At 60.3% G+C, this 53,946-nt stretch carries 46 protein-coding genes and 1 tRNA gene; 28 read left to right on the top strand and 19 right to left on the bottom strand.

Annotated features, from left to right (window positions below):
• On the top strand, nt 1-307 hold a 307-nt coding region (locus Q5Q88_RS06840), incomplete at its 5' end, for a YbaB/EbfC family nucleoid-associated protein (protein WP_302742500.1).
• A gap of 140 nt (nt 308-447) precedes the next feature.
• Complete coding sequence (gene recR, locus Q5Q88_RS06845) at nt 448-1,044, top strand: recombination mediator RecR (protein ID WP_302742502.1); 597 nt, start codon at nt 448-450, stop codon at nt 1,042-1,044.
• A 512-nt stretch (nt 1,045-1,556) separates the two neighbouring features.
• Here the strand turns inward: recR and Q5Q88_RS06850 are convergent.
• On the bottom strand, nt 1,557-2,621 hold the full coding sequence (locus Q5Q88_RS06850; protein ID WP_302742504.1) for a hypothetical protein: 1,065 nt from the start codon (nt 2,619-2,621) through the stop codon (nt 1,557-1,559).
• 705 nt (nt 2,622-3,326) lie between these two features.
• Between Q5Q88_RS06850 and nifJ the strand changes: the two genes are divergently transcribed.
• The gene (gene nifJ, locus Q5Q88_RS06855) at nt 3,327-6,869 is read left to right on the top strand and encodes a pyruvate:ferredoxin (flavodoxin) oxidoreductase (RefSeq protein WP_118652848.1); all 3,543 of its coding nucleotides are present in this window, start codon (nt 3,327-3,329) and stop codon (nt 6,867-6,869) included.
• Nucleotides 6,870-7,418: 549 nt separating this feature from the next.
• Here nifJ and Q5Q88_RS06860 read toward each other — a convergent pair.
• Nucleotides 7,419-8,384, bottom strand: coding sequence for a helix-turn-helix transcriptional regulator (locus tag Q5Q88_RS06860; RefSeq protein WP_294158368.1), 966 nt, complete (start codon nt 8,382-8,384; stop codon nt 7,419-7,421).
• 469 nt (nt 8,385-8,853) lie between these two features.
• Here Q5Q88_RS06860 and ptcA point away from each other — a divergent pair, with 469 nt between their 5' ends.
• The 4 genes from ptcA (at nt 8,854) to arcC (ending at nt 14,247) form a co-directional block, all read left to right on the top strand.
• Entirely contained in the window at nt 8,854-9,933 is a 1,080-nt protein-coding gene (gene ptcA / locus Q5Q88_RS06865; RefSeq protein ID WP_302742507.1) for a putrescine carbamoyltransferase, read from the top strand.
• Nucleotides 9,934-10,010: 77 nt separating this feature from the next.
• Nucleotides 10,011-11,441: an APC family permease gene (locus tag Q5Q88_RS06870; RefSeq protein WP_302742509.1), complete on the top strand. Its 1,431-nt coding sequence runs from the start codon at nt 10,011-10,013 to the stop codon at nt 11,439-11,441.
• Nucleotides 11,442-11,628: 187 nt separating this feature from the next.
• On the top strand, nt 11,629-12,834 hold the full coding sequence (locus Q5Q88_RS06875; protein ID WP_294158362.1) for an agmatine deiminase family protein: 1,206 nt from the start codon (nt 11,629-11,631) through the stop codon (nt 12,832-12,834).
• A gap of 450 nt (nt 12,835-13,284) precedes the next feature.
• Nucleotides 13,285-14,247, top strand: a complete 963-nt coding sequence (arcC, locus tag Q5Q88_RS06880; RefSeq protein ID WP_118652852.1) for a carbamate kinase — start codon at nt 13,285-13,287, stop codon at nt 14,245-14,247.
• A gap of 446 nt (nt 14,248-14,693) precedes the next feature.
• Here arcC and Q5Q88_RS06885 read toward each other — a convergent pair whose 3' ends face one another.
• Nucleotides 14,694-15,827 (bottom strand): C39 family peptidase, encoded by a 1,134-nt coding sequence (locus Q5Q88_RS06885; RefSeq protein WP_302742513.1) that lies wholly within the window; start codon nt 15,825-15,827, stop codon nt 14,694-14,696.
• A 622-nt stretch (nt 15,828-16,449) separates the two neighbouring features.
• Here Q5Q88_RS06885 and Q5Q88_RS06890 point away from each other — a divergent pair.
• From Q5Q88_RS06890 to Q5Q88_RS06905, 4 genes are all read left to right on the top strand, one after another.
• Nucleotides 16,450-17,895 (top strand): APC family permease, encoded by a 1,446-nt coding sequence (locus tag Q5Q88_RS06890; RefSeq protein ID WP_118652854.1) that lies wholly within the window; start codon nt 16,450-16,452, stop codon nt 17,893-17,895.
• A 162-nt stretch (nt 17,896-18,057) separates the two neighbouring features.
• Nucleotides 18,058-19,335: an amidohydrolase family protein gene (locus tag Q5Q88_RS06895; RefSeq protein ID WP_118652856.1), complete on the top strand. Its 1,278-nt coding sequence runs from the start codon at nt 18,058-18,060 to the stop codon at nt 19,333-19,335.
• 212 nt (nt 19,336-19,547) lie between these two features.
• On the top strand, nt 19,548-20,978 hold the full coding sequence (locus Q5Q88_RS06900) for a histidine kinase (protein WP_294122725.1): 1,431 nt from the start codon (nt 19,548-19,550) through the stop codon (nt 20,976-20,978).
• A gap of 119 nt (nt 20,979-21,097) precedes the next feature.
• On the top strand, nt 21,098-21,838 hold the full coding sequence (locus tag Q5Q88_RS06905; RefSeq protein WP_118652860.1) for a LytTR family DNA-binding domain-containing protein: 741 nt from the start codon (nt 21,098-21,100) through the stop codon (nt 21,836-21,838).
• Nucleotides 21,839-22,038: 200 nt separating this feature from the next.
• Here Q5Q88_RS06905 and Q5Q88_RS06910 read toward each other — a convergent pair whose 3' ends face one another.
• The 4 genes from Q5Q88_RS06910 to Q5Q88_RS06925 all read right to left on the bottom strand — a co-directional run bounded on the left by Q5Q88_RS06910 (nt 22,039) and on the right by Q5Q88_RS06925 (nt 25,564).
• On the bottom strand, nt 22,039-22,692 hold the full coding sequence (locus Q5Q88_RS06910; RefSeq protein ID WP_118652862.1) for an HAD family hydrolase: 654 nt from the start codon (nt 22,690-22,692) through the stop codon (nt 22,039-22,041).
• 236 nt (nt 22,693-22,928) lie between these two features.
• Nucleotides 22,929-23,873, bottom strand: a complete 945-nt coding sequence (locus Q5Q88_RS06915) for a 3-hydroxyacyl-CoA dehydrogenase family protein (protein ID WP_118652864.1) — start codon at nt 23,871-23,873, stop codon at nt 22,929-22,931.
• Between the two features lie 2 nt (nt 23,874-23,875).
• Complete coding sequence (locus tag Q5Q88_RS06920; protein WP_118652866.1) at nt 23,876-24,175, bottom strand: hypothetical protein; 300 nt, start codon at nt 24,173-24,175, stop codon at nt 23,876-23,878.
• Between the two features lie 3 nt (nt 24,176-24,178).
• A complete protein-coding gene (locus tag Q5Q88_RS06925) occupies nt 24,179-25,564 on the bottom strand; it encodes an acyclic terpene utilization AtuA family protein (protein WP_118652868.1) in 1,386 nt (461 codons plus the stop codon).
• Nucleotides 25,565-25,782: 218 nt separating this feature from the next.
• On the opposite strand from Q5Q88_RS06925, the gene Q5Q88_RS06930 reads away from it, so the two are divergent.
• Nucleotides 25,783-26,802 (top strand): LacI family DNA-binding transcriptional regulator, encoded by a 1,020-nt coding sequence (locus Q5Q88_RS06930; protein WP_158574793.1) that lies wholly within the window; start codon nt 25,783-25,785, stop codon nt 26,800-26,802.
• 19 nt (nt 26,803-26,821) lie between these two features.
• Here the strand turns inward: Q5Q88_RS06930 and Q5Q88_RS06935 are convergent, their stop codons facing one another.
• The 6 genes from Q5Q88_RS06935 to Q5Q88_RS06960 are packed head-to-tail and all read right to left on the bottom strand — an operon-like array spanning nt 26,822 to nt 30,973.
• Complete coding sequence (locus Q5Q88_RS06935) at nt 26,822-27,520, bottom strand: ChbG/HpnK family deacetylase (protein WP_302742523.1); 699 nt, start codon at nt 27,518-27,520, stop codon at nt 26,822-26,824.
• 27 nt (nt 27,521-27,547) lie between these two features.
• Nucleotides 27,548-28,456, bottom strand: coding sequence for an AEC family transporter (locus Q5Q88_RS06940; protein WP_118652874.1), 909 nt, complete (start codon nt 28,454-28,456; stop codon nt 27,548-27,550).
• A gap of 5 nt (nt 28,457-28,461) precedes the next feature.
• Complete coding sequence (locus Q5Q88_RS06945; RefSeq protein ID WP_118652876.1) at nt 28,462-28,779, bottom strand: PTS lactose/cellobiose transporter subunit IIA; 318 nt, start codon at nt 28,777-28,779, stop codon at nt 28,462-28,464.
• 27 nt (nt 28,780-28,806) lie between these two features.
• Entirely contained in the window at nt 28,807-29,016 is a 210-nt protein-coding gene (locus Q5Q88_RS06950) for a hypothetical protein (protein WP_302742526.1), read from the bottom strand.
• A gap of 28 nt (nt 29,017-29,044) precedes the next feature.
• Nucleotides 29,045-29,800, bottom strand: a complete 756-nt coding sequence (locus tag Q5Q88_RS06955; protein ID WP_302742528.1) for a MurR/RpiR family transcriptional regulator — start codon at nt 29,798-29,800, stop codon at nt 29,045-29,047.
• A 27-nt stretch (nt 29,801-29,827) separates the two neighbouring features.
• A complete protein-coding gene (locus Q5Q88_RS06960) occupies nt 29,828-30,973 on the bottom strand; it encodes a hypothetical protein (RefSeq protein WP_302742529.1) in 1,146 nt (381 codons plus the stop codon).
• Between the two features lie 271 nt (nt 30,974-31,244).
• On the opposite strand from Q5Q88_RS06960, the gene Q5Q88_RS06965 reads away from it, so the two are divergent.
• The 3 genes from Q5Q88_RS06965 (at nt 31,245) to Q5Q88_RS06975 (ending at nt 34,834) form a co-directional block, all read left to right on the top strand.
• Nucleotides 31,245-32,579, top strand: coding sequence for a PTS sugar transporter subunit IIC (locus Q5Q88_RS06965; protein WP_302742530.1), 1,335 nt, complete (start codon nt 31,245-31,247; stop codon nt 32,577-32,579).
• Nucleotides 32,580-32,678: 99 nt separating this feature from the next.
• Nucleotides 32,679-32,981 carry a PTS sugar transporter subunit IIB gene (locus Q5Q88_RS06970; protein WP_302742532.1) on the top strand — a complete coding sequence of 101 codons (303 nt, stop codon included), beginning with the start codon at nt 32,679-32,681 and terminating at the stop codon, nt 32,979-32,981.
• A gap of 173 nt (nt 32,982-33,154) precedes the next feature.
• Nucleotides 33,155-34,834: a carboxylesterase family protein gene (locus tag Q5Q88_RS06975; protein WP_302742534.1), complete on the top strand. Its 1,680-nt coding sequence runs from the start codon at nt 33,155-33,157 to the stop codon at nt 34,832-34,834.
• 118 nt (nt 34,835-34,952) lie between these two features.
• Here the strand turns inward: Q5Q88_RS06975 and Q5Q88_RS06980 are convergent.
• The 3 genes from Q5Q88_RS06980 to trxA all read right to left on the bottom strand — a co-directional run bounded on the left by Q5Q88_RS06980 (nt 34,953) and on the right by trxA (nt 36,575).
• Nucleotides 34,953-35,026, bottom strand: a tRNA-Gln gene (locus tag Q5Q88_RS06980).
• A 44-nt stretch (nt 35,027-35,070) separates the two neighbouring features.
• Nucleotides 35,071-35,979, bottom strand: coding sequence for a peptidoglycan-binding protein (locus Q5Q88_RS06985; RefSeq protein ID WP_302742536.1), 909 nt, complete (start codon nt 35,977-35,979; stop codon nt 35,071-35,073).
• 275 nt (nt 35,980-36,254) lie between these two features.
• Complete coding sequence (gene trxA / locus Q5Q88_RS06990) at nt 36,255-36,575, bottom strand: thioredoxin (RefSeq protein ID WP_294158348.1); 321 nt, start codon at nt 36,573-36,575, stop codon at nt 36,255-36,257.
• A gap of 156 nt (nt 36,576-36,731) precedes the next feature.
• On the opposite strand from trxA, the gene Q5Q88_RS06995 reads away from it, so the two are divergent.
• From Q5Q88_RS06995 to Q5Q88_RS07025, 7 genes are all read left to right on the top strand, one after another.
• Entirely contained in the window at nt 36,732-37,319 is a 588-nt protein-coding gene (locus Q5Q88_RS06995) for a hypothetical protein (protein WP_294158346.1), read from the top strand.
• 114 nt (nt 37,320-37,433) lie between these two features.
• A complete protein-coding gene (nadA, locus tag Q5Q88_RS07000; RefSeq protein ID WP_302742539.1) occupies nt 37,434-38,411 on the top strand; it encodes a quinolinate synthase NadA in 978 nt (325 codons plus the stop codon).
• 34 nt (nt 38,412-38,445) lie between these two features.
• On the top strand, nt 38,446-39,807 hold the full coding sequence (locus tag Q5Q88_RS07005) for an L-aspartate oxidase (RefSeq protein WP_294122702.1): 1,362 nt from the start codon (nt 38,446-38,448) through the stop codon (nt 39,805-39,807).
• Nucleotides 39,808-39,902: 95 nt separating this feature from the next.
• Nucleotides 39,903-40,754, top strand: coding sequence for a carboxylating nicotinate-nucleotide diphosphorylase (gene nadC / locus Q5Q88_RS07010; RefSeq protein ID WP_302742541.1), 852 nt, complete (start codon nt 39,903-39,905; stop codon nt 40,752-40,754).
• 56 nt (nt 40,755-40,810) lie between these two features.
• Nucleotides 40,811-41,368 (top strand): transcription repressor NadR, encoded by a 558-nt coding sequence (locus Q5Q88_RS07015; RefSeq protein ID WP_118652896.1) that lies wholly within the window; start codon nt 40,811-40,813, stop codon nt 41,366-41,368.
• Between the two features lie 734 nt (nt 41,369-42,102).
• Nucleotides 42,103-42,900: a PTS sugar transporter subunit IIC gene (locus Q5Q88_RS07020; RefSeq protein ID WP_118652898.1), complete on the top strand. Its 798-nt coding sequence runs from the start codon at nt 42,103-42,105 to the stop codon at nt 42,898-42,900.
• A 20-nt stretch (nt 42,901-42,920) separates the two neighbouring features.
• Nucleotides 42,921-43,802, top strand: coding sequence for a PTS system mannose/fructose/sorbose family transporter subunit IID (locus Q5Q88_RS07025; RefSeq protein ID WP_118652900.1), 882 nt, complete (start codon nt 42,921-42,923; stop codon nt 43,800-43,802).
• Between the two features lie 506 nt (nt 43,803-44,308).
• Here Q5Q88_RS07025 and Q5Q88_RS07030 read toward each other — a convergent pair.
• A complete protein-coding gene (locus tag Q5Q88_RS07030) occupies nt 44,309-45,166 on the bottom strand; it encodes a sugar phosphate isomerase/epimerase (RefSeq protein WP_118652902.1) in 858 nt (285 codons plus the stop codon).
• A 199-nt stretch (nt 45,167-45,365) separates the two neighbouring features.
• Between Q5Q88_RS07030 and Q5Q88_RS07035 the strand changes: the two genes are divergently transcribed.
• From Q5Q88_RS07035 to Q5Q88_RS07055, 5 genes are all read left to right on the top strand, one after another.
• Nucleotides 45,366-45,791: a PTS sugar transporter subunit IIA gene (locus tag Q5Q88_RS07035; RefSeq protein WP_118652904.1), complete on the top strand. Its 426-nt coding sequence runs from the start codon at nt 45,366-45,368 to the stop codon at nt 45,789-45,791.
• Nucleotides 45,788-46,255: a PTS sugar transporter subunit IIB gene (locus Q5Q88_RS07040; RefSeq protein ID WP_294122691.1), complete on the top strand. Its 468-nt coding sequence runs from the start codon at nt 45,788-45,790 to the stop codon at nt 46,253-46,255. Before Q5Q88_RS07035 ends, Q5Q88_RS07040 begins: the two co-directional genes overlap by 4 nt.
• Before the next feature lie 101 nt (nt 46,256-46,356).
• Nucleotides 46,357-47,340, top strand: a complete 984-nt coding sequence (locus tag Q5Q88_RS07045; RefSeq protein ID WP_294158331.1) for an SIS domain-containing protein — start codon at nt 46,357-46,359, stop codon at nt 47,338-47,340.
• 89 nt (nt 47,341-47,429) lie between these two features.
• On the top strand, nt 47,430-48,056 hold the full coding sequence (locus tag Q5Q88_RS07050) for an HAD family phosphatase (RefSeq protein WP_118652910.1): 627 nt from the start codon (nt 47,430-47,432) through the stop codon (nt 48,054-48,056).
• 131 nt (nt 48,057-48,187) lie between these two features.
• Complete coding sequence (locus Q5Q88_RS07055; RefSeq protein WP_302742546.1) at nt 48,188-48,910, top strand: GntR family transcriptional regulator; 723 nt, start codon at nt 48,188-48,190, stop codon at nt 48,908-48,910.
• An 81-nt stretch (nt 48,911-48,991) separates the two neighbouring features.
• Here Q5Q88_RS07055 and Q5Q88_RS07060 read toward each other — a convergent pair whose 3' ends face one another.
• Nucleotides 48,992-49,999 (bottom strand): YitT family protein, encoded by a 1,008-nt coding sequence (locus Q5Q88_RS07060; RefSeq protein ID WP_294122685.1) that lies wholly within the window; start codon nt 49,997-49,999, stop codon nt 48,992-48,994.
• A gap of 614 nt (nt 50,000-50,613) precedes the next feature.
• Here Q5Q88_RS07060 and Q5Q88_RS07065 point away from each other — a divergent pair.
• The gene (locus Q5Q88_RS07065; RefSeq protein ID WP_302742549.1) at nt 50,614-52,644 is read left to right on the top strand and encodes an ATP-dependent DNA helicase RecQ; all 2,031 of its coding nucleotides are present in this window, start codon (nt 50,614-50,616) and stop codon (nt 52,642-52,644) included.
• 181 nt (nt 52,645-52,825) lie between these two features.
• Here Q5Q88_RS07065 and Q5Q88_RS07070 read toward each other — a convergent pair whose 3' ends face one another.
• Complete coding sequence (locus tag Q5Q88_RS07070; RefSeq protein WP_302742551.1) at nt 52,826-53,899, bottom strand: L-lactate dehydrogenase; 1,074 nt, start codon at nt 53,897-53,899, stop codon at nt 52,826-52,828.
• Between the last annotated feature and the right edge of the window lie 47 nt (nt 53,900-53,946).

Here is a 53,946-nt window from a genome sequence, read left to right on the forward strand (position 1 = left end):
GCAGCTCATGAAGCAGGCCCAGCAGATGCAGAAGAAGCTCGCCGAGGCCCAGGAGAGCATGAACGAGGTCACCGTTGACGCCAGTGCCGGCGGCGGCATGGTCAAGGTGACCGTGGACGGCAACATGCAGCTTCAGTCCGTCACCATCGACCCCGACGCGCTCGATCCCGAGGACGTTGACATGCTCCAGGACATGATCGTGGCGGCCGTGAACGAGGCCTACCGCGGCGTGGCCGAGATCGCCAACAAGCGTATGAGCGCCGCCACCGGCGGCATGGGCACAGGCATGCCCGGCATGCCTTTTTAGCATCTGTTGAACTTGAGGCAGAGCGTGCATTTTGGAGTCCGTCCCCAAAATGCATGCGGCTCTCTTTGTGCAAATTGGAGTCCGTCCCCAAGATGCACGCTCCGGACGCATGCCGCTGTGGAACGATTTTGGATTGAAGCATGAGTGCCGATCGCAGTCTTCAAATACTCCTTGACGAGCTGGGACGCCTGCCGGGTATTGGCCCCAAAAGTGCCCAGCGCATCGCCTACCATCTGCTCGAAGCCGACGCCGAGGAGGCGCGCCGCCTGGCCGATGCCATCCTCATGGTCAAGAGCGAAGTGCATTTTTGCAGTCGGTGCTTCAATTACGCTACCGACGACGAGTGCGCCATCTGCGAGGACATGTCCCGTGAACGCGACCGGATCTGCGTGGTGGGCGAGCCCCGCGACGTGACCGCCATCGAGCGGACGGGCAGCTACCGCGGCCTCTACCACGTGCTCGGCGGTGTGATTAGCCCCATGGACAAGATCGGCCCCGAGCAGCTGCATGTGCGCGAGCTCCTCGCTCGCCTGGGGAGTGAGGACATCGGAGAGGTCATCATCGCCACGAACCCCAACATCGAGGGCGAGACCACGGCGAGCTACCTCGCGCGCACCATCAAGCCGCTGGGGATCACCGTCACGCGCCTGGCCAGCGGCTTGCCCGTGGGCGGCGACCTCGAGTACGCCGACGAGCTCACCTTGGGCCGCGCTATCGAGGCCCGCCGGGCGTTGTAGAAGTGGGCTAATCGTTGTCGCGTGCAGGGTCGGATCTGAGCGCGCGAGCGGTCCAAAATGCGGTATGCGGTCGAATAAAAGTGAAGCGTGCGGGGAGTCGGGCATTGGGAAGCACAAAATGTCCGGATGCGCACGCCGCACACGCCAAGACGACTTTCTGGAAGTCCAATCTGCGGGCATCCATCCAAAAACTCGCTATACGTGCCCGCACTTTGGCGTGGATACGGCTCCGATCTGCGGTGCCGGGCGGCTTTGCGGCGCTTCGATGTTCTAAGTACGTTCAATTTTTGGCTTACCCTGAGTACAGAACGAATGCGGCCTATCAAAAGCGCAGGTAGAGGTGTTACCTTAAACAGGTCGAGTTCCGGTGACAGTCAAATTGAACGTACTTAGCAGCAAGCGATACGAAAGTCCTCGAGATTTCACGTGCGGGGTCTGCTTGACGGGTGCAGTTTTTCGTGCAGGCACCTGGCCATGCCCGCCCGCCCCGATCAATGCTTGGCGCGGCCATGCTAAAAGGGCGTATTCCAGCTGGTGAATAGGTGGTATCGCAGGTTGGTTTCCATCTGGTGCATGCGGGCATCCAGAACCGGGGGCTTGGTGCCCAGCAAATGGGCAATATGGGCGCAGACGGCGTGGTACTTCTCTGGATTGAAAAGCTGGTCATAGGTAAGGGGCAGGACTTCGATCCCCATGGTTTGCAATGCGGCCATTCTGTCCGAATCCGAGATGAAGGACTCGTATCGGTCATGGACCAGACCACTTTGACACTCAATGTCCAGCGGACGCCCCGAGGTGGTGTTTTCGAAAAAGAGGTCTCCGTAACAGCAGCGAACTCGTCCCGAGAGGAGACGCGCGTCGCTAGTGAGCTTAATTTCCCTGTTGTTCTCGAGCCCCTTGAACCCTTGGCCTCCGAGTTTTGGCGGCAGCGAAAGTAACATAGTGGCTTGCACCTCAAAGGGAGACGCGCATATTCCGGTGACCAGCTTGGCGCAGCGAGCGAAGCGCGCTCCGCAACGATACGTGCGCACTTCGTTGGCAAAGGAGGAGAGCTCCTCGATTGCAACAAGAGGCCTGCGGCTCCAGAGTCCGCTTGGCCTGCCGTCGGCTTTCTTAACGGGCCGCCATTCTTCGAAGAAACGTGCGCCCGCCGAGCGTGCCGTTTCGAGTGCGGCGCACAACTCCTCGGTGGGTGCGAAAAGCGAAAACGTACCGCACAGCTCATACATTGCCATGAGGAGACGCACATCGGAAACATGCGGAATGCGGGCGAGTGTCAGAAGGGTCATGAGGGGCGAGGTGACTTGGAGGTCAGAGCCGTAGTTCTCGATTGCCCCAAAGGGGAGATCGCCAAGCCAGAGCTGGTCTTTGAGGTTCTTTGCGCCGGAACAGGCGGATCGTGTTTGACGCAGGCAGTAGAGCGGTGGCTGGATTAAAGTCCGGAACAAGGATTCTTTGAGGACGGTGCGCCAGCATGCAGGTGCGCCAATGAAGGGGACGCTGGGCAGCAGGGCGCGGTATTGCGGCGGAATGCGATGCAGCGCAAAGGCGGTTGGCCCGCTCAATATCTGGTCCATCAGTCGGTTCCCTCCCAGCTTGCATTCAAGTACGTTCAATAATGTGGTTGGGTTGGATATACCCAGAATGAATGAGCTCTCTATCTGGGGTTTTGACAAATTATCTGCTTCTGTTCTCGAGGCATTGGCCAAATTGAACGTACTTAGGTGAATCACCGGAATTAGTCGTCGGCATTAATCGCCGAAAGATGCGCGAGTGCGAGCCCGGACAGATCAGGGAGCGCGCGCTGTCCGGAGCGGCGGCAGTGCTTGGGGATGATTGTGGGGCGTGGCCGTTCGCGCGGTAACGCTGGCCTTTGGGCCGAAGCGCGCAAGGGCGTGCGGAGGTGCCGTCGAGGTAGGGTGGCGGCACATGCCGGCAACAGAACGCGGCGGACGATGATGGTGGAGTACGACCGCGAGGGCGGCACATTGAGCAAGCCGGTGTCGATGGCACGAGGTTTATCATTGATGAGATGCTGCGTAGTCCAGTATATCTACCTGCGAAAACATACGTTCGCCGACTCAACTAGATTGTGCTTTTAGGACTCATAATCGGGGGTACAATGGTCCTACATGCGCATCCCGCGTGGCGATATGTCATGCCGCGCGAGTGCATGGTGCGATCTTCCGAGGCAGCTGCTCGGTTCCGTCCGCCATGCGAGCATACCGGGAGTCGCAGTGACTCCCGGCGCCTTATATACCTAGTCGAGAGGAGAGGGGTATATGGCAGATCGTAAGTTCAAGTCTATGGACGGCAACGAGGCCGCCGCGTACGTTTCGTACGCGTACACCGAAGTGGCGGGTATTTACCCGATCACGCCGTCCAGCCCCATGGCCGACCATGTCGACCAGTGGGCGGCTCAGGGCATGAAGAACATCTTCGGTACGCCCGTGAACGTGGTTGAGATGGAGTCTGAGGCTGGCGCTGCCGGCGCCGTCCATGGTTCTCTGGGAGCTGGTGCCCTCACCACCACCTACACGGCGTCCCAGGGTCTCCTGCTCATGATCCCGAACATGTACAAGATCGCGGGTGAGGGCCTGCCGAGCGTCTTCCACGTTTCGGCCCGTACCGTCGCCACCCACGCGCTCAACATCTTCGGCGATCACTCCGACGTCATGGCCTGCCGCCAAACCGGCTTTGCCATGCTCGCCGAGGGCAACGTCCAGGAGGTCATGGACCTTTCGCCCGTCGCCCACCTTGCCGCTCTCACCGGCAAGACGCCGTTCCTCAACTTCTTCGATGGCTTCCGCACCTCGCATGAGATCCAGAAGGTCGCCGTGTGGGATTACGAGGACCTCAAGGACATGTGCGACATGGAGGCCGTTCAGGCCTTCCGCGATCACGCACTCAACCCGGAGCACCCCACCGCTCGCGGCTCCCATGAGAACGGCGATATCTTCTTCCAGCACCGCGAGGCCTGCAACGGCACCTACAACGCGCTGCCGGCCATCGTCCAGTCCTACATGGACAAGGTGAACGCCAAGCTCGGTACCAGCTACCATCTGTTCGACTACTACGGCGCCGACGACGCCGACCGCGTGGTCGTCTGCATGGGTTCCTTCTGCGACACCCTCGAGGAAGTCATCGATTACCTGAACGCCCACGGTGAGAAGGTCGGCCTGGTCAAGGTTCGTCTGTACCGTCCGTGGTCCGTTGAGGACTTCGTGGCCGCCCTGCCCGCGACCGTCAAGAAGATCGCCGTGCTCGACCGCACCAAGGAACCCGGCTCCATTGGCGAGCCGCTCTACCAGGACGTCGTCTCCGCGCTGTACGAGGCGGGCCGCTCCGACCTCGTGGTGACCGGCGGCCGTTACGGCCTCGGTTCCAAGGACGAGCCGCCGGCGGCTGCCTTCGCCGTGTTCGAGGACCTCAAGTCCGATACGCCCAAGCGCGAGTTCACCATCGGCATCGAGGACGATCTTACCCACCTGTCTCTGCCCATGGACCCGGATGCCCCCAACACGGCGGCTGAGGGCACCATCGAGTGCAAGTTCTGGGGCCTTGGCGGCGACGGCACCGTTGGCGCCAACAAGAACTCGATCAAGATCATCGGCGACCACACGGACAAGTACGTCCAGGCCTACTTCCAGTACGACTCCAAGAAGACCGGTGGCGTCACCATTTCGCACCTGCGTTTTGGCGATTCCCCGATCCGTTCCCCGTACTACGTGACCAAGGCCGACTTTGTGGCTTGCCACAACCCGAGCTACATCATCAAGGGCTTCAAGATGGTCCGCGACGTCAAGCCCGGCGGCACCTTCCTGGTCAACTGCCAGTGGACGCCCGAGGAGTTCGCCTCCCATATGCCGGCGAATGCCAAGCGCTACATCGCCAAGAACAACATCAACGTCTACCTGATCGACGCCATCGACCTGGCCGCCAAGGTGGGCATGGGCAAGCGCACCAACACCGTGCTTCAGTCCGCGTTCTTCGCGCTGGCCGGCGTTCTGCCGCAGGAGGAGGCGCTCCAGTACATGAAGGACGCCGCCACCAAGTCCTACGCTAAGAAGGGCCAGGCTATCGTCGACGCCAACCACAAGGCCATCGACGCCGGCGCGACCGCGTTCGTGAAGTTCGATGTTCCCGCCGACTGGGCCGACGCCACCGACGAGGCTCCTGCCGAGGTCCTCACCGATGCCGAGAAGACGGCAATCGCCAAGCAGGTCAAGGAGCTCATGGAGCCCATCGCCCGCATGGACGGCGACTCCCTGACCGTCTCCGCCTTCAAGGATTGCGCCGACGGCCAGTTCGAGCTGGGCGCCTCCGCATACGAGAAGCGCGGCGTCGCCGTTATGGTCCCGCATTGGGACGAGACCAAGTGCATCCAGTGCAACCAGTGCGCCTACGTGTGTCCGCATGCCACCATCCGTCCGTTCGCGCTCAACGCGGACGAGGTCGCCGAGGCCCCCGAGACCATGCGCATGCTGGATGTGAAGATCCCCAAGGACACCGGTTACAAGTTCGCCATCGCCGTCAGCCCGCTCGACTGCATGGGCTGCACCAACTGCGCCAAGGTCTGCCCCAAGGACGCGCTCACCATGGTTCCCGCCGAGGGCGAGCTCGTCGAGCAGAAGACCTTCGACTACTGCGTGGCCAACGTCGCCGAGAAGCCCGAGCTCGTGGGCAACAACGTCAAGTCCAGCCAGTTCAAGCAGCCCCTGCTTGAGTTCTCCGGCTCCTGCGCCGGCTGCGCCGAGACCGCGTACGCCCGCCTGGTGACCCAGGTCTGCGGCGACCGCATGTTCATCTCCAACGCCACCGGCTGCTCCTCCATTTGGGGCAACCCCGCCGCGACCTCCCCGTTCTGCACCGATGCGAACGGTCACGGCCCGGCTTGGAACAACTCCCTGTTCGAGGACAACGCCGAGCATGGTCTCGGTCTCGAGCTCGGCTACAAGGCCGTCCAGGGCAAGCTCGTCGCCGCGTGCGAGGAGATGTTCGGCTGCGACAAGGCTTCCGACGAGCTGAAGGCCGCCGCCCAGGCTTGGATGGACGCTCGCAACGATGTTGAGGGCTCCAAGACCACCGCTGCCGCGCTGATCGCCGAGTGCGAGAAGTCCGATTGCGACAAGGCCAAGGAGATCCTGGCCGACAAGGCGTACCTCACCAAGAAGTCCTTCTGGATCTTCGGCGGCGACGGCTGGGCCTACGACATCGGCTTCGGCGGCCTGGATCATGTCCTCGCCTCTGGCAACAACGTCAACGTCTTCGTGTTCGACACCGAGGTGTACTCCAACACCGGCGGCCAAGCCTCCAAGGCCTCTAACCTGGGCCAGGTCGCCCAGTTCGCCGCCGCGGGCAAGAACATCAAGAAGAAGAGCCTCGCCGAGATCGCGATGAGCTACGGCTACGTGTACGTGGCGCAGGTCGCCATGGGCGCCAACCCGGCCCAGACCCTCAAGGCCATCCACGAGGCCGAGGCCTACGACGGCCCGTCCATCATCATCGGCTACAGCCCCTGCGAGATGCACTCCATCAAGAAGGGCGGCATGCAGAACTGCCAGGCCGAGATGAAGAAGGCCGTGGATTGCGGTTACTGGAACCTCTTCCGCTACAACCCGGCTGCCCCCGAGGGCAAGAAGTTCGCCCTCGACTCCAAGGAGCCGGCTGGCGGTTATCGCGACTTCCTCATGAACGAGGCGCGCTACGCCAGCCTGACGCGTTCCTTCCCGGAGCGTGCCGAGGAGCTGTTTGCCGAGAACGAGGCCGCTGCCATGGATCGCTACCAGCATCTGGTCAAGCTCAAGACGCTCTACAACGAGTAGTCGCCTAAAACGGGCTGTAAGCCGCAGCGCATAGCGCCTGATGCGCCCCCGTCGGATTCATTTCCGGCGGGGGCGTTTGCATGGGCGTTGGAAAACACAGTTCCCAGCGTGATGGAAATGCGCGATACAAGTCATCACCTCGAGAAAGGGACGGGTGCTAATCTGAGGTGCGAAGTGCATGGTGCGGGGGTGCTTGGCATGAGGCGCTTGGTATGAAGTACTTGCAGCGAAGCGCAAGTCACGAGAAATGAAGTCTCGGCGTTGCCACGGAAAAGGCGAGTTCCGCGAGAGTTAACTCTCGCGGCGGGTTTTTGTCGTTTTGTCCGGATTGCCGCCTCGAGAGTTAACTCTCGAGGCAGCCGAGTGGAGGCGGGCCATAACTTGAAATGCCCAAACGCGTGTCGAACAGGATGCTGCGCATGGCGAGGTGCCTGATGGAAAAGCGTAGTAATTCGACCATAATCGAGATGGAAAACGCAAGAAAAAACGACAAAAACGTGATGTAAAAGCGTAAACCTGCTGGTTGTGGTGGGTATCTAGTTTCACACCTTAGCTCTGCCAGAAGTCGACGATGAGGTCCTCGCGGTTTTTGGTGCCGGTCTTCTTGACGAGGTTGTGCACGTGGGACTTGATGGTTCCCACGGCGAGCACGAGCTCGTCGGCGATCTCCTGGTTGGTCTTCTTCATGACGACGAGGCTCAGGACCTCGGCCTCCCGCTCGGACAGCCCGTGCTCCATGCGGTACCTCGGCATGATGGTGTCGATGTGGCGCTCGATGTCGGGGACGTTCTCGATTTCGGGGGCCTCCTGGATGCGGATGGAGAGCACGTGGTAGATGTGGCGCAGCAGCAGAAGGGCCGCGAAGACGAGCAGCACGTTCTCCGTGAAGTTGCGCTCGGAGAGGTACAGCGGCAGCCAGGTCTCGCCGTCGCTCGGCGGCATGACGAGGATGACGAGCGTGTCCTCAAGGATGATAAGGCCGACAAGCGTGAGGACGACTCGCAGCGGCTTGCGGAACTTAGCGAGCTGTGCTTTGAGTTCGGGGGAGGCCTCGTGCTTATAGCTCCAAATGGCATAGAGCAGGGTTCCAAAGGAGAACGCCTGCCGCAGCGTGTAGTACAGCCATTGGCGTACGGGACCCTCGGGCATGAGGAATATGACCACGAGGTTCGCTATTGAGAGCATGATGACCGGCCATGCGAACAAACGCTTGGAGTGCTTGTCGAGCACGTTGAGGATGAGAAGCCAAACGAACGCATTGAGGATGATGCTCACAGCGGTGCGAAGCACGGGCATCGAGATGGCGTAGTACTCGTCCATGGGGAACGGCTGGTTCTGAGAGATGTACTCGTGGAAGAAGATCTCGGTCAGCTCGATCGCGTAGCAGACGAAGGCACCGGTGCTAAAGAAGAACAGCCGCCGGCGCGTTGACGCCAACGCGGCAAACGAGAACACGGCAGTGACGATGCACAGGGTGAGCATCGCAATCGTGTAGAAGAAAAACAGGCTGTTCATACTCAGTCCCTCCCAAATCTTGGCCAGTATACATACTACCCAAACGGGAAAGAGCAAGTTTAGCCGTCCGACCTGCGGCTCTTCTACCTGCGGTTTATTGGGGTTTATTCTCTTATGCGGTTGAAATGGCCCAGTGAGCGGCAAAACATGCATCAAAAAGTGATCGCGGGCCCCACGTCCAAGATTCGCCGTGCGAGGCGTCGACCGTTCAGGGAGCCGTTCGCGGATTCGGCGAACGGTGCCACGAGACTCCGTCGGCGAGGGGATCGGGTCGTCGGATGCTGGCGGGATGACCGTCCTCAACCGGAGTTGGAGCCGGTTTAATTCCCCGAGCGGCATATCAACTCGAATAAACTCGCCAATCGCACAAGCTCGTCCAAAGATGAAGTCACGGAACGAGGCGGGGCGCGCAAGATGCCCCGCGTAGCAAAGTCGGCGCCAAGACGGCGGACGGCGGAGAGGACGAGCAATGGCTATGCCCAAGGACTTTATCGACACCAATGAGTTCACCAAGGAGCAGATCCTGGCGATCGAGGACCTCGGCCTCGCTATGAAGAAGGCCATCAAGGTCGACGGCTACTATCCCCACCTGCTCCGCAACAAGACCCTCGGCATGATCTTCCAGCAGGTGTCCACCCGCACCCGTCTCTCCTTCGAGACGGCTATGACCGACCTCGGCGGTCACGCCCAGTTCTACGGCCCGGGCTCCATCCAGCTCGGTGGCCATGAGTCCCTGGGCGACACCGCCCGCGTCATGGGCTCGCTGCTCGACATCATGATGGCCCGCGTGGACCGCCACAAGGACGTCGTCGGCCTCGCCGAGGGCTCCGCGGTGCCCGTCATCAACGGCATGTCCGAGTTCAACCACCCCACGCAGGAGATGGGCGACCTCATGACCATGCTCGAGAACCTGCCCGAGGGCAAGAAGATCGAGGACTGTACCCTCGCCTTCATCGGCGACGCCACCCAGGTCTGCCTCTCCCTCATGTTCATCTGCTCCAAGATCGGCATGAAGTTCGTGCAGTTCGGGCCCAAGGGTCACCAGATCTGCGACGGCGCCCTGCACGTGGGCACCGAGGAGGAGCGCGCCGAGTTCGGCAAGAAGCTCATGGAGATCGGCGAGGAGAACTGCAAGGTCTCCGGTGGCTCCATCGTGATCTCCGATGACATCGAGTGCATCAAGGGCGCCGACTTCATCTACACCGACGTGTGGTACGGCCTGTACGACGAGGAGGTCGAGGGCGAGAACTACATGGACGTCTTCTACCCCAAGTACCAGGTCACCATGGACATGATGAACTTCGCCGGCCCGAACTCCAAGTTCATGCACTGCCTGCCGGCCACCCGCAACGAGGAGGTCACCGACGAGGTCATGGACGACCCCGAGCGCTCCCTGTGCTGGGTTGAGGCCGAGAACCGCAAGCACTCCATCCGCGCCCTGCTCGCCACGCTCGGCGCCCGCACCCCGCTCAATGACGATGACGTCGAGTACTCCGCCAAGGCCGAGCTGCACGCCGCCCTCGACAAGATCTGCGAGCTGCAGGCCTAAGTCCTCTCTTTGCGGGCGGCGGATGCTCGTCTCCTGCCGCCCGCCTGCCTATCATTGACTGAGCTAAAGGAATACCAATGAGCGAATCAAAGAAGAAGCTCTCCTTTTTGACCGTTATCGCCACCGTCATCTGCGTCGTCTTCGTCTGCGAGGCCGCCGCCCCCGCGGCCGCCATCGGCAACCAGCAGTTCTTTTGGTGGATCTTTTTGGTCATCACCTTCCTGCTGCCCTACGGCATGATCGTCGCCGAGCTGGGAACCACCTACGACGGCGAGGGCGGCATCTACGACTGGGTGCGCGAGGGCCTGGGCGACAAATGGGGCGCCCGTATCTCGTACTACTACTGGATCAACTATCCCTTCTGGATCGCCTCCCTGGCGACCATGTTCCCCGACATCTTGGGCATGGTGTTCCACGTCGAGTTCTCTCTGGTCGCCAAGATCGCAATCGACCTCGGCTTCGTATGGCTGGTCTATCTGATGGGCCGCTCCAAGGTCGCCGACTCCGAGTGGGTCTTGAACGGCGGCGCCATCATCAAGGTCGCCGTCGCGGTCGCCGTGGGCGCCCTGGGCATCTGGTACGCCATGGAGAACGGTTTCGCCTCCGACATGAGCCCGCATACCTTCCTGCCCGAGCTCACCAACGCCAACGCGCTCAGCTACCTGTCCGTGATCATTTTCAACTTCATGGGCTTCGAGGTCATCTGCACCATGACCGATGACATGGCCGATCCCAAGAAGGACATCCCCAAGGCGATCATCGTCGGCGGCCTGTCCATCGCGGCCATCTACCTCTTCGCCGGCTTCGGTATCGGTGCGGCGGTCCCGGCCAGCCAGATCGACCCCGACTACGGCATGATCTACGCGCTGCAGACGATGGTCGGCGACTCCCCGATCTTCAAGATCATCTGCATCGCCTTCCTCATCACCCTGTTCGCCAACATGGCCGCCTGGTCCTTCGGCGTCAACTCCGTCGCCCGCTATGCCGCGGAGCACGGCAACATGCCCAAGATCTTTGCGTCCATGATCTCCAAGGACGACATGCCCAATGGCGCCAACCTCGTCAATGCCATCGTGGCCTCCCTCGTCCTGTGCCTGCAGCTCGTCCCGATCCCGGCGATCTCCGAGGGAATCTTCTGGATGCTCTTCGGCACCTCCGTCGTGTTCCTGCTGCTCACCTACATCCCGATGTTCCCGGCCTTCCTCAAGCTGCGCCGTGTCGACCCGAACCGCGAGCGCGTCTTCAGCTTCCCCTTCAAGGGCGCCATGATGAAGATCGCCATCGCCGTCCCCTGCATCGAGCTCATCCTGGCCATCGTCGCGACCATCGTGCCGCTCAGCGCCGCCGAGTTCGAGAGCAAGATCCCGATGCTGATCATCTTCCTCGTCCTGCTGGGCGTCGGCGAGATCTTCCGCGTCGTCTCCGCCAAGGGCCGCGAGGCCGAGTACAGGGGCCTGACCCCGGAGCTCGCCGCCCAGCGCCTCGCCGAGGAGGCCGAGGAGAACTAAAGCGCCTCATCTTGGGGCTCCAACTCTCCTCGCGTACCGTAGTGCGCTTCGTCGAGCTTGTCGCTCCCAACATGAGGCGCTCTAGCCTCCTCGGAGAAAAGAGGACTAGGGCACCCCACCTATACAGGTAGTTTCGCGCGGGGTGACCCGCCTCGCGCACAAGGTTGTACGAATATGGAGGTTCACAATGCGTACGATCTACGAATCCGACTCCACGCCTGCGGCCGATGGCTTCTTCATGCCGGCGGAGTTCGCTCCGCAGGACCGCGTGTGGATGGGCTGGCCCCACCGCACCGACACCTGGGCCCACGGCGCCAAACCCGCCCAGAGACAGTACGCCGCCATCGCCCGCGCCATCGCCGAGTTCACCCCGGTCACCATGTGCGCCAACCAGGCCGACTACGCCAACTGCAAGGCCGTCTTCGAGGACGACGAGAACGTCACCGTCATCGAGATGACCACCGACGACGCCTGGTTCCGCGACACCGCCGCCACCTACGTCATCGACGGCAAAGGTGAGAAGCGCGCCTGTCATTGGCACTTCAACGCCTACGGCGGCCTCATCGACGGCCTGTACTTCCCGTGGGACAAGGACGAACAGATCGCCCTCAAGATGGCCGAGCTCTCCGGCTGCCGTCGCTATCGCCCCGACGACATGATCCTCGAGGGCGGCTCCATCACCGTCGACGGCGAGGGCACCCTCGTCGTGACCGACCAGTGTCTGCTGTCCCCCGGCCGCACCTGCTCCGCGGTGCTCGAGGAGGAAGAGGACCCCGAGTCAATCTGGCCCAAGTTCAAGAAGAAGTTCGAGCCCTGGAGCGAGGAGCTTCGCGCCTACATGGACGAGCACCTCAAGGATTACCTCGGCGTCGAGAAGGTCATCTGGGTCAAGGAGGGCATCGACCCCGAGGAGACCAACGGCCACATCGATGACGTCGCCACGTTCATCGCCCCGGGCGTCATGGCCTGCATCTGGACCGACGATCCCGAGTACCCCTTCTATGAGCAGTGCCACGCCGCCTACGAGACCCTCTCCAACGCGGTCGACGCCAAGGGCCGCAAGATGAAGGTCTACAAGCTCCCCATGCCCGTCAACCCGCTGTTCATGGACCAGGCCTCCTGCGACACCATCGACGCCGACGAGAACGCCGAGCCGCGCGTCGCCGACGAGCCGCTGATCGCCTCCTACATGAACTACCTCGTGACCAATCACGGCGTCATCGTTCCGCAGTACGGCGATGAGAACGACGCCCTGGCCGTCGAGACCCTCCAGAAGATCTACGACGAGGTTTGGGGCGAGGGCGTCTATAAGTGCGTCGGCGTCCAGTCCGAGCAGGTCGTCTACGGTGGCGGCAACATCCACTGCATCACGCAGCAGGAGCCCTCTGCGTAATGGGCCGCTCCGCCTGATCACGCTTTTCCGCGGAGCGGAAGCGCCCCGTTCACCATGTGCTTCCCTTCGTCATCTCCCGAAGGCCGCCCGGCCCCGTCTCCAAGCCGGGCGGCCACATCTCTTGCGGGGGCGTCCAATCTCGTGTGCGGGTGCCCCGTTTGCTCCACTGTGATAACAGGTGCGCATATTCTTGTTCATTCTTGTATAGAAATGCATAGACAAGCTAAATCTGCAGGATTGATATACAAGAGGCGCAAGGGCCTGACATTTGGTCAATGTGATGAGATTATGCCTATAAGCTCGTTATTAACGCTTATCGCCAATAATCGTCCGTTCACCAAGACAACTAAAAACAAAGGTCCTTTCAGTGGCACATTGAGGGTATATTGCATAAAGTAAGCCTGCTGGTGAATATTAGAACCGGCGCCCTACGTTAGAAAAGAGGCAGTTATGTCCAAGCCTTACGGCAAGCCCGACCGCATTGTCGTGGCTCTTGGTGGCAACGCCCTTGGCGACACTCCCGCCGAGCAGATCGAGAAGGTCAACCACGCCGCCCACGCCCTTTTGGGCCTCATCGAGCAGGGCAATGAGATCATCATCACCCACGGCAACGGCCCGCAGGTTGGCATGATCCAGAACGCCTTCGCCGCCGCGCACGACGCCATCGGCACCCCCTCCATGGACCTGCCCGAGTGCGGCGCCATGTCTCAGGGCTACATCGGCTACCACCTGCAGCAGGGCATCGGCCGCGAGATGCACAAGCGCTATAAGCGTTGGCACGCCGCCACCGTCGTCACCCAGATCGAGTGCGATCCCGACGATCCCGCGTTCGTCAACCCGACCAAGCCGATCGGCCCCTTCTACACCGAGGAGCAGGCCAAGGAGATCATGGCGGAGAATCCGGACATGACGTTCGTTGAGGACTCCGGCCGCGGCTGGCGTCGCGTTGTGGCTTCCCCGGAGCCCAAGAAGATCGTCGAGGCCGACTCCATCCTCAACCTCCTCGACAACGAGTTCATCGTCATCGCCTGCGGTGGCGGCGGCATTCCCGTCGTCCGCGACTACAACAACAAGGGCTGCTACAAGGGCGTTGCCGCCGTCATCGACAAGGACATGGGCGGCGAGCTCCTCGCCGAGGACTGCTCCGCCGACGTTCTGTTCCTGCTGACCGCCGTCGAGCACGTCGCCATCAACTTTGGCAAGCCCAACCAGGAGGAGCTCGAGGAGCTCACCGCCGACGAGGCCGAGCGCCTGGCCGATGAGGGTCAGTTCGGCAAGGGTTCCATGGAGCCCAAGGTCCGCGCCGCCATCAAGTTCGCGCGCTCCCGCAAGGGCCGCACCTGCATCATCGGTGCCCTCGACAAGGCCGCCGAGACCATGGCCGGTCTCTCCGGCACGCGCATCACGGGCTAGATATCGGTATTCAGCGTGTCGGACGATGTCCGGCATCTGGAATTCCGATGAGCTATCGCTTTGCGTTTTCGCTCGCCGCGCTCGAGCGCCAAGCCTCGGGCGCGGCATTCCCTGGCTTGTCTCCCTGCTGGTCAAACCGCTTGCGTCCGCCTAACACGACGACGGATGCCGGGTCGGCCTCCTACATAGCCTTCCTCTCCTTTGGACGTCCCGGAAAACTGCCCCGGGGCGTCCTTTGCACGTGTCGCCACACATTGGCTGTGGGCGCCTTGAAATTGCCTATGACTACCCTGAAATTGCCTATGGTTGTCAGCCGCTTGGGCCTCTGAACCGGCAGATTGCCATAGGCAATCTCGTGAGAGACATAGTCAATCTCGTGCGGCCATAGGCACTTGTATGTTTGTGGAAGGGTGCTGACTGGATGACGCAACGAGAGGGTGGGGGGATTACACCCAAAATGACCAGCACGCTTGGGTTTGGTTGAGGATCTCCTGGATGCCCCAACGTCGTGCGGAGTTGTAGGGGCTGTTGGGGTCGAAGACCTCGACCATGCCGTGGTCGTCGATGCTGCGCAGCACGATGTAGTGACCCACGGTGGTGAAGTCGCCCGGACTGACGCTGCAGATGACGGGACGCCCGTTTGCCAAGGCGTTGGTGATGCCCCGGCGCGAGGGGTTGATGTATGCCGAGTTGATGCCGAGCATCGAGGCACCTTCAGTCATGAAGGACCACTCCGTGGCGCCGGTTGGGGCGAAATTGTTCTCGTCGGCAAACGCCGCCATGGCGCCGGGATCGAGGTCAGTTCGTCCGGTTAGGTAGATGTAGACCATGGTCAGAGATGTGGGGCCGCATGCGTTGGCGCGCACCGTTCCACCAGCGTAAGACTTGTTTGCCCAAGCGGGATCAGTTTGGTACAGGTGCGGCATGGTGCCCTGCGTCCATTCCGAGCGGGGAGTGGAGACGGCATAGGCGCCGACGCCTAACTTGTTGGGGTTGACCGCTTGGTTGGCGAGCCGTTTTTTCTCGGCGGCTGCCTCTGCTTGCGCGGCTTCTTCCGCTGCGCGCTGCTGTGCGGACGAGTAGATGGCCAGCCCTCCGCCGCCAACAAGCACGAGCGCGAGAACCGCCACGATTACGCGCGGCTGCAGAAGGCGATCGATCCAGGTTGCGCGGGCGAAGATGCGATTCGAGCGCAGATGGGGATACGAGCCGCGTGATGATTTGAAGACGGGCTGTCTGCGGCTTCCGTCAACGTAGCCATGCGAGCGGCCGCGTTTCCCGCTGAGCCCAGAGCCACGGGCGGCGCCGAAGTTGGGGTTGCGGGTGGAGCCGAAGCTGGAGCTGCGGGGGACGCCGAGATTGGAGTTGCGGGCGGCACCAGGGCCCGCGCCGCGAAATGCGCCGCGTTGCGGATGGGGGACTCTGCCATTGCGAGGTTGCTCAAGATATTCTCGCTGGGGCGCACCGCTGATACTCGAGTCTGCCTGACGTCGACGCTCGTTCACGCCGAGCGGCACTTCTCGCTGGCCGGCAAGGCGAACGGATCGCCGAGACGCATCATTTTGATGGCCCTGGTCCACAACTGCACCCCCTTACGGTATGCACGGCAATACTGCACATGGTACCAGCTCCAGGGTGGATAATCAGGCAGGATGCGCCGGCCGCGCACATGCGCCTGTCCGACACTTGTCTGGGGTTAATAAGGCGAGTCATTTCCGAATTGAAATCTGGCGGCAGTTTCAAACCGCGGTTTTCTCACATAAATGGCCTTGGTAATGTGATTTATCAACGGTTTGAAACAAACTAACCGTTTCAAACCGTTGATTCCTCACATCGTATTAAGGGGATTGCGAGTTGTTCGCATGGCTGTAGGGGAGGGACGAGGGATTCGCTGCTGAGATGCGCCTTGCCGCGGCCCGCGCGCTCGCCGATGTCGGCTGTCGTGCCTGTAACCCGCGCAGATGCGCCACGCCCACCGCGCGCCCGCTGCGCCTCTCGTCGCTGGCCGTTGCATCATCGACCGCTCGTCCCAAAAACGCGGCCGCTCGTCTGCGCCTTGCTTCCGCAAATCGAGAAGCACGCAAAACGCGCAACGGCAGGCAATATCCTCCAAGGCGTGGAAAAGGCGCGCGTGTACCTCGCGCGCAGAGGGATGGGCCCGTCCGGAACGGAGAGGCCCATAACAAAGAAAGGAGGCGTGCTATGGCGGACACCACCACTCCTGCCGCCGAACAGGGCGGCATGAAAAAGACGCTGTCGCTGTGGAACTTCTTCACCATTGGCTTCGGCGCCATCATCGGTACCGGCTGGGTCCTTCAGGTCGGCGACTGGATGGTCGTCGGCGGCGGCCCGGTCCCCGCTATGATCGCATTCCTCTTGGGCGCTATCGCGTTGGTGCCCATTGGAGCGGTGTTTGGCGAGCTTACCGCCGCCATCCCGGTTTCCGGAGGTATCGTGGAGTACGTCGACCGCACGTTCGGTCGCACGGCGTCCTACATCACCGGCTGGTTCCTGGCCCTGGGCAACGGCATCCTGTGCCCGTGGGAGGCGATCGCCATCTCCACGCTCGTGTCCGACATGTTCGGCAGCCTGCCCGGCCTCGAGTGGCTTCGCGCCGTCAAGCTCTACACCATCCTCGGTGCGGACGTCTACCTGTTCCCGACGCTGATCGCGCTCGCCTTCGCCGGCTACGTGGTCTTCCTCAACTTCCGCGGCGCCAGCTCCGCGGCCAAGCTCCAGGCCTTCCTCACCAAGGCCCTGCTCTGCGGCATGCTGCTCGCCATGGGCGTCTCCATCGTGACCGGCTCCCCGAGCAACGCCATGCCCGTCTTCTCCCAGGTGTCCGGCGCCGGCGGCGGCGTCGCCGCGACCGAGTCCACGAACCTGCTCGCGGGCATCGTCTCGGTCCTGGTCCTGACCCCGTTCTTCTACGCGGGCTTCGACACCATTCCCCAGCAGGCCGAGGAGGCCGCTGAGGGCCTGAACTGGAACAAGTTCGGCAAGATCATCACCCTGGCCCTCCTGGCCGCCGGTGGTTTCTACATGGTCTGCATCTACTCCTTCGGCACCATCCTTCCCTGGGACGAGTTCGTCTCCCAGCCGGTGCCCGCGCTCGCTTGCCTGAAGAACATCAACATGATCCTGTACGTGGCCATGCTCGTCATCGCCACCCTCGGGCCCATGGGACCGATGAACTCCTTCTACGGCGCCACGAGCCGCATCATGCTCGCCATGGGCCGCAAGGGCCAGCTGCCCGAGCAGTTCGCCGAGGTCGATGAGAAGTCCGGTGCCCCGAAGCTCGCCTGCGTGGTCCTCGCCGTCATCACCATCGTCGGTCCGTTCCTGGGCAAGAACATGCTCATCCCGCTGACCAACGTGTCCGCCCTCGCGTTCATCCTCTCCTGCACCATGGTCGCCCTCGCGTGCCTGAAGATGCGCTACACCGAGCCCGACCTGCCCCGTCCCTACAAGGTCCCCGGCGGCAAGTTCGGTATCTTCCTGGCCATCCTCGCCGGCGCTATCATCATCGGCCTGCTGGTCCTGCCCTTCAGCCCGGCATCGCTCGACATGGTCGAGTGGTCCATCGTGATCGGTTGGCTGGTCGTCGGTTTCATCCTCATGTTCGTCACCAAGGCCCGCGCCAAGTAGCGAACTACCCGCAAGCGGCGGGTGACCCCACACGACGCACCCGCCGCTTTCCTCCGGGCATTCGCCCGACCTCTCCTCTCTTGTGGCATCACCCGGCCGTGCACGTACCCCGCGCGGCCGGGGGCCAATAGCCAATCCATCGTTCCAATAAGGAGGAACATCATGGGTAAGAAGTACGCAATCGTCGGAGGCAAGCTCATCGACGGTACCGGCGCCGAGCCGGTCGAGAACTCCCTGGTTCTCGTCGATGAGAACGGCAAGATCGAGTACGCTGGCGCCCACCAGGACACCCCTGAGGGCTACGAGGTCATCGACGCCGCCGGCAAGACCGTCATGCCCGGCCTCATCGACACCCACCTGCACTTCTCCGGCAACCTCACCGACGACGACACCGACTGGGTCATGCAGCCGCTGCTCGAGAAGCAGGCCGTCGCCGTCAAGCAGGCCTATGACTGCCTCACTCACGGCCTGACCACCGTGTGCGAGATCGGCCGCTTTGGCATCCAGGTCCGTGACTGCATCGAGAAGGGCGTCTTCAAGGGTCCTCGCGTCCTCGCCACCGGTCTCGGTTTCTGCCGCACCGCCGGCCACGGCGACTCCCACCACTGCAGCCAGCTCGAGAACAAAGAGTCCCATCCTTGGGGCGACCAGGTCGACGGTCCGTGGGACCTTCGCAAGGCCGTTCGCCGTCGCCTGCGCGAGAACCCCGATGCCATCAAGATCTGGGCTACCGGCGGCGGCATCTGGCGCTGGGACTCCGGTCGCGACCAGCACTACTGCTCCGAGGAGATCAAGGCCGTGATCGATGAGGCCAAGATGGTCGGCATTCCGGTGTGGAGCCACTGCTACAACAACCACGCCGCCGCGTATGACTCCGTGCGCTTTGGCTGCGAGCAGCTGATCCACGGCTTCGACATCGACGAGCGCACCATGGACCTCATGGCCGAGCAGGGCACTTTCTTCACCCCGACGATCGCCTTCCTGCCCACCTGGTACTCCACCTATCCGCCGGTCTACGTGCCCGAGCTGCACGACAAGTACGAGGGCACCCTGGTCGAGAAGGAGCTCCAGCGCAACTACGACTGCCTGCGCGAGGCCAAGAAGCGCGGCGTCGTGATGACCATCGGCTCCGACTCCTTCTCCTTCGTCACTCCTTACGGCACCTGCTCCATCGAGGAGATGTACGAGTTCGTGGACAAGATCGGCTTCACCCCGGTCGAGACCATCACCTGCGCCACCCTCAACGGCGCCAAGATGTGCCACATCGAGGACGAGACCGGTTCCCTCGAGGCCGGCAAGTGCGCCGACCTGCTCGTGGTGAACGGCGACGTCGCCGCCGACATCCACACCCTCAACGTCGACAACATGGACGTCATCATGAAGGACGGCTGGATTGTCGATCCGGGTACCTTCGGCGAGGGCAATAAGTATTCCGAGTAACGGGGGTCACTCCCATCGGGGCTCCCCGGTCCTTAGTCTTGCGCTCAGCTTCGCTGCGCTCAGAAATCGCGCAAGACTAAGGACCGGGGAGCCCCTGCGCTTACCCCGTTGCGGGGTCGGGTGGAGCGGGGGAGTTGGCGCGCCCGGCTTCGGGACTTCCGCTCTTGTAAGATGGTGAGGTGTTGTGGATGGCGCGGGCGAGAGGGAGACGCATGCAGAGACCGTTCGAGCGGCAGAACCAGACGAAGTTCTTCCGCGTTGCGCAGACCTGGGCACTGCGTGGCCTCATGCTCTGCGTGCCGATGCTGCTCGGCCTGCTCGGTCTCGAGTTCGTGAGCAATCCCAACCCGGTTCCCGCGGTCATCACCATCGCCGGCCTCGTGCTGCTGTGTTTCTTCTTCGCCTACGTGTTCGTGGCGCCGGACGACTTCTCGCTCTCGGCGACCGACCGCACGCTGGGCATCGCGAGCAAGATCTTCACCTACACGCGTCATGGCCTTACGCCCGAGGCCACGCTCGGCGCGTGCCAGATCATCCTGCCCGAAACGCTCGCCTCCGCGATCTGCGTGACGGACGGCACCGCCGTCGTGGCGAGTTGGGGCGAGGATTCCGACAGGTGCCCGTCGGGCACGCCCGTCGTGCTGCCGAGCACGTTGCGTGTGCTCGAGGAGAAGCAGATGGAGGTCTTTGCGCGGGAGACCCCCGAGCCGGGCGAGCCGCGCTTCTTCCCCCGTCTGCACGCGGGCATCACCGCCCCGCTCATCGTGCGTGATCGCTGCATGGGCACAATCGAGCTGTATTACCCGCGCTACAGCGACATCGACGCGCGGCAGACGGCGCTCGCCACCGGGTTTGCCGAGCTCATCTCCACGCAGCTCGCGAGCTTCGAGCTCGAGCGTCAGCAGGACGTGAGCGCGCGCATGGAGCTCCGCGCCCTGCAGTCTCAGGTCGACCCGCACTTCCTGTTCAACACCATCGGAACCATCGTGTCGCTCGTCCGCACCGAGCCCGAGAAGGCCCGCTCGCTGCTCATCGACTTCTCGAACTACTACCGCCAGACGCTCTCGAACTCCGACGCACTCACGACACTGCAAAACGAGTTGGGGCAGGGCATGCGTTACATCAACCTCATGCAGGCGCGTTACGGAGACGACCGCCTCAAGCTGCGTGTGGAGCTCGACCCTGCGACACTGGATAGCCGTGTGCCTCCGTTCATCTTGCAGCCGCTGTTGGAGAACTGCATCAAGCACGCCATGCGCGAGATCGAACCGCTATCCATCGTGCTTTCGTCCATCGAAACGGATGACGGCATCGAAATCGTTGTGGAGGACGATGGCATTGGCATGAGCGAGGAGACGGTCGCGTACCTGTTTGACCCCAAGCGGGCATCGGGGTCGCAGCCCAACGAGGCGGAGGGCCAGGACGGTGCCCGTCTTCGCGATGCACCCACTACGGCAGACGGGTCGCTTAAGCGCGGCGGCGGTTTGGCGCTCGCCAATGTGCTCATGCGCATCCATTTCTTCTTTGGCGACGAATCGGGCATTCGCGTGGAATCTCGGGAGGGTGTGGGCACGCGGATTATGGTCGAGCTTGTGGGCGAACCTCACGAGCCGGACGCGAGCGCAATACCTTCCGCCCGCTGACCTTGGGCAATTGCGCCGGGGCGTCGGGGCTGTTGGCGCTGCGGTAGACTTTTCGTTTGGGACTGGATTTTGGCCGTATGAGTTCGGGCGCATGCCCGGGCAGCAGAAAGGGAGTTCGCATGGCTGGGCAAAACTGGCGCGTGCTAATTGTGGATGATGAACCGCCGATTCGTGCAGAGCTCAACTACCTGCTTACGCAAGATGCTCGTGTGGGCGCGGTGGAAGAAGCGGGCGGAGCGACGGCGGCGGTTGAAAAGATCCTGTCGTTCCGTCCGGATGTGCTGTTCTTGGACATCCAGATGCCCGGCACGAGTGGCGTGCAGCTCGCCGACAGCCTGCACAACCTCAAGCACCCGCCGGCAATCGTGTTCGTAACGGCGTTTTCCGAGTACGCCGCCGAGGCATTTGAGCTCGATGCTGCCGATTACGTGCTCAAACCCGTTGAGCAGGCCCGTTTGGAGAAGGCACTCGACAAGGTTGAGGCTACCATTGCGGCACGCAAACCCGCTGCGGCTGCCGAGCCGGTCCGCCGTATTCAAGGGGAGCGTAACGGGAAACGCTCGTATATTCCCGTGGGGGAGATCGCCTACATCGAAGCAAAGGCCGATTACGCCGTTGCGCACACGCAAGTAGGGGGCTATTTGGTCAACGAATCGATATCGGTGTTGGAGCGCCGCCTGGCATCTGAGGGCTTCCTGCGTGTGCACCGCAGCTTCCTGGTGAACATCGACGACGTTCGTGACATCGAGGTTCTCAAGCCAAGCGGCCTTATCCAACTCACGCTCGAGCGCACGGGGGCGTGCGTCCCGGTGAGTCGCCGCCGCGCCGCGGGTGTGAAGCGGCAGCTCGGTTTGGCGTAAATGCTCCTTGATGCCAGGAATCGGGCGATTTTGTAACGAATTTCCGGATGCCTTGAGTAGACGGGAAAAGTAAAGAGTTTTATCAGGGAAAACGTCGGCGTTTTAGAGGGTCTACTTGGCTCCCTTGGTTTTTCGTTACATTTTCGCCCGATTTGCGGCAGCAGCAATCGAATCGCGCTGTGCTCGTGCTGTGGCAGCCATTAGAGAACGATGTCGATGAGTTCGCGTGGGTCGTCAATCACGTAGTCGGCCCCCGCCGCCTCGAGTTCGGCGCGTCCGCGGAATCCCCAGGCAACGCCGCAAGAGCGCAAGCCGGCGTTGTGTCCACAGGCGATATCCACATTGGAGTCACCCACGTAGAGCGTGGAGGCGGGGTCGGCACTGAGCAGTTCGAGCACATGGAGCGTGATGGGGGCGGCAGGCTTGGGCGGGAACGCATCCACGCGCCCCTGCGCGACGGCGAAGCGGTCTCCAAAGTACTGGGCAACGAGCGGAGTGGTGGCGGCATGGTCCTTGTTTGAGAGGACGCCGAGCGTCACGCCGGCATCCAAGAGGGCGTCGAGCATCTCCATAATGCCGCTGTAGGGGGCCGTGCGGTCCTGCTTGTGGGCACTGTAGTACGTGCGGAACTCGGAGAGCGCCTGTTCAAAGATGCGTCCGTCCCCCGCGAACTCGGCGGGTATGAGCCGCTCGATGAGTTTGGGCTGTCCGTTGCCCACTTTGAATCGGAACTCGTCAGCGGTGAAGGTGGGCCAGCCGTGCAGCTCGCACATATGGTTGCCCGCTGCGGTGAGGTCATCGAGCGTGTTGAGCAGCGTGCCATCCAGGTCGAAGATCACGTGGGTGAATGCCATGGGCGGGCCTTCCTCTCGGTTGATTGTGCAGCCATCATAGCGCAACGTCCCGGTACCTTGGGGGATGGTGCCGGGACGTATAGGAGGGGACGGGGTTGTTGTGGGGGTCTGCGACGTCGCACCTTGGAGGGGTTGCGCGCGGCGGCGGGACGGAGCCTTGAAAGCGCGAAGCGCTTGCACCGTGTACGCGGAGGTCGATGTGCAGGGGCTCTGAGCGGGGGTGCAGCGCGGAGAGGCTACAGTTCTCCGAGGGCCTTCGCCACGGCGAGGTACGCCTCGTCGCGCTCGCGCGTGGCCTCAACGTCGCGACCCTGAGTGTAGTCATAGAACCCGCGCTGGGTCTTCACGCCGTAGGCTCCTTCGTCGAACAACTGGGCGAGAAGGGGAGAGGGCTCTGCGGCATTGCAAAGGTCCGCATTGAGGTACGACGCGATGTGGTGGAAGGTGTCGAGCCCGCCGAAGTCGGCGATCTGCAGCGGTCCCAGGCACGCATAGCGCAGACCGAGGCCATAGCGCATGATGTCATCGACGCCCTGCGCATCGACCACGCCGGTCTCCACAAGGTGCAGGGCCTCGCGCAGCACCGCGAATTGAATGCGGTTCGCCACGAAGCCGGGCACGTCCTTCTGCACCACGACGGGCTTCTTGCCAATCGCGTGCGCCAGATCGCGCACGATATCGGCGGTCTCATTGGAAGTCTCGTCGCCGCGGACGATTTCGATAAGCGGGATGATATGGGAGGGGTTGAACCAGTGCATGCCGATAAACCGCTGGGGCAGTTTCACCGCCGCCGCGAGCTCGTTGATGGAGAGGCCCGAGGTGTTGGTGGCGAGAATCGCGTCGGGACGAGCGAGTTCGGAGATTTCCCGGTAGAAGGACGTCTTCACATCGAGGCGCTCCACGATGCTCTCGACCATGAGGTCGCAGGTGCCAAAGCTATCTTTCTCGCAGGTATATGCGATACGTTCCAGCAGCTCATCGCCTTCGTCGCGGGTGATATCGCCATCCGCAACGAGGTTGTCCGTGCCCTGCGCGATGCGCGTCGCGGCGTTATCGAGTGCCGCTTGAGCGAGGTCGTAGATGGTGACCTGGTAGCCGTAGCGCGCGAAGATCTGCGCCATGGAATAGCCCATCGTTCCCGCGCCGGCAACCACGATGCGCTCGATATCTTGAACCTTCATAGTTAGACCTCCATCTCGAGCAGGGCGCTCCCTAGGGACTTTCCATGCATGTCGAGGGCGAGCGAGCGGGTCACGCCGCCACCAAGAGCTGCTTTGAGCTCGAAATTCAGCGCTGCGATGCTTGGGATCTCGTAACGGGTTACCTCTCCGTGCACGAGCTCTCCAAACCAAGAGGCGACACGCTCGGCGGTGATCTTCTCCTCGAGGAGCGCATAGTCCGCTGGGTCGTAGGCGATGACCGATATGACCGAGACATTGCCCTTGTCGCCCGTGCGGGAGTGGGCGATTTCCTTGAGTTTCATCGTCTATGCCTCCAGAAGCTCGACGCCGATGGTGAAGTCCGAAGACGGAATGAGAATGCTCGCGATGGAGATGATGTCACGTACGCTGGCTGTGGCACCGCCGCCACCGGCGGGGCCGTTGGTGTAGAGCGCCTCGACCTCGCGACCAACCTCATGTGCCATCTCGGCAGTCTTGGTGCGAGCTGCAACGCGGAGGCGGATCTCAATGGGGGCGCCGACTCCAGGGCCGGACGTCTCGCGGATGGCATGGGAGATTGCATCGCCATACAGGGAGTTGAACCCGATGTAATCGAAGCGGACTTCCTCGGCTTCAAGCCCGATGATCTCAAAGCGGTGCTCGAGTACATCACGTGCGAGCTCCGCCTTGGCGAGCGCGTTCTCGCCGCCGTAGCTGATCTGCCCCTCGCCGATGAAGCAATCGTGGTAGCCAACGCTCGTCTTGAAGAAGCCGTTGGGTGCGGCTCCGTCTGCCCCGTGGATCTTGACGCGGTTCTCGGCCTCTTGCTCGATGCGGACCTGGGAGAAGTCTGCCACGACATCGGGCGTGAAGTAGGTGTGGGGGTTCTGGATCTCGTAGAGGGTCTGCTCTTGGACCGTCGCGACGCTGACGAGGCCACCCGTGCCGGGCAGCTTTGTGATCACGCCGTTGCCCTCCTCATCGACCTCGATGATGGGGAAGCCGAGGTTCCACAGGTCGGGCACTTCCTTGTGGCCGGGATCGGCGAAGTACCCGCCGCAGACCTGACCGGCGCATTCGAGCAGGTGACCGACCCATGTGCCCCGCCCAAGACGAGTGTAGTCGTCCATGCTCCAGCCGAATTCGTGCACCAGGGGGCCGAGCGCGAGCGAGGGGTCCGCCACGCGTCCGGTGATGACAATGTCGGCGCCACGGTCGAGCGCCTCGACAATACCAGCGCAGCCGATGTAACCGTTGGCGGACAGGACCTCGCCGTCGATGTCGGACAGCGGCGCGCCCGTCTCAATGGTGGTCATGCCCAGGTAGTGGTCGAGCTCATCGGTCTTGTCGTCGCCGGTGACGCATACGATTTTGAGGCCGGTGAGGTCGCGCTCGCGTGCCATAGCGAGGCAGCGTTTCGCCGCGGCCGTGGGGTTCGCCGCACCCATGTTCGTCACGATGCGCGGGGCTCGCTTGGTTTCGGCGCGCAAGTCGACGAGGGCGTCGAGGATGCGCGTGAAGCGGTAATCGAACAGGTCATTGTAGCCAAGCTCGGGATTTTGGCGGCGCCTGGTCTGGGCGATGGAGACTGTGCGCTCCGCGAGGCACTCGAAGATGATGTAGTCGAGGTCACCGCGGCGGATGAGGTCGATGGCGGGTTCGATACGGTCGCCACCGTATCCCGCGCCCGAGCCGATGCGGATAGTTCTCATGTTTGGCGTCCTTTCGCATTGCGGGCCAAAGGAGGATGGGAGTACTGGCCGGCCTCCCGTGAATGTGCCGGTACCACGTAAGTACAACGTTGTACCCTACGAGGATAGTAGAACGTTGTACCTATCAGTGTCAAGCGGTTGTGCTAGGATTTTTTAAGCAAAATCGTCTGCATGCGCGGTGTCGAGCCCGCACGTGCCGTGCATATGGGGGAATGGGAATGGCCACGATAAAAGACGTCGCCGCATTGGCGGGGGTCTCGCTCTCGACGGTCTCCATCGTCGCAAACGGCCGCGCCAAACAGCGCAACATTTCACAGGTCACGCAAGAGCGCGTGCTGGATGCGATGCGTGAGGTTGGGTATCGCCCAAGTGTTGCGGCCCGCAAGCTCCGGGGCGGCAAGGAGCGCCGCCAGCTCACAGTTTTTTGGGCGGATGACTTCCGCGAGATCATGCTTGCCCGCTTCCTTAAGGGGCTTCATGCGAAGCTCGAGCAATGTGGTGTAGAACTCGATGTTGGTGTCGAGACGTACCGCAACGGAGAGCTGTCTCGCGTTGGTGCCCTGTGCGGTGCGCCGACGTTCGACGCCGCCATCATCGCGAACGCGTCGCCCGACGACCTTGCGTTCCTGGCAGAGATGAAGCCCTTGGCACCTATGGTCCTCTACAACCGCGAACTTGAGGGCTACGCCTCGGTTGTGGTTGACGATGCGGAAGTTGGGGCGATGGCGGCGAAGAGAGCCGCTGCGTGGTTGGGCGGTCGGGGCGATGGCGGTCGTCGTCCCGTGGCTTGCCTGCGAGCACCTGCAGCCTTTGAGGGCATGCTCATACGCGAAGAGGCGTTTTGCGCAGGCCTGCGAGATGCGGGCCATGAGGTGATCGACATGGCAGTTGACGAGAACTCCGCACAAGGCGGCTATAAAGCGCTTGCGGGTATCGCGCCAGGTGCGGTGTCGTGCCTGTTCGCTCCCAGCGATGCGGTCGCCATGGGCGTGCTGCACCGGTGCTGGGAGCTCGGCATTCGCGTCCCCAACGATATGGGAGTCATCTCCGTGGGCAATGGTGCCGTGGAATACGCCGAGCATACGTGTCCGCCTTTGACGTGCGTCTCGATTCCCATGGAGGAGATGGCAGGGCACTGCCTCGAGCTTTTGGGGGACGCGGTTGGCTTTGCGCCCCCCGCGGACGAGGCGCGTGTGCGCCGCATATCCGCGCGCCTGTGCGTTCGCGCGTCCATGTAGCGCCGCCGCGATTGAGGCGCTAGTAGTGTGTGAGCTCGATGCTGTGTTCTTCTGCAAATGCAATCACTGCCGGATCGCATAGGGCATCGAGCTCACACACGCGATCCAGGTTGTACGAGCTTGCCCGGTAGAGGTCGAGGTCGCAGTAGCCGGGATGGCACATGAGCTCGATATCCTCGTCGAGATGTTCCTGCATGATCGATATCAGCGTCTCGGCTGTGGCGGTTGGCCCAAAGAATCCGCTCACATACGCAAAGCGCCCGTACCGGCGCATTTCGAGGCCGTACTCGCGCGCAAGGCCGCGCGTGACATCGAGGATGGCGGGAGACATATCGTGCACGCCATGGTGTGAGTCGATATGCGTGGGCGCATGTCCAAAGACATCGCAGAAGGACTCGATCTGGGCCTTGAACTCACGTCGGACGTCTTCGGCGTCGAGGTCATCCACGCGGCTGTAGAGCTCCTTGCGTCCATAGAACGTACCGCCAGGGGCCGTGATGCTGCGTCCAGCGGTGAGGGGGCTGCCCAGGGTGAGCGTGAGGTGAACGCCGATGCCCAGGCCGTCCAGGCCTTCCACCGCTTGCCGTGCGAAGTCGATGTCCTTGGCGTTCATGAGCGCGGTGGTTGAGCGGAGGATGCCACGCTCGTATGCCTCGATGATGCCAAGCGTATTCGCCTTGGTGTAGCCAAGGTCATCTCCATTTACAACGAATCGCATGGGGCCTCCAAGCAGGGGACGTGTGGATTAAAGAACGGCGGTCGCCAGCGCACTGATGAGGGGCAGCGTTACCAGAGAGAGCAGGGTAGAAAGACAGACCGTGATGCTGGGCTTATTGGTGTCCTGTCCGAGCTGTTGGCAAAAGACGGAGACGTTGGAGCCTACGGGCGCTGCGGCCGCGATGAGGATTGCAAGTTTGACCTCGCGCGCCCCGGGGATGACGGCAAAGAGGGCAATGGATACCAAGGGGATGAGCACGAGGCGCGCCACGCTTGCCTGATAGGCTTTGGGCGTGGTGAGTAGGGTGCGCAGGTCTGCATTGGCCAGATACGAGCCAAGAATCAGCATCGCGAGCGGAGAGTTGAGGTTGGCGATAGTCCCCATGAGGGTTTGGGCAATGGGGGGAATGGGCATGCGAACCAAGAACAGCACGGTCCCGAGGATGAGTGCGATGAGCATGGGGCTGCTCAGGACGGAACGCATGCTGATGCTCTCAGTGGAGCCGGAGATGCGCCACCGCCCGTATGTCCACTGCAAGACATTGAGGGCTGCGATGAAAGGCGCGATGAAGAACACTGCCTCGGCTCCAAATGCTGCTTGAACGAGGGGAATCCCAATGAACCCGGCGTTGGAAAACGCAGCGGCGAACTCAAGAACGCCGTCGCGGGGGAACACCAGCCGCGCGATGAGCATTGCCAGTCCGAGTGCGAGGGCGGAAAGCACCATGGTGAACACGAGGTTTTCAAGGCGCTCGGGTGTGTACATGCCCCAAAACGAGCGGACGATCACAACGGGGAACACGACATTGAGAAGCAATGAGCCGAGTTCGCGCGTGGTGGTGGGGCTAAGCATGCCAAGCTTCACCAGCAGGCAGCCGAGCCCCATGACGGCGAACATGACAAGGCACTGAGAGGCCAGTGTTGCGGCGATGCTCATGGGTCCTATTTCTCGGCTATAGCCTGGTATACGGAGATAAACTCCTTGGCGAGGATGCCAAAGGCCTCGGCGCTCATGAGCTGATCTTCGGCGTGCATGAGGATCAGGGCGAATTCGGACTGCTCGCCGGCGGCCTCCTTCTGGATGAGGGAGAAGTGGGCGTCGTGACCGGCGGTGAAGAGCTGCTGGCCCTCGGCAATCAACTGCTCGGCACCATCGAAATCGCCTTCCTTGGCGCGGTGGATGGCCTCAACGTAGTTGGAGCGTGCGGCGCCAACAGAGGCGATGATCTGGAAACTTGCCTGTTCGACTTCGGGACTCATGGATACTCCTGTTCGTTGGGCTGGGTGCTATTTAGCGTGGATCTGGAAATAGACGGCTTTGAACTCGGGGGTCGCCTTAAGAGCCGCCTTGACGACGGTGAGTGCGCGCTCGTCGTCGGTCGTCTCGAAGAGCATCTCCATGGGAGTCTCGCTGACGAACGTGCACGTGGGGTCTTCCACGGCGGCGACGTACTCTTTGAGTTTGTCGTGGTACATGGTGCAGTTGATGGCGATCATGAGGGGTCCTTTCTACTCAATCGCGGTGTTAAGACTGTTGGGAGGTGCGTTGCGCGAGGGCGCTGGTGAGCAGGTCGATGAACACCATGAACGAGACTTGTGTCTCGAGGTATTGGCTGTAGTTCTGGTTCTGATAATTGGGGAGCCAGACGACCTGGTCGACCTTCGCGTTGAGCTGGTTCTTCCGACTCATGGTGATGAGGACGATATGCGGTCTCCGCTCGTCGGGGTTATCGGCTAAGGCATCGAGAATATCTTTGTAAACCCTGCTGCCCACAGAGAAGATGACCAAGGTGTCCTCATCGGCGATGCCCTGTTCGACGGAAAGCTGGTCATAGGGCGCAAAACTCGAGATGATGCCGAGCTTGAGAAGGTTGAGGTTCAGAAGCTGGGCGGACAGGGCGCTCTTGTGGAAGCCGGTGGTGACGATGCGCCGCGATGTCGTGAGGCGCTCGACGAGCAGGCTCATGTCGGCGTCTTCCATGGCGGCGGGTATGAGCTGGAGGAGCTTGCAGTACCATTCGATTGCCGTAGACGGCGAGCTGCTCTCGCCGGCTGACTTATGGTGCTGGTACACAGCGGACTTGAAATCGGAGAACCCCCGGTATCCGAGCTTTTGGCAAAAGCGCGTGATGGCCGGCTGGGAGATGCCGAAGCCCTCGGCAAGGGAGGTCGCCGAAGCGCGCAGGACGGCGTCGACGTTATTGATGAACGCCTCGTACACCTGTTGATCCGTTGCGGTGAACGCACCCTGTTTAATCTGCATCTGCTCGAATGGGTTCATAGTGAGTCCTCCAGTCATACCGAATGGCTATTCAGCAATCATGGACTCAATACTACCAATTACCGACTGCACGAAGGCGTCCGCCTCGCCGCGCGCGGTGCGGGAGTTGAACGTCTCGAAGTACTTGCCGTAGTCGCAATCGGGGACGAGGTAGTTGCAGTACGTGTTGGCGTAGCCGATGATGATGACCTCGTGCTCGGGGAATGCCGCTTTGATACGGCGGCCGAGTTCGCTGCACACGTCGCCCGGCATGGTGACGACGATGAGGGTGCCGAATGAGTAGAACTGGCTCGTGAGTTCGAGTGACACGGGGCTCATCTCGAGCTTGCGCTGTTGATGGTCCATCAGGAACGCGGACATGGCTTGGGGCTCGGGTGAGGCCAGGTCTTCTTGAATGCGAGCGGTCATTTCTTCCCAGTCGCGATCGGTGCGGGCATCATAGGTGGTGGGTCGGCTGACACTTCCGCATCGGGGCATCCACATGTGTAGTTCGACGGGTGTCTTCTTGACCATGACCTGCTCAAAGAGGGCATCGGCGGTCTCGTTGAGCTCATCTATGCCCGATGACTTGCGGTAAAAGCGCGTTGACACATCCCCGCACGTTCCGTTGGTGCACAACACCTGGCAACCAAGGGCATCCTCGAGCCTCAAACGGACTTGGCCGATGAGGTCGGCGGAAAGCGCAGTGCTGCTCCCGTTGAGGATGGTGGGGTGCGCCGAGACGTTGAAGAGCGCTCCGAGGGGCGTGCCGTCATCACCTTGGAAGGTGATGAGGTAGCAGTGCTTGTCCTCGACACCTCCCCGGACGTTGCGGTTGCCGTAGAGGCCGTCGACGAGCATCTTCTCGAAGGTGCAGGTGGCGGGCTGCATGTTGGCGTGTGCCCGGCAGGCGCTCTCGATCATGCGGCGCTCAGCGTCTGCGGTGAGTTCGGGCTCGACATGGGTATCCTCAAAGGCGAGTTTGAAATACGCCGGGGCGGAGTGCGTGTGAATGCACGCCACGGTGATGTGTGAGGGGTGGACGCCCGTGCGTGAGGTGATTCCCGCCTTCACCCGGTTGCAGAACACGGGGTCGAGCATGATGGAGTCAAGGACGACGAGAACGAGGGTCTCGTTATCGATGGAGAGACACAGTGAATTAATCTGAATGGAATCAAGAACCGATTCATTCATTCCTGGACGGTTGTATCCCGCCATATAACATGGACGCTGAGGGGTGATATCTACTTTATCGAATCCGATATACATAGTTACCAGCTTCTTTCCATTGAAACCTGTATGATGAGGACATCGTACTACATGAATGGCCATTTACCGTTTATCGAATGAAAATTCCGGTAAACGGTAAAAGTATTGAATGGATATTCAAATTCGGATACATTCGACTCACGTACTGGCCGTGCGCCCACATCGTTTGCAGTAACGAGAGGAAGGAAGGTCCACCATGAGTGAGGCCACTGCACCAAAGCAGTCCATCATGGATAAGTTCCAGGCAGTTATGGAACGCACCATCGTGCCCGTTGGCATGAAGATCTCGCAGCAGAAGTATCTGGCTGCCATCCGCGACGGCATGACCGTCATGATCCCCATTACCATCATCGGCGGTTTCGCCTGCCTGCTCGCCGTTCCTCCTGCGCCGGTTGGGCTCACGGGCGGCAACATCTTCGCCGACTTCCTGCTTGCCTGGCAGGCATGGGCTGCGGCGAATGCGTCGGTTCTCATGATTCCCTATCACATGACGATCGGCATTATCTCGGTGTTCGTTGTGTGCGGTGTTGCGTATCAGCTCGCGCAGACCTACAAAATGGATGGCGTCAATAATATGTTGTGCGCCCTGCTGGTGTTCTTGTGCGTAAGTGACGCCGTCGACCTCGAGACGGTCTCCATATCCATCGCAAAGCTCGGTGCTTCCTATATGTTCGGCGCCATGATGATCGGTTTGCTGGTTGTTGAGATCAACCACCAGTGCATCAAGCACAACATCAGCATCAAGCTGCCCGCATCCGTTCCGCCCAACGTTGCTGCCCCGTTCAACGTGCTGATCCCCATGACCTTCAGCGTCGTTGGCTTCACGCTCCTCAATGTCCTGTGCACCATGGTCACTGGCGCGGGTATTACCTCGCTGGTCTACACCATCTTCCAGCCGCTGCTCTCCGCTACCGGCAGCCTTCCCTCCGTTCTGCTCATCAACGTCATCACGACCACCTTCTGGTTCTTCGGCATCCACGGTGGCAATATGGTCAGCGTTGTCACGAGCCCCATCACCACGGCAGCCCTCGCCGCCAACCTTGAGGCCTATCAGGCGAATCAGCCCCTGCCCTACATCTTCTCTGGTGCGGTTAACGGCGTGTTCGGCAACTGGATCACCTACTTCGCCATCCTGCTCGTCATTCTGTTCTTCTGCAAGAGCTCTCAGCTCAAGAGCGTCGCCAAGGTCGCTGCCGTGCCCTGCGTGTTTAACATCAACGAGCCTACGATCTTCGGCATGCCTACGGTGCTGAACGTCTTCACGTACGTTCCGCTGCTTATCTGCTCGATTATCAACTTCTCCAGCTACTATCTGCTGGCGGAAGCCGGTATCCTGGGTCGCTTCTACATTACGCTGCCGTTCACGGTTCCCGCTCCGCTGCAGGCCTTCCTCGCCACCATGGATCCCAAGACCATCGTTTTGTACTTCGTGCTGCTCGCGGTTGACGTCGTTGTATGCCTGCCCTTCATCAAGGCCTACGACAAGACCCTCCTTGATGCCGAGAACGCACAGGAGAAGCTCGCTGCCTAAAGCGATTGTTCGGTTCGAGTCCGGCGTACTGACCGAACTCGTATCACATGCGCGGGGCGCGGAATGCCCGTGCCCCGTATTGCCAGAGAGGAAACCACCATGCGTAACATCGTTCTGTTCTGCGCTGCAGGTATGTCCACGAGCTTGCTCGTGACCAAGATGCAGGAGGCTGCCGACGCCTCCGGCTATGAGGCGACGATCGCCGCTCACCCCATTGCGGAGGCCGACACGTACGGCAAGGACGCCGATATCGTTCTGCTTGGTCCGCAGGTCCGCTTTGAGCTGGCGCGTGTCCAGGGCCTACTGCCCGACAAGAAGGTCGAGGCGATCGACATGATGGCCTACGGCATGATGAACGGCGAGGCCGTCATCGCCCAGGTCAAGAAGGCCCTTGGGGATTAAGACGAGCGATATCGTATATATGACTTTGATTTGGCGGCCTACGAGATACCACTGGCCGCCTTTTTATTAGGGGATCAAGCCAAATAAGCGAAAACGGAAACGGTGCCGGATCGGTGCCATGGGAGGTACTACCTTAATGGGCAAGAACGTAAGTCGTAGGGGGGTTGTGTGCGATGGTGGCTGCGGCGGCGACTTCTGCAGGCCTTTCGGCGTGCACGGGTGACGATATTACCAAAGGCGGGTTGTCTTCTGAGGCAAGTGGTGTGAAGTTTGATGGTGCGCGCGCCACGGTGAGCGCAGGTTCGGTCAAGGGGTCTGAAGTTGCTGATGGAGTGTTCTCGTGGTACGGAATTCCGTATGGCGAGGTACCGATTGGTGACTTGCGTTGGAGTACTCCAAAAACCCGTGCTGCGTGGACGGACGAGCTTGACTGCAGCAAAATGGGCGAGAGGTCGCTCCAGTATTCCGGCGGAAAGGTTATTGGCTCTGAAGACTGCCTTAACCTGACCGTGACAGCTCGTGACGGTGAGGGTGGAAAACCGGTTCTTGTTTATATTCATGGTGGCAACAATCAGACTGGTGATGCTCGGGAGCTTATTGGAAACGAGCTGGTGAGTACGCTCGACTGTGTGTATGTCTCCTTAAACTATCGACTGGGTCTCTTTGGATTCAATTGTCTTCCGGCGCTACAGAGCGACGATGACGCTACGGGTAACTATGCGCTGCTCGATATTAAAATGGCTCTTGATTGGGTTGCGGAGAACATCTCCGTGTTCGGTGGCGACCCAGAGAATATTACGATAGCGGGTTTCTCGGCGGGAGGCCGAGACGTTATGGCGATGCTTATCAGCCCTTTGTTTGAAGGAGCTTTTAAACGTGCGATCGTCTTTAGCGGCGGTATGACGACATGTGATGAGTCTGCCGCCTCTGTGCGAGTGGCCCGGGCATTGGCGCCTCTTGCGCTTGAGGATGGAATCGCCGACACATCGGAAGAGGCGGTGGCGTGGCTTCTTGCGAATGACAATGAGGTCGAAGCATACGTGCGCGGGCTGGAAGCGGAGCGTCTGGCACTTCTCATGGCGAATGCCAGTATCCGGATGAGCGTGTTCCCTCATTTGTACGAAGATGGTGTGGCCCTTCCAAGGGGAGGATTTGATGGAGCGTTGTACAACGATGTGCCCGTGATTATGTTGACGGGTTCTTCGGAGTTCGGACTATTCTCCAATGGAGATTCGTGGTGGCAGGGTGAAGAAGCGGCAGGGCTCTCAGATGACGAACTGACTGCGGCAAAGAACTTCTCTTGCACATATGGGAACGAGATGTATCGCATCTTCAACGCGCAAGAAAGCGCAAACACGATGATGAGTGGATGTGGGCAGCCGATATACGTATGCGAGGTGAACTATGGCGATGATGCGTCAAAGATGAAGGATGAGCTCAGCGGTTACGGCGCGTTCCATGGCATCTTTATTCCCATGCTGTCCTCGACTAATTCCTATACCTCGATGCTCCCAGGCGTGTTCGAAAGTGAGAGCTACCAGGCAATGGCGGAAGTATTCAGGAGCTACATCGCAAACTATTTGAAGACGGGAGACCCGAATTCCGAGGAGCTCGAAGAGTGGGTGGCTTGGAGCAGCGATTGCCATGAATCCCTGTGCTTTGACGCGGATGCAGAAGGTGCAGTGGTGAAGAGCCTTGATAAGACTACTACCTATGGCGATATCATCGAGCGCATGGAGTTGGATACAACGGTAAGCGATGAGATAAAAAGCCTAGTTGCGAAAAATGTGATGAATGGGCGTTGGTTTAGCAAAGACCTTGATGGGTACTATGCGGGAAACCGATCAGCGTAATAACAGGTGCCTTCGAAGTTTTTGTAGAAAAGGATAAGAAGAATCCACTGTGCGTTCGTCATTGAACACGTAAGCAAACAGGCCGGAGCAATTATCTGCTCCGGCCTGCTGTATTCAATGGCTGGGGTAGAGGGATTCGAACCCCCGTAACTGGTACCAAAAACCAGGGTCCTGCCGCTGGACGATACCCCAATGCATCGACCGCGCAAACGCGCGACCGTCATAGTGTAGCGTACCTAGGCGCTCAATGCATCGCACAAACCGTCGAGGAGGCGGACCGCCAAGGTTTGCGCATCGCTTGCGGTGAACATGCCGTAACCGGTGATGCCCGTGAGCTCGATTCGCAGTACCACAGGTTTGGTTTTGGCCGCCGCCAGAGCGGTCTTTATGCGAAGGGGGAGATTCTGGCATTCGGCGAGAGCAATGGTCGCACGGGGCTCTGCGTCTTCGGGAAGCTCGTCAGAAGCGACCTCGACGATGAGGTCGACGTCGTGCGGCGCCTCGCTGTCGTACAGGACGATACCGCTGCCGTCCGTGGTCGCCGAGGCGATATTCCACACGCGCGAGGCGACGTTGCGCGCGATCGCGTCCTCGCCGCCAATGGCAATGCGGCAGTTCTCAAGCACATTTGCAGCACGTGCGAAGCCCATGCGTGCCTCGGCATCGATGTCGACGATCGAGGGCTTACCCTCCCAAACATGGTGAAGGCGCTTGACGTAGGCAAACGTGTCTTGGAACGCCATGCCATCGGCGAAGAGGCCGACGTTTTCCTGGAACTGCTGCAGCGCCGCCTCGGTGTGCGGGCCAAAGTAGCCATCGTCGACGCCGCAGGCAAAGCCCAACGTGTTGAGTGCCCGCTGCAGTGCCTGCACGTCCGCGCCGTGGAAATTGGGCAGGCGCAGGTAGAGCGTGCGGTCACCGAGTTTGTACGAGGCGTCGACCAGCGCACTCCATGTGGTGCCGTCGACCTCGTCGCCCGTCTCGATGCCTTCGGAGGAGCGGAAGGCACGCACCGCCTCTGCGGTGGTGGTGCCGTACTCCTGGGCGGACGTCTCGGCGGTATCAATGGTATATCCCAGCGATGCGAGGCGCGTTTGAACGTCTTCGACGGCAGGCCCTTGCATTCCCGGTGTGATGGATTCCATGCGGATCCCCTAACAAGCCTGGCGCACACCACCATCTGGTCGGTGACGGCGCTATCTCATGCACGCGAGCGCAACATGCCCGCGCGGCATACGATTCATAGTGTATCAAGGATGTGTATCGTCCGCACAAGTTCCACTGGGGTCGGCTCGTGAGGTGTTGATGATACATGGGACGATGCGGCTCATGCAAAAAGACGACCGCGCCTGGGGGACGGGCGCGGTCGCAGAGGGAAGGTGCGTTGACGCGCCGCAGTGCGACGCGACGTGGCAGGCGTTTAGAGGTTTGCCTCGATATCTGCCTTGAGCTTGGGCTTGGGGATGGCGCCAACCGAGCGCATGGCCTCTGTGCCGCCCTTGAGCATAACGACCGTGGGGATGGACATGACGCCGTAGCGCATGGCGAGGTCCTGGTTCTCATCGACATTGCACTTGGCGACGACGATCTTGCCCTCGAGCTCGTTGGCGATCTCGTCGACCACGGGGGAGAGCATACGGCATGGGCCGCACCACGGGGCCCAGAAGTCGATGACGACGGGGAGCTCGTTGGTGAGCAGGTTGTCGAATGTGCTTGCATTCGCTTCGATGATATTGGCCATGAGAGCCTCCTGTATGGGTGGTCTCGCAGCGTCGAACGCCACGAGGGTGGGTCTAATCGAGGTGGTTATACCCAAGAGCGTGCTGGCGTTACACCGAGCGGTAGAATGTTCTTACAATATGTAGGACGACGGTCAACGCGGACAGGGTGAGGGCACATGTCGGTAACAACAGGCGAGCGCAAGGAGGCCCTGGCGGCTGCCGTTGAGCAGGAACTTGGCTCGCTCCAAGCGCGTGGCGTTCGGATTGCGGGGAATGCTTTCTCGCCTGTCGTTTTGGTAAAAGGCGAGCTGAATGCCGACGAATTGGCGGGCGAAAGCCTCTTGAGCGGCGCAGACGGCACGGCGCTCCGTGCGGCGCTTTCGGCCATTGGATGGGAGCCGCAGGATTTCTGTGCGCTTGCGACGGTGTTCGGCACGGGCGAGCCGGGCATTGTCGACGGCCCCGTACCGGGCGATGCCGTGCCCGCTGAATTGTTTCGCGAGGCGCTCGAGGCGCTTGACCCCGAGGCGATCGTCTTGCTCGACGATGCCGCAGCGGATGCGATGCGCGAAGCGTACGCGGACGCCCTTGCGATTATCGAGGACTTTGACACGGCTATGCTCAAGCCCGGGTTGGTGGCTCCGGTGTTGGGACGGCGCGTGCTTGCGCTCAACGGCTTCGAGGCGGCACTCACGGAGCCTCGTCAAAAGCAGCGCATGTGGGCATATCTCAAGCAGCTCCCTCCCTTGGGAGCCCCCTATTAACTATGAACCGTGGCGACTTCTCGTCATTTTTAACTGTCTTGTCAGCTGTCTTGTCAGTAAAGGCGGGCAGTGGGATACTTCCCCCAACGGAAGCTGATTCGTCGGGAGGACTCAATGACAGAGACGACGATGGAACCCACTGCGCTTGAGCGCGCCGCTGCGGTGACGGCGGAGACCCGTGCGCGGATCGAGGCGCTCAAGGCGGAGCGCGACGCGGTGATTTTGGCCCACTATTATGTAGAACCCGAGGTCCAAGCGGTGGCCGACTACGTGGGCGATTCGTTCTACCTGGCAAAGCTCGCAAAATCACTCCCTCAACAGACGATCGTGCTGTGCGGCGTGGAATTCATGGGGGAGAGCGCGAAGCTCCTCAATCGCGATAAGACCGTGTTGATGCCCGAGCCCGCAGCGGATTGCCCTATGGCCCACATGGTGCAGCGTGCGACGATCGACAAGGCGCGTGAGGAGTACGGTGACGATCTTGCGGTGGTTTGCTACGTCAACTCCACCATCGAGGTCAAGAGCTGGAGCGATGTGTGCGTGACCTCCTCCAACGCGGTGAAGATCGTGCACGAGCTGCCCCAGCGCCACATCCTGTTCATTCCCGACCGCAACTTGGGGCGCTACGTGGCAGAACAGGTGCCCGAGAAGCACGTGATTTTGAATGACGGGTGCTGTCCGCGGCACGAGGCCATTTCCTTGGCCGAGCTGCGCGAGCTCAAGGCGGGGCATCCGAATGCCCTGGTGTTCGCTCATCCCGAGTGCGTCGCCGCCGTGTTGGACGAGGCGGACTACATTGGTTCGACGGCGGGCATCATCTCGTTTGCCGAGCAAAGCGACGCGCAGGAGTTCATTATCGTGACGGTTCGAGGGGTTCTGTACGAACTCGAGCGTCGATGCGCCGGCCAGGGGAAGAGGTTTTACGTTACGTCTACGCCGCCTACGTGCAGCGATATGGACGGCATTACGCTTGAGAAGCTCCTGCATTGTTTGGAGTTCGGCACGGGTGCCGTGGAGATCGGCGTGGATGGGGCCTCCGCAAAGCGCGCTCAGCTCACGCTCGACCGTATGCTCGAGTACGCCGCTCGATAATCGACGGCACATGCGCGGCGAAAGGGGCGGCACGATGGAGGCTGCATACAAAGATATGACATGCGATGTGGTAATCGCCGGCTGTGGCGTGGCGGGTTTGTACGCCGCGCTCAACTTGCCGAGCGATATGCGGGTGGTTATGCTTTCCAAGGGCGCGGTTGACGAATGCGACTCCATGCTCGCCCAAGGGGGCATCTGCGTATTGCCCGAGGCCGCGGATTACGACGCGTTCTTTGAGGACACCATGCGCGCGGGTCATTATGAGAACCGGCGCGAGAGCGTGGACATCATGATTCGATCATCCCGTTCGGTCATCAACGACCTCGTGGCGTTGGGGACGGATTTCGATCGGGCTGAGGACGGTTCGCTCGCGTTCACGCGCGAAGGTGCGCACTCGCGTCCGCGAATCGCATTCCATGCGGATGTGACAGGCAAGGAGATTACCGAGTCTCTGCTCGCGGCGGTCAAACGGCTGCCCAATGTGACCGTTCTCGAACACGTTGCCGCCGTCGACCTCATCGTTGATGACCATACGTGCGCAGGCGTGATCGCCGTGCCGGTAACGGAGAATGCCTCGGCTGCGACGGTCGAAGAGCTGCGCGGTGAACAGAGTGAGCGGGGTGTCCGTCCCGAGGGCGTGGGAGCGCCGTTTGAGATTCGGGCGCGTGATGTGCTGCTCGCAACGGGCGGCATCGGAGGCGTGTACCAGCACTCCACAAACTTCCCGCAGCTCACCGGCGATGCGTGTTTCCTGGCGAACGAATATGGGGTCAGTCAGGAACACTTGGACTACGTTCAGATTCATCCCACGGGCCTGTATTCCGAAAAGCCCGGTCGCACGTTCCTCATCTCAGAGAGTTGCCGTGGCGAGGGAGCGGTTTTGCTCAACCAAGCCGGCGAGCGCTTTACCGACGAGCTGCAGCCCAGGGACGTGGTGGCGCGCGCCATTCAAGACGAGATGCGCGATGAGGACGCGGAGTACGAGTGGCTGAGCTTTGATCCCGTTGATCGCGAGATCGTACGCACGCACTTTGCCAACATCCGAGCCCACTGCCAGCAAGAGGGGCGCGACATCCTCGAGGAGCCTATTCCTGTGGTGCCCACGCAGCACTACTTCATGGGTGGCGTTTGGGTCGATCGGGATTCGGCGACCACGATGCCGCATCTGTATGTTGCCGGCGAGGCGGCGTGCAATGGTGTGCATGGCAGGAACCGCCTTGCGAGCAATTCGTTGCTTGAGTCGCTCGTTTTTGCGCGCCGTGCGGCGTGGAAGATGGCGACGGGGGAGAGCCTGGAAGTCGAGAAGGCGGGCGAGCCCGCGCTCGACGGCGCACATCGCCTGTTGCCCGGTCAGGTGCGCCAAAACCTCAACATCGACGTGCTCGTGCACGCGTGATGAGCGCGCCTTGAGGTGCGCTATCTGCGGCGCGCCCCTTGGCGTGCGGCGCGCCCGTCATGCTCACGACCGTCATGCTTACGAAAGGAATTCTTGTGAATCCAATCACCATGAACCTTGTTGCCGACGATATCATCCGTTTTGCCCTGCGCGAGGACATGAACGCGGGCGATCTGTCGACCGAGTCGGTCTGCTCCGGTCCGCGGGAGGCCGAGGTTCAACTCATTGCGAAGGCAGCGGGCGTCATCGCGGGGTTGGATGTGTTCGAGCGTGCCTTTACCCTGCTCGACCCTGCCACGACGTTCGACGCGCGCGTGAGTGATGGCGACGAGGTCGAGCCCGGCCAGGTGCTAGGGACGGTGCGCGGCGACGCCCGCGTGCTGCTCTCCGGTGAGCGCGTGGCTCTCAACTTCCTGCAGCGCATGAGCGGTATCGCAACGTATACACGTACCATGGCAAAGGAGCTCGAAGGTACCAAGACCCTGCTTGCCGACACGCGCAAGACCACGCCTGGCCTTCGCATATTCGAAAAAGCGGCGGTCGAGGCAGGCGGTGGCCACAATCACCGCTACAACCTTTCACAGGCGGTCATGCTCAAGGACAACCATATCGATGCGGCGGGAGGTATCGCTGCCGCCGTGGCAGGTGCTCGCGCCCATGCGCCCTTTGTGTGCACGGTGGAAGTTGAGTGCGAGAGCCTGAATATGGTGCAAGAGGCACTCGATGCTGGTGCGGACATCATCATGCTCGACAATATGGATCGCGAGCAGATGCGCGAGGCCATTGCGCTCATTGATGGCCACGCCAAGGTCGAGGCCTCGGGCAACGTTGACGCGAGCAATATCCGTGAGCTCGCCGATCTGGGCGTCGATATCATCTCGTCGGGAGCGCTTACCCATTCGGCGCCCATTCTGGATCTCTCGCTCAAGCACCTGCGCCTGCTCTAGCTCATCTTGATGTGGGATGTGGTTCGTTCGGAGAGTGCGAGACGGGAGGTGCGGCGATGCCGCTAATGGGTCATGAGCGCAGGGATGCCATCTTGCAGTCCTTGCGTGGCGCAAAACGCCCGGTGAGCGGGACGGCGCTCGCAAGCGTCGCCGGTGTGAGCCGACAGGTGATCGTGCAGGACATCGCCCTGCTGCGTGCCGATGGGCACGACATCGTTGCGACCAATCGCGGGTACGTGCTGCGCGAGGGCGCCTCGGAGCTCTCGGTTCCCACGCGTCTTATCAAGGTTCACCACACTATCGATCAACTTGAGGACGAGCTCCAGACCGTCGTCGACCTGGGCGGAACCGTTCAAACCGTTATGGTAAATCATCGCGCATACGGCAAAATCACCGCCAATCTGGACATACGCAGCCGTAGCGGCATAGCCCGCTACCTCGAAGACATCCGCACGGGCAAGAGCACACCGTTGATGACGGTGACGAGTGGCTATCATTTTCATCGTATTTCTGCCGATACGGAGGAGGCCCTGGACGCCATTGAGGCCGCCCTTGCGGCCAAGGGCTATCTTGCCGAGGTCTTCCCCTATGAGCGTGAGGGCCTGGACGGGTAACGCTCGGGCGGCGTTTCGCAACTGCCTGTGCCGGTCGCGGCATGTCCCATCCCATGGCGGCTCCGCGCGAAAGTGCCGCGAAAGTTAACTCTCGCGGCACGTTTTTGCTCTTGCGCCGAAATAGCTTCCGCGAAAGTTAACTCTCGAAGAGCGTATTTGCCATCATGGCGGAAATGTCGCCGCGAGAGTTAACTCTCGCGGGCACGCTCGGCGCCCGACCCCTTGGGCCCGGCTTGGCATACGGCCCCTTTGGCTGGCTACCCAATAGGCTCGACGTATTTGGCCCGGTCGGTGCGCTGGACGCGCTTTGAGACGTGGAGCGGGGCGGGCGTTTGATGCCGGAGCGGTGGTCCGCTTGGGGCTCTTTGCTTGCTGGAGGTGTCAGCTGCCGTCTCGTGCGGCATGCCAAAATATGTTATCGATCCGATGCTTTGGTTGTTATGGTGCCATGCCTTCTGTAGTCGCTTTTTCTGCCATAACCGTTATCTTCACAAGGCTGTCGGAAGAGTTCTTGTTCGGGCGCAGCGGCGAGGGACAGTTTGAGGATGTTGATAGATGAAGACCGTTCACATGGAAATAGCTACCGTCTACCCAAGACTGATGTAACTAAATCGTATACAACGTATAAGACGTATATGATGACTTATGTCACATGTTGCCGCGGGATCCGGACTCGCGCGCTTCGGTGAGGGCGCTTCGAAGCGCCATAAAGAATTGATGGAAAGGAGACGGTAATGAATCAGCTTTATGCAGCAATAGCCGTTGGCCTCGTGGGTGTCATTTGCATCATGGACTCCCGTATGCTGGGGCGCCTGAGTCTTGAGCGCCCGCTTATTGGCGCCACGATGGTCGGCATCGTGCTTGGTGACATCCCCACGGCTTTGGCCGCTGGCGCGACGCTCGAACTTATGAGCATCGGTTTGATTAATGTGGGCGCCGCGATGATCCCCGACATGAATATGGGATCTATCGTTGCTACGGCGTTTTGCATCTTGACCGGAGCGGGTCCGGAGGCGGCGTTGACCATCGCAGTCCCTGTTGCCGCATTTGGCCAAGCGATTGGTCTTGCGGTGCGCATGGTCCTCGCGGCATTTTCTCATAAGGCCGACACCCTTATCGATCAGGGCAAATTTAAGCAGGCGCTTCACCTTCATATTATTTGGGGTAATGTCCTGTATGCTCTGATGTATTTCGTGCCTATCTTCCTTGCGATCTATGTCGGCACCGATCTTGTCCAGTCTATTGTGGATATGATTCCCGCATGGGTCACAAGTGGACTTAACCTTGCCGGCAATGTCCTTACTGCTCTCGGCATGGCCCTGCTGCTTAATATCATGCTTACCAAGAAGATGGCCCTCTTTTTCTTCGTTGGCTTCTTTGCTGCGGCCTTCCTTAACATTAACGTTACCGCCGTTGCGATCTTTGCTGTGTTGCTCGCCCTGCTGCTCGTGGATCTCAAATTCCGTGATGGTGGCGGCCAGTTCGCAACCCAGGCCGCAGACGACTATGATCCGCTCGAGGACGACGACTAAGAAAGAAGGAGGTCATTTCAATGGCAGAGCAGATTACTGTTGAGCAGGCATCCAGCACGACCGAGCTGAAAAGCTTGGAGCCGCAACCTGTTTCCGAGAAGAAGCGCCTTTGGCAGTTCTTCTGGCGCACCTGGGCGATCCAATCTTCGTGGAACTATGAGGGCCAGATGAACCTGGGCTTCCTCTATTCCATTGCGCCGACGCTCGACCGCATTTACACAGATGAGTCCGACCCGGAGATTCTCGAGCGAAAGAAGGAGGCCTATCACCGTCATACCGCTTTGTATAACATCACGCAACAGCTGAACAGCTTTGTGCTTGGTCTCGTTGCCTCGATGGAGGAAGAGTACGCTCGCGACCCCAAACACTTCAACCCTGAGGTGATGAACAGCCTAAAGGTTTCGCTTATGGGTCCGCTTTCGGGCATTGGCGATTCATTGCTTGAGGGAACGCTTCGCATTATCTCTTTCGGATTGGGCGCGTCCCTGGCAGCGCAGGGCTCCATTCTTGGACCTATTTTGGCGATCCTCATCTCCGGCATCCCTAAAGCCCTTATTACTTGGTTTGGCGGCAAACTCGGTTATACACTTGGTGCCGACTACGTAAAGCAGCTGCAGAGCGGCGGCATGATGGAGCGCGTGATGTACGTTGCGAGCATTGTTGGCCTCATGACTGTGGGCGCGATGATTGCCACGATGGTTGGTATTACGACCCCGTTGCAGTTCCAGGATGGAGCTTTGGTAATTCAGGACGTGCTGAACGGCATCTTCCCGGCAATGATTCCCTTGGCTATTACTATGACTTTCTACTGGCTGCTCAAGAAGAAGGTTAGCCTCACGGTGTTGCTGCTGGGCGGCATTGCTGCTAGCTTGGCTGCAAGCTTCTTTGGAATTCTTGCATAGCAATTGCGTATATAGCCCCCTTATTAGGCGCAGATCGTTGACGGGTCTGCGCCTTTTCGTATGTTGACGAAATGTGTCGAGCGGGGTCTGGTGCTTCGAGTGAGACATCTTTGAAGTATGTCGGTCTTGGGCAGGACCTGGTCCCCGACTGTTGCCAGTGGTTGCGGGCAAGTAGTGGCTCGCCGATTCGTTCGCAGCCATGGCTCATCGAAATGTGGACGGGTGTGGCGAAAGCTGTGATGGCGTAGGTGTCGAATGTGCGTGTGCCGCAGGGTCATCATGTTGATGTCAATGTGCGGATGGGTTATGAGAGTCCGGATCCTTACCGCCACGGGCGGCCTTTTTCCTTTCGAGGTTGCTGAGAACCATATGAGTGGGTGCTTTGCGTGGGGTCTTTTGGTTCCGCTGCATGACCGGTGGCTGGCATTGTCAGAGACAAGAAGCCCCCGTTTCTGCTGTATGAGAAACGGGGGATGGAGGGTTTCTGTCTTTTGGTGGGGTGCGCGTTATGCGCGTGCGGCTTCGATCTTCTCGTAGGCGCTAAGATAGGTTGCCATTGACCGCGCATCGGCTGCCATGGGATCGGTGAGCGTTGCGGAATCGGTGCACTCGACGCTTAACACCCCTTGGTAGCCGTTCTGCTCAAAGGTGAGGATGTCAGTCGCAATATCACGTTCTCCGTCGCCAAGGGCAAGGTGGAGTGAACGCTCGCCGGTATCGACATAGTGGGCATGAATCATCTTGGGGCCAAAGGTATCGAAATACTCCTGAATAGTGTTGCCAGCGCTCACCATGGCGCCGATATCGAGGCAGACTTTCAATGCGGGCTCATCGACCATGGATAGTAGAAGATTGAGGTCGGCAACGGTGTTGGCGATGCGCGACTCGGGCGCGCGCAAGGCTTCGATGGCGAGGTTGATGTCCTGCTCGCCTGCATAGCGCGCGACCTGTTTGAGCATGGTCGCACTACGCTCGCGTGCGGTTTCAACTGGCTCGTTGTAATACGCCCAGCCACTCGTTACGAGCACCTGAGTTGCGCCAACGCTTTTTGCAACATCGACGGCACGGGTAAAATATGCAAGTGTGCGTTCTTGGATGCTCGCGTCTTTTGCCGCCATATTGTGTGGTTTGGGGTTGCATTGCTCCGGGCATATGCCGTGGATGCGGATGCCGTATTCATCGATGAGATGGCTTAGGCGCTCAATGGGATCGTTCTGCCGATAATCCATAAAGAAGTGCTGGGGAGATGTCCATAGCTCGACGCAGGGATAGCCGAGCTTTTGTGCATTGGCAAAAAAGTCATCAAGGTCATAGAACATGTAGTGGTGGTTCATGGTGGCAAGTTCAATGCGAGGCTGTGCCATCCCGACTCCTTTCCAAGGATTTATCAACAAACACGTCTCAGACGTCATATACGATTATAAATTAAAGAGATGTATGATGTGCAGACCTGGGGTTCTTGCCGTGAACGGTAGATATTCGGCGATAAACGGACATTTCAACTTGAATCTAGACCAATCTGTATATAACGTCTATGATGTCAGTAACGAATAGGAGGTACGTATGAATCAACTCATACTTGCGTCGCATGGTGGCCTTGCGGCTGGTGCCCGCGATACGCTCGAAATGATTATTGGCGATGTGTCGCGTGTTCACGTGGTTTCGCTGGAGAGGGATGACAAGGATCGGATCGACGAGCGCACGATTGCGCTAATCGACTCGTTCGAGCCGTCTGATGCAGTTTATATTTTGACCGATATGATGGGTAGCAGCGTGAATAACTCGATGGTTTCCGTGCTTGCCCAGCGTCCCTCTGTCACGGTGATCTCTGGGATGAATTTTCCTCTAGTGCTTGAGATGTCGTTGGCAACCGGGCCTCTTTCTCGAGAGCGCATTGACGAAATCATCTCGCAAAGCAAGGGCGGCATCCAAGACGTCGCGGCCCTTTTGGCTCAGAAGGCACAGGAAGAAGAGGAGGACGACCTATGATCAAGCTTGTGCGTTTGGACTATCGTTTGGTACACGGCCAGATTTTGGCAGCCTGGGTGAACCACCTGAGCGCTCAGCGTATCATTTTGGTTGACGATGCGGCGGCGAATGACGAAATGAAGTCTGCCGCCCTGAAGCTCGCAAAGCCCGCGGGGATTCGCCTGAATATCTTTACCGTTGAGAAAGCTATCACGAAGATGCCAAAGATTCTCGAGCTCAACGAGAATATCATGATGGTCTTTGGTACTACTAAGGCGCTTGTCGACGTGTGTAAGGCTACTGGTGCGATTAACGAGATCCAATATGGAGCCACCTTTAATAAGGACGGTTCGAAGCAGATTGACCAAAGCGTCTTTTTGGATGAGTCTGAACAAAGTGATACCCGAGAGTTGCTCGCAATGGGCGTGAAGCTCTATAGCCAGCAGACCCCTTCGTTCCCGAAAGAACCTATTACGTCTGTTTAGCGTACGGCGGTTTAAATCCACTGCATAAAACCATTTGTTTATAGGTGCCACGACGGCGCGTAGGAGAGTCTTGTCGCGGCAGCATAGAAAGGAAGCATGTTATGTACGAGATCGACCTTAACCTCCCTAAGCAGATCGTCGCTGACGTCCTGTCCAACCACGAGATCCACAGCGTCGCCTTCGTCGGCTGCGGTGCCTCCATGTCCGACCTGTACCCCGCCAAGTACTTCCTGGCCAACAACACGGACAAGCTGAACGTTCAGATCTTCACCGCTAACGAGTTCAACTACGACACGCCTTCCTGGGTCAACGAGCACACCTTCGTGATCACCTGCTCCCTCGGTGGCTCCACGCCCGAGACCGTCGAGGCCAACAAGACCGCTAAGAAGCACAACTGCCCGGTCGTCTCCCTCACCAACAAGGCTGGCTCTGCTCTGACCGTCGATGCCGACCACGTCATCGTCCACGGCTTCCATGCCAACTTTGCCGCCAAGGCCGAGAAGCCTGGCTACGCCATCGCTCTTGCTCTCGAGATCCTTCAGCAGACCGAGGGTTATGACAAGTACGACGACATGATCACCGGCCTCACCAACGTCTTCGAGCTCTGCGAGAACGCCGCTCAGCACTGCAAGAAGCTTGCCAAGAAGTTCGCCGAGGACTTCAAGGACGACAAGATGATCTACTTCATGGCTTCCGGTGCCTCCGAGAAGATGGCCTACTCTCACGCCGCCTTCCTGTTCACCGAGATGCAGTGGATCGACGCCGCCGCCTACAACACCGGCGAGTACTTCCACGGCCCGTTCGAGGTTTCCACCGAGGGTAAGCCCTACGTCTTCTTCATGTCCGATGGTGCCACCCGTCCGATGGACGCCCGCGCCCTCACCTTCCTTGAGCGCATGGGCGCCAAGGTCGCTCTGATCGACTCCAAGGACTACGGTCTGGCCGACGCCGTGCCGGCGAGCGTCATCACCTACTTCAACCCGCTGCTGCACCTCGCCGTTATGCGCGAGTACGGCAACCAGATCGCCGAGGCCCGTCAGCACCCGCTGACCATGCGTCGCTACATGTGGAAGCTCACCTACTAGGTGAAGGCCGTAGGTTCTGTCTGCGATTTGTATTTTGACTCGGCGGGGCGGCTCCTTATGGGGCCGCCCTTTATTACAGGGAGGTTCCTATGATTAGGGCAGTGCTGTTTGACATGGACGGTGTGCTGGTAGATACAGAGTGGTTTTACAGCAGGCGTCGTGAGGCATATTTAGCTGAGTGCGGGATAACATACGATGTTTTTCCCGATTTGACTGGTATTAGCACTGCCGAAACTTGGGAGGTGCTCATCCCTAACGATTTAGGGCTGCGTGAACGTCTATGTGAGGCATATGGCCCCTATTGCGATGCTCACCCCATTCCGTATTCCGAGCTTCTCAATGATGGGGTGAGGGACACGTTTCGAAAGTTGCACGAACGCGGAATAAAGACTGCTATTGCGAGTTCATCATATCGAGACATGATTGAGGAGGTCATTAGCGTTGCGGGAATCAGGGGTATTGTAGACTATGTGATAAGTGGGTTTGAGTGCAATGCTTTCAAGCCTGATCCTGAAATCTACGCGAGAGCGATGAGCTATTTGAGGGTTGAGCCTTCCGAATGCTTAGTCGTCGAAGACTCTCCTACTGGTATTGAGTCGGGCGTGCGTTCTGGCGCACGTGTCTTGGCATTGAGGCCCCGCGACGGGGTTGTGCTCGATCAATCTCGGGCAGATAAAGTGATTGACACTTTGGGCGCAATCATGGACGAGCTGTAGTCAAGGTCTGGACGGCGATTGGCTTTTTACCGTTTACCGAGGTGTATGCCATTGCCGGCTGAGGCGGGCTCAACTGATGCGCAAGCGATTATACTTAAGACGTTATATACATCACATAATTGGATGGAATCATGACAAATAGCAAGTCGGCACCTCTGTACCAGCAGATTTTCGAAGAGATTAAAGGGGCGATCGAGGCGGGGGATTACGTTCCGAAGGAGCGGATTCCCTCCGAGCCGGAGCTTTCCGAGCGTTATGGAGTGAGCCGTATCACCGTTCGCCGTGCTGTTGAGGAGTTGTGTGCCGAGGGATATTTGGTCAAGCAGCAGGGTCGCGGCACCTTCGTGAGCACGCCTCACATTAATCGCCGTCTTCTGCAATATACGGCGGCGCGGAGTTTTACAGATGTGTGTCGCGACAGCAACATGAAGCCTGGTGCCCATGTTCTCAATCGCCTCATCGTCCCCGTGCGCTTGGAGGAAGCGAAGTTCTTTGGCCTCGACGAGTCGGCGCTACTCCTGTATGTCCAGCGAATTCGCACTGCCGACGAGCAGCCGATTTTCGAAGAAAATGTTTTCGTGCCGTACGAAGGTTGCCAAGAGCTTCTCAACGTCGATTTGGAGGGCGTATCCCTGTTCGACAAAATTGCGGAAGTTACCGGACACCGGCCGACTAAAACACCAAGACGCACCGTCGAGGCGGTTCGCGCCACGCAGGAGCAGGCGTCGAGGTTGGCGATCTCGGTGGGCGACCCGCTGCTCTTCCTGAATGTCTGCTTTGCCGACGACGAGGACAACCCCGTGTGCATCGGCCGCCAGTACTACGTGGGCAGCAGGTACCGCTTCGTGTTGTAGGCAAAAGCGCTCGATATAACGGAGCTTCGGCATGGCGGTGGGTCGATATGACGGCGCGCCGCCATATGGGATGTGCGGGGATTACCTGCCGTCGTCCTGCTGCAGGCCGGCGGGTTCGTGCCTGCGGGCCTGCTTGGAGAGCAGGCGGGCGGGTTTGTCGGGGTCGGGCACCGCGGTGGGCAACGGCTCATCCACATGGCCACCCCACCATCCGCCCACGAAGTCGAGCGTATGGAACACGTTGATCACGGCGCCGGGGTCGATGTCGCACACGAGCTTGATGATGTCCTGGCTCTCGTATGTGGACACAACGGTGTGCAGCAGGTACATCTTCTCGCGGCTGTAGCCGCCGATGACCTCGGCGCAGCTGATGCCGTGCTGGAAGTGGTTGACGTAGGCGGTCATGACCTCGTCGGCCAGGCGGGTGGTGATCTGCAGGGTCACGCGGTCGTAACGGTGGTAGAAGCTGTCGATCGTCTTGGTGGATATGAACTGGAACACGATTGAGTACGCGGCGTTGTCCCATCCGAACATCCAACCGAAGATCACGAGGATGAGGCAGTTGAAGGCGAAGATCACTCCCCAGATGGTCTTGCCCGTGTGGTTCGAGACCCACAGCGCGATGAAGTCGGTTCCTCCGGTGGAGGCGCCCGCCTTGAGGGCGATGGCGATGGAGAGCCCCGAGACCACGCCGCCGAAGATGATGAGCATGATCTTGTCGCCCAGGAAAGGCGCGAAGTCGAAGATGTTGAGGAACAGCGAGGAGAGGGCGACTTGGGTCATCGAGAAGATGACGAAGCGCCTGCTGATGCCGCTCCAGCACATGAGTGCCACGGGGATGTTCAACGCGAGCATACCGAGCGAGGTGTCGATATGGACGCCGCCGAGCGAGGTGATGCGGTCGAGGAGGACCGCGACGCCGGTGAAGCCGCTGGGCAGGAGGTCGGCGGGCTGAACGAAGGCCTGGATGAGGAAGGTTTGGATCAGGGCGGACACCGTGACGGCCGCCGCGGTGATGATGCGGCGGACGATGGTGAGGCGCGCGAGCTCGAGCGCGCGGTCGGTGAGCTGGTCGACGGCGTTCGCCACGGGCGCTCCTTTTGCAGGTAGGTGTTGGTACAGGGTGTGTCGAGCGATTGTATCACGGGCGGGCCGCGTCTATCGCCAGCGGCCTTGCAGCACGCGACGCGCCGGTTGCTATAATGGAGATCGAGTACGCGAGGTGTGCCCATCGCCCTCATCCAATGGGAAGGGGGTGGTCGTCGTGTCCGAGGTTATTTTGCTTCTGGCCCTCGTCACCGTCCTGGTGATCGTGGCCAAGTCTTAATTTCTGCTCTCGCACAAAAGACGACTCCGGGCCGCCCTGCAAGCGACCCGGAGTCTAGGTGCGAGACATATGTTCCGTTCCACCCGATTCACTTGCTTAAAAGAGGGTGAGCCTCGCGTGCTTGGATACATCATAGCACAGACGAATCGTCCTCAAACGCTGTCGTCATACATATGGAACTTGAGTTCACGTATGCTGAAAAGCGGCATTTTGCGCGGGCATAAAGAAGGGAATCTTTGGATGGTGGACGTGGAGAGCGTGCGCGACCGCGCAAACAACCCCAGGCCTGGTGGAAGGCCCCGGCGCACCAAACCTAAGTCCGTCTCGTCCAATGCGGGCGAATCCGCGCATTCGGTTCGGGAGGCATAGGGGGTCCGTGGAAGCAACAAAGGACATTCTCAAGCGCTATTTTGGCTACGACTCGTTTCGTCCGGGTCAGGAGCGGATGGTCGATGCCATTCTCGCCGGCCGCGATGCGCTGGGCGTGATGCCCACCGGCGCCGGAAAATCGATCTGCTACCAGGCGCCAGCGCTCATGATGCAGGGCCTCACGCTGGTGGTGTCTCCGCTTGTCTCACTTATGGGGGACCAGGTGCGAGCGCTCAAAGAAGTCGGCGCGCGCCCGAGCTACCTCAACTCCTCGCTCACGCCTGCCCAGCAGAACACGGTGCTCAAGCGCGCGTCGGAGGGGTGGTACCAGATCATGTACGTGGCGCCCGAACGCCTTACCGACGAGCGCTTCCTCGCGTTTGCGCAGGCGGCCGCGGCTCCGGGAGGCATCGGTCTCCCACTCGTCGCCGTGGACGAGGCCCACTGCGTTTCCCAGTGGGGTCAGGATTTCCGCCCATCCTACCTGCAGATAGCAGAGTTCATTGCCGCCCTGCCCGCGCGCCCCGTGGTGGCTGCCTTTACGGCAACGGCGACGGAGCGCGTGCGCGACGACATCGTCCAGATGCTGGGGCTGCGCGCGCCGCAGACGGTGGTGACGGGTTTTGACCGAGCCAACCTCTCGTTCAACGTGCAGGAGATGGGCGACAAGGCGAAGGCGGCTTGGATTCGCGATTATGCCGCATCGCACGCCGACGAAAGCGGCATTGTGTACTGCGCCACTCGCAAGGCGGTGGACGAACTGGCCTTTGACTTGGGCCGGACGCTTGCGCCGCGGGGAATACGTGTTGCGCGCTACCACGCAGGCATGAGCACAGACGAACGCACGGCGGAGCAGGCCGCCTTCATCGCCGACGCCGCACCGCTCATGGTCGCCACGAACGCCTTTGGCATGGGAATCGACAAGCCCAACGTGCGTTACGTGATTCATCATAATGTGCCCGAGAGCATCGAAGCCTATTACCAGGAGGCCGGTCGCGCGGGGCGCGACGGTGATCCGGCCGCATGCTACCTGCTGTGGAACGGGCACGATTTTGGCCTGAGGCGCTACTTTATCGAGCGGGATGTGCCTGAAGACGCGCTCAGCGCGGAAGAGCGCGCGTTCACACGGCAGAACCGGTACCGTTTGTTGGCACAGATGGAGGGCTACTGTCAGACCACTGGCTGCTTGCGCGAGTACATCCTGCGCTATTTTGGCGACGAGGGTGCGCTGGGTGTCAAGGGGGTGGCAACTGGGAGTGCCGATTCGGTCGGCGCAGGCGCGGCGGCAGGGAGCTCCGTACCGGTCGGCGCGACTTTGGCAATCGGGGGCGCCGCGTCAAGCGAGGCCGGCTGCGGCAATTGCTCCAATTGCCTGACGCGCTATGAAGTGGAGGACGTCACGGACATCGCGCTCGCTGCCATGCGCCTGGTCTCCGCGACGGGCGGGCGGTTTGGCAAGGCACTTATAGCCGAGGTTCTGCACGGTGCCAACACCGAGAAGATCCGCCAATTTCACCTCGACGACGCGCCGGGATACGGTGTTGTTGCGGAGGTCTCCATCAAGCGCATCAAGGACGTCCTGGACCAGCTGGTTGGTCGCGGCTACTTGGCGCAATCGCAGGGTCGGCTCCCCGTTGTGGGCCTGGGCTCCCACGCAGGTGAGGCACTTGATCCGCAGCGTGTGAGTGGCTTCTCCTTTACGGTGAAGAAGCGCGCCTCCCAGAGCGTCTCGGCAAGCCGGGCGCGCCGGGCGGTCGACTTGGTGCGTGAGGAGGCTGCGTTGGATGCTCGCCCGCGCGTGGGTGATGACGCCGAGCTGTTCGACGAGCTCAGATTCTTGCGTCGCAAGTTGGCGGATGAGCACAACGTCCCGGCGTACATCATCTGCTCGGACGCGACGCTGCGCGGTTTGTGCCGCAAGCGTCCCGCAACGCGCGAGGACCTGCTCGAGGTCACAGGCATAGGCGAGAAGAAGGCCGACGCCTATGGCGAGGCGTTTCTTGCGGCGATTGCCGAGTACGAAGCAAGCGTGCGGTAGGTGCCGTCATTCGATTGCATCCTGGGGCAGCTGTGGGGTAATTGTTCAGTGACGGAGGCCTCTGTGGGCGTTCGCAGGGACAATAAACGGGCCGCGCCGGAAGTGCTTTCTCCGCGCGCGGCCTCTGTAGGAGCGCGATATGTAGGAGCGCGTTACGCTCGACCAGACGGCAGTCGATTGACTATTTGGCGTCCCAGGCGGCCTCGTCCCACCAATCGAGCTGGGCGATGTTGTCGCGGATGTGCTGGCAGCTCTTGTGGAAGCCCTCAAGCTCGTGCTCGGACAAATCGAGCGTATAGACCTCCTCGACGCCTTCGGCGCCGATTACGCACGGCAGGGAGGTGAAGATGCCCTCCTCGCCATATTGGCCGGTCATGAGCGTGGAGGCGGAGAGCACGGCGTGCTCGTTGTGCAGCACGGCGGCGCAGACGCGAGCGGCGGAGTTGGCGACGGCGTACTCGGTGCAGCCCTTGCCCGCGTACGTCACGTAGCCGCCCTTACGTGCGAGTTCCTCGATCTTCATGTGGTCGAATGCGTACTTCTCGCGGTTTTCCGCCTCGAGCTCGCTGAGCTTCTTGCCGGCGACGGTCGCGGCCTTGAATGCGCCGATCTGGCTAAAGCCGTGCTCGCCGACCATGTACGCATCGATGGACTTGGGCGAGATGCCGATCTGCTTGGAGATCTCGGTGCGCAGGCGCGCGGAGTCCAAGCCACAGCCCGAGCCGATGATCTTCTTGGGGTCGTAGCCGGTCAGGTGCCAGATCTCGGTGCACACGACGTCGCAGGGGTTGGAGATGCTTACGAAGATGCCGTCGAACCCGGCGTCGACGATGCGGTTGGCGAAGGTGCGCGCGGCGTCCGTGGTGTAGAACAGCTCGCCATCGCGATTGGTTGCGGCAAGCGCGACCTTGCCGGCGGCGTTGACGACGATGTCGCAGCAAGCGAGCTCTTCGTAGCGGTTTCCGCAGTTGACGATCTTGGTGTTGTAGGGAACGAAGCTGAGCGAGTCGCGCAGGTCCTGGACTTCGGAGGTCACCTTTGTCTCGTTGATGTCGCACAGGTAGAGCTCGTCTGCGATTCCCTGCATCAGCAGACTGTTGGCAACGTGCGCGCCCACATGGCCCTGGCCCACCACGCCGATCTTTCGAGTCTGGTACATATCCGAGTCCTTTCGGCCGAAGTTTTCGTACAGGACATTGTAATTCGCACCGAGCGCTGTGCCGAGATAAAGCGATTCGTTTCCGTTCTGACACATTGCGGTGGCGGCATGTGGGGGCGGCGGGCGTTCCGGGCGTGATGGGC

Origin of the sequence: uncultured Collinsella sp. (genome assembly GCF_959026545.1) — a bacterium.
Classification (GTDB): Bacteria; Actinomycetota; Coriobacteriia; order Coriobacteriales; family Coriobacteriaceae; genus Collinsella.

What these genes read in the sequence shown, in the direction of transcription:
- Q5Q88_RS06860 (WP_294158368.1), bottom strand. Translation starts at nt 8,384, where the DNA reads ATGAACAGCCTGTTTTTCTTCTACACGATTGCGATGCTCACCCTGTGC.
- Q5Q88_RS06925 (WP_118652868.1), bottom strand. Translation starts at nt 25,564, where the DNA reads ATGAGAACTATCCGCATCGGCTCGGGCGCGGGATACGGTGGCGACCGT.
- Q5Q88_RS06940 (WP_118652874.1), bottom strand. Translation starts at nt 28,456, where the DNA reads ATGAGCATCGCCGCAACACTGGCCTCTCAGTGCCTTGTCATGTTCGCC.
- Q5Q88_RS06985 (WP_302742536.1), bottom strand. Translation starts at nt 35,979, where the DNA reads ATGGAATCCATCACACCGGGAATGCAAGGGCCTGCCGTCGAAGACGTT.
- Q5Q88_RS06955 (WP_302742528.1), bottom strand. Translation starts at nt 29,800, where the DNA reads ATGAACCCATTCGAGCAGATGCAGATTAAACAGGGTGCGTTCACCGCA.
- Q5Q88_RS07050 (WP_118652910.1), top strand. Translation starts at nt 47,430, where the DNA reads ATGATTAGGGCAGTGCTGTTTGACATGGACGGTGTGCTGGTAGATACA.
- Q5Q88_RS07045 (WP_294158331.1), top strand. Translation starts at nt 46,357, where the DNA reads ATGTACGAGATCGACCTTAACCTCCCTAAGCAGATCGTCGCTGACGTC.
- ptcA (WP_302742507.1), top strand. Translation starts at nt 8,854, where the DNA reads ATGGCTATGCCCAAGGACTTTATCGACACCAATGAGTTCACCAAGGAG.
- Q5Q88_RS06895 (WP_118652856.1), top strand. Translation starts at nt 18,058, where the DNA reads ATGGGTAAGAAGTACGCAATCGTCGGAGGCAAGCTCATCGACGGTACC.
- Q5Q88_RS07030 (WP_118652902.1), bottom strand. Translation starts at nt 45,166, where the DNA reads ATGGCACAGCCTCGCATTGAACTTGCCACCATGAACCACCACTACATG.
- Q5Q88_RS07070 (WP_302742551.1), bottom strand. Translation starts at nt 53,899, where the DNA reads ATGTGTCAGAACGGAAACGAATCGCTTTATCTCGGCACAGCGCTCGGT.
- recR (WP_302742502.1), top strand. Translation starts at nt 448, where the DNA reads ATGAGTGCCGATCGCAGTCTTCAAATACTCCTTGACGAGCTGGGACGC.
- Q5Q88_RS06900 (WP_294122725.1), top strand. Translation starts at nt 19,548, where the DNA reads ATGCAGAGACCGTTCGAGCGGCAGAACCAGACGAAGTTCTTCCGCGTT.
- nadA (WP_302742539.1), top strand. Translation starts at nt 37,434, where the DNA reads ATGACAGAGACGACGATGGAACCCACTGCGCTTGAGCGCGCCGCTGCG.
- nifJ (WP_118652848.1), top strand. Translation starts at nt 3,327, where the DNA reads ATGGCAGATCGTAAGTTCAAGTCTATGGACGGCAACGAGGCCGCCGCG.
- Q5Q88_RS06875 (WP_294158362.1), top strand. Translation starts at nt 11,629, where the DNA reads ATGCGTACGATCTACGAATCCGACTCCACGCCTGCGGCCGATGGCTTC.
- Q5Q88_RS07035 (WP_118652904.1), top strand. Translation starts at nt 45,366, where the DNA reads ATGAATCAACTCATACTTGCGTCGCATGGTGGCCTTGCGGCTGGTGCC.
- Q5Q88_RS06965 (WP_302742530.1), top strand. Translation starts at nt 31,245, where the DNA reads ATGAGTGAGGCCACTGCACCAAAGCAGTCCATCATGGATAAGTTCCAG.
- Q5Q88_RS06970 (WP_302742532.1), top strand. Translation starts at nt 32,679, where the DNA reads ATGCGTAACATCGTTCTGTTCTGCGCTGCAGGTATGTCCACGAGCTTG.
- Q5Q88_RS07005 (WP_294122702.1), top strand. Translation starts at nt 38,446, where the DNA reads ATGGAGGCTGCATACAAAGATATGACATGCGATGTGGTAATCGCCGGC.
- Q5Q88_RS06995 (WP_294158346.1), top strand. Translation starts at nt 36,732, where the DNA reads ATGTCGGTAACAACAGGCGAGCGCAAGGAGGCCCTGGCGGCTGCCGTT.
- Q5Q88_RS07015 (WP_118652896.1), top strand. Translation starts at nt 40,811, where the DNA reads ATGCCGCTAATGGGTCATGAGCGCAGGGATGCCATCTTGCAGTCCTTG.
- Q5Q88_RS06910 (WP_118652862.1), bottom strand. Translation starts at nt 22,692, where the DNA reads ATGGCATTCACCCACGTGATCTTCGACCTGGATGGCACGCTGCTCAAC.
- Q5Q88_RS07040 (WP_294122691.1), top strand. Translation starts at nt 45,788, where the DNA reads ATGATCAAGCTTGTGCGTTTGGACTATCGTTTGGTACACGGCCAGATT.
- Q5Q88_RS06920 (WP_118652866.1), bottom strand. Translation starts at nt 24,175, where the DNA reads ATGAAACTCAAGGAAATCGCCCACTCCCGCACGGGCGACAAGGGCAAT.
- arcC (WP_118652852.1), top strand. Translation starts at nt 13,285, where the DNA reads ATGTCCAAGCCTTACGGCAAGCCCGACCGCATTGTCGTGGCTCTTGGT.
- Q5Q88_RS06850 (WP_302742504.1), bottom strand. Translation starts at nt 2,621, where the DNA reads ATGGACCAGATATTGAGCGGGCCAACCGCCTTTGCGCTGCATCGCATT.
- Q5Q88_RS06950 (WP_302742526.1), bottom strand. Translation starts at nt 29,016, where the DNA reads ATGATCGCCATCAACTGCACCATGTACCACGACAAACTCAAAGAGTAC.
- Q5Q88_RS06870 (WP_302742509.1), top strand. Translation starts at nt 10,011, where the DNA reads ATGAGCGAATCAAAGAAGAAGCTCTCCTTTTTGACCGTTATCGCCACC.
- Q5Q88_RS06890 (WP_118652854.1), top strand. Translation starts at nt 16,450, where the DNA reads ATGGCGGACACCACCACTCCTGCCGCCGAACAGGGCGGCATGAAAAAG.
- Q5Q88_RS06975 (WP_302742534.1), top strand. Translation starts at nt 33,155, where the DNA reads ATGGTGGCTGCGGCGGCGACTTCTGCAGGCCTTTCGGCGTGCACGGGT.
- Q5Q88_RS06930 (WP_158574793.1), top strand. Translation starts at nt 25,783, where the DNA reads ATGGCCACGATAAAAGACGTCGCCGCATTGGCGGGGGTCTCGCTCTCG.
- Q5Q88_RS07055 (WP_302742546.1), top strand. Translation starts at nt 48,188, where the DNA reads ATGACAAATAGCAAGTCGGCACCTCTGTACCAGCAGATTTTCGAAGAG.
- Q5Q88_RS06915 (WP_118652864.1), bottom strand. Translation starts at nt 23,873, where the DNA reads ATGAAGGTTCAAGATATCGAGCGCATCGTGGTTGCCGGCGCGGGAACG.
- Q5Q88_RS06945 (WP_118652876.1), bottom strand. Translation starts at nt 28,779, where the DNA reads ATGAGTCCCGAAGTCGAACAGGCAAGTTTCCAGATCATCGCCTCTGTT.
- Q5Q88_RS07020 (WP_118652898.1), top strand. Translation starts at nt 42,103, where the DNA reads ATGAATCAGCTTTATGCAGCAATAGCCGTTGGCCTCGTGGGTGTCATT.
- Q5Q88_RS06960 (WP_302742529.1), bottom strand. Translation starts at nt 30,973, where the DNA reads ATGAATGAATCGGTTCTTGATTCCATTCAGATTAATTCACTGTGTCTC.
- trxA (WP_294158348.1), bottom strand. Translation starts at nt 36,575, where the DNA reads ATGGCCAATATCATCGAAGCGAATGCAAGCACATTCGACAACCTGCTC.
- Q5Q88_RS06935 (WP_302742523.1), bottom strand. Translation starts at nt 27,520, where the DNA reads ATGCGATTCGTTGTAAATGGAGATGACCTTGGCTACACCAAGGCGAAT.
- Q5Q88_RS06905 (WP_118652860.1), top strand. Translation starts at nt 21,098, where the DNA reads ATGGCTGGGCAAAACTGGCGCGTGCTAATTGTGGATGATGAACCGCCG.
- Q5Q88_RS07025 (WP_118652900.1), top strand. Translation starts at nt 42,921, where the DNA reads ATGGCAGAGCAGATTACTGTTGAGCAGGCATCCAGCACGACCGAGCTG.